At 53.0% G+C, this 57671-nt stretch carries 50 protein-coding genes, 2 rRNA genes and 3 pseudogenes (1 of these 55 running past the window's edge); 18 read left to right on the top strand and 37 right to left on the bottom strand.

Going from position 1 to position 57671, the window contains the following annotated elements:
• The 3 genes and pseudogenes from KDW_RS27540 to gnd all read left to right on the top strand — a co-directional run.
• Positions 1–1077: pseudogene (locus KDW_RS27540) on the top strand (amino acid permease) (it extends 347 nt beyond the left edge of the window).
• A 265-nt stretch (positions 1078–1342) separates the two neighbouring features.
• On the top strand, positions 1343–1741 hold the full coding sequence (locus tag KDW_RS27530; protein WP_151759135.1) for a hypothetical protein: 399 nt from the start codon (positions 1343–1345) through the stop codon (positions 1739–1741).
• A gap of 221 nt (positions 1742–1962) precedes the next feature.
• On the top strand, positions 1963–2976 hold the full coding sequence (gene gnd, locus KDW_RS27525; protein WP_151759134.1) for a phosphogluconate dehydrogenase (NAD(+)-dependent, decarboxylating): 1014 nt from the start codon (positions 1963–1965) through the stop codon (positions 2974–2976).
• A gap of 124 nt (positions 2977–3100) precedes the next feature.
• Here the strand turns inward: gnd and KDW_RS27520 are convergent, their stop codons facing one another.
• The 5 genes from KDW_RS27520 to KDW_RS27500 form a co-directional block, all read right to left on the bottom strand.
• On the bottom strand, positions 3101–4273 hold the full coding sequence (locus KDW_RS27520; RefSeq protein ID WP_151759133.1) for a cysteine desulfurase family protein: 1173 nt from the start codon (positions 4271–4273) through the stop codon (positions 3101–3103).
• Between the two features lie 147 nt (positions 4274–4420).
• Positions 4421–4702, bottom strand: coding sequence for a mycoredoxin (locus KDW_RS27515; RefSeq protein ID WP_233097939.1), 282 nt, complete (start codon positions 4700–4702; stop codon positions 4421–4423).
• 236 nt (positions 4703–4938) lie between these two features.
• Positions 4939–6195 (bottom strand): NAD(P)/FAD-dependent oxidoreductase, encoded by a 1257-nt coding sequence (locus tag KDW_RS27510; RefSeq protein WP_151759132.1) that lies wholly within the window; start codon positions 6193–6195, stop codon positions 4939–4941.
• A 577-nt stretch (positions 6196–6772) separates the two neighbouring features.
• On the bottom strand, positions 6773–7213 hold the full coding sequence (locus tag KDW_RS27505; protein ID WP_151759131.1) for a hypothetical protein: 441 nt from the start codon (positions 7211–7213) through the stop codon (positions 6773–6775).
• Positions 7102–7497, bottom strand: a complete 396-nt coding sequence (locus tag KDW_RS27500) for a hypothetical protein (protein ID WP_162005663.1) — start codon at positions 7495–7497, stop codon at positions 7102–7104. The genes KDW_RS27505 and KDW_RS27500 overlap by 112 nt, the downstream gene beginning before the upstream one ends.
• Before the next feature lie 235 nt (positions 7498–7732).
• Here KDW_RS27500 and KDW_RS32025 point away from each other — a divergent pair, with 235 nt between their 5' ends.
• Both KDW_RS32025 and KDW_RS27495 read left to right on the top strand, forming a co-directional pair.
• The gene (locus tag KDW_RS32025) at positions 7733–7879 is read left to right on the top strand and encodes a hypothetical protein (RefSeq protein WP_162005662.1); all 147 of its coding nucleotides are present in this window, start codon (positions 7733–7735) and stop codon (positions 7877–7879) included.
• Positions 7827–8357, top strand: coding sequence for a helix-hairpin-helix domain-containing protein (locus KDW_RS27495; RefSeq protein ID WP_151759129.1), 531 nt, complete (start codon positions 7827–7829; stop codon positions 8355–8357). Before KDW_RS32025 ends, KDW_RS27495 begins: the two co-directional genes overlap by 53 nt.
• An 11-nt stretch (positions 8358–8368) precedes the next feature.
• Here the strand turns inward: KDW_RS27495 and KDW_RS27490 are convergent, their stop codons facing one another.
• The 5 genes from KDW_RS27490 to KDW_RS33250 form a co-directional block, all read right to left on the bottom strand.
• On the bottom strand, positions 8369–8548 hold the full coding sequence (locus KDW_RS27490; protein ID WP_151759128.1) for a hypothetical protein: 180 nt from the start codon (positions 8546–8548) through the stop codon (positions 8369–8371).
• On the bottom strand, positions 8545–8715 hold the full coding sequence (locus KDW_RS27485; RefSeq protein WP_151759127.1) for an aminotransferase class IV: 171 nt from the start codon (positions 8713–8715) through the stop codon (positions 8545–8547). The genes KDW_RS27490 and KDW_RS27485 overlap by 4 nt, the downstream gene beginning before the upstream one ends.
• A 340-nt stretch (positions 8716–9055) precedes the next feature.
• A complete protein-coding gene (locus KDW_RS27480) occupies positions 9056–9289 on the bottom strand; it encodes a hypothetical protein (RefSeq protein ID WP_151759126.1) in 234 nt (77 codons plus the stop codon).
• A 33-nt stretch (positions 9290–9322) separates the two neighbouring features.
• Positions 9323–9487, bottom strand: a complete 165-nt coding sequence (locus KDW_RS33255) for an EVE domain-containing protein (protein WP_269822537.1) — start codon at positions 9485–9487, stop codon at positions 9323–9325.
• Between the two features lie 96 nt (positions 9488–9583).
• The gene (locus tag KDW_RS33250) at positions 9584–9739 is read right to left on the bottom strand and encodes an EVE domain-containing protein (protein ID WP_198925607.1); all 156 of its coding nucleotides are present in this window, start codon (positions 9737–9739) and stop codon (positions 9584–9586) included.
• A gap of 324 nt (positions 9740–10063) precedes the next feature.
• On the opposite strand from KDW_RS33250, the gene KDW_RS27470 reads away from it, so the two are divergent.
• The 3 genes from KDW_RS27470 (at position 10064) to KDW_RS27460 (ending at position 11342) form a co-directional block, all read left to right on the top strand.
• Entirely contained in the window at positions 10064–10411 is a 348-nt protein-coding gene (locus tag KDW_RS27470; protein ID WP_151759125.1) for a DUF4342 domain-containing protein, read from the top strand.
• 182 nt (positions 10412–10593) lie between these two features.
• Positions 10594–11052, top strand: a complete 459-nt coding sequence (locus KDW_RS27465) for a DinB family protein (RefSeq protein ID WP_162005661.1) — start codon at positions 10594–10596, stop codon at positions 11050–11052.
• Positions 11053–11108: 56 nt separating this feature from the next.
• Positions 11109–11342 (top strand): hypothetical protein, encoded by a 234-nt coding sequence (locus KDW_RS27460; RefSeq protein WP_151759123.1) that lies wholly within the window; start codon positions 11109–11111, stop codon positions 11340–11342.
• Between the two features lie 384 nt (positions 11343–11726).
• Here KDW_RS27460 and KDW_RS27455 read toward each other — a convergent pair whose 3' ends face one another.
• The 3 genes from KDW_RS27455 to KDW_RS27445 all read right to left on the bottom strand — a co-directional run bounded on the left by KDW_RS27455 (position 11727) and on the right by KDW_RS27445 (position 19242).
• Positions 11727–14219 carry a PAS domain S-box protein gene (locus KDW_RS27455; protein ID WP_170296576.1) on the bottom strand — a complete coding sequence of 831 codons (2493 nt, stop codon included), beginning with the start codon at positions 14217–14219 and terminating at the stop codon, positions 11727–11729.
• 427 nt (positions 14220–14646) lie between these two features.
• Positions 14647–17142, bottom strand: coding sequence for a DNA gyrase/topoisomerase IV subunit A (locus KDW_RS27450; protein WP_151759121.1), 2496 nt, complete (start codon positions 17140–17142; stop codon positions 14647–14649).
• Positions 17143–17145: 3 nt separating this feature from the next.
• Entirely contained in the window at positions 17146–19242 is a 2097-nt protein-coding gene (locus tag KDW_RS27445; RefSeq protein ID WP_233097938.1) for a DNA gyrase/topoisomerase IV subunit B, read from the bottom strand.
• 650 nt (positions 19243–19892) lie between these two features.
• Here KDW_RS27445 and KDW_RS27440 point away from each other — a divergent pair.
• Positions 19893–20630 carry a zinc ribbon domain-containing protein gene (locus KDW_RS27440; RefSeq protein WP_151759120.1) on the top strand — a complete coding sequence of 246 codons (738 nt, stop codon included), beginning with the start codon at positions 19893–19895 and terminating at the stop codon, positions 20628–20630.
• Positions 20631–20651: 21 nt separating this feature from the next.
• On the opposite strand, the gene KDW_RS27435 is transcribed toward KDW_RS27440, so the two are convergent.
• Complete coding sequence (locus KDW_RS27435; RefSeq protein WP_151759119.1) at positions 20652–20936, bottom strand: J domain-containing protein; 285 nt, start codon at positions 20934–20936, stop codon at positions 20652–20654.
• 268 nt (positions 20937–21204) lie between these two features.
• Between KDW_RS27435 and KDW_RS27430 the strand changes: the two genes are divergently transcribed.
• A complete protein-coding gene (locus KDW_RS27430; RefSeq protein WP_162005660.1) occupies positions 21205–22464 on the top strand; it encodes a YihY/virulence factor BrkB family protein in 1260 nt (419 codons plus the stop codon).
• Here KDW_RS27430 and KDW_RS27425 read toward each other — a convergent pair.
• Positions 22417–23253 (bottom strand): DUF1464 family protein, encoded by an 837-nt coding sequence (locus KDW_RS27425; protein WP_162005659.1) that lies wholly within the window; start codon positions 23251–23253, stop codon positions 22417–22419. The two genes, KDW_RS27430 and KDW_RS27425, sit on opposite strands and share 48 nt — an antisense overlap.
• Before the next feature lie 277 nt (positions 23254–23530).
• Between KDW_RS27425 and KDW_RS27420 the strand changes: the two genes are divergently transcribed.
• Entirely contained in the window at positions 23531–26425 is a 2895-nt protein-coding gene (locus KDW_RS27420; protein WP_151759116.1) for an ATP-binding protein, read from the top strand.
• Positions 26426–26484: 59 nt separating this feature from the next.
• Here KDW_RS27420 and KDW_RS27415 read toward each other — a convergent pair whose 3' ends face one another.
• Complete coding sequence (locus KDW_RS27415; RefSeq protein ID WP_162005658.1) at positions 26485–27927, bottom strand: acyltransferase family protein; 1443 nt, start codon at positions 27925–27927, stop codon at positions 26485–26487.
• 416 nt (positions 27928–28343) lie between these two features.
• On the opposite strand from KDW_RS27415, the gene KDW_RS27410 reads away from it, so the two are divergent.
• On the top strand, positions 28344–29627 hold the full coding sequence (locus KDW_RS27410; protein WP_151759114.1) for an outer membrane protein assembly factor BamB family protein: 1284 nt from the start codon (positions 28344–28346) through the stop codon (positions 29625–29627).
• Here KDW_RS27410 and KDW_RS27405 read toward each other — a convergent pair.
• Together KDW_RS27405 and KDW_RS27400 are read right to left on the bottom strand one after the other, a co-directional pair.
• Positions 29554–29943: a hypothetical protein gene (locus KDW_RS27405; protein WP_151759113.1), complete on the bottom strand. Its 390-nt coding sequence runs from the start codon at positions 29941–29943 to the stop codon at positions 29554–29556. The genes KDW_RS27410 and KDW_RS27405 overlap by 74 nt on opposite strands.
• Positions 29944–30208: 265 nt before the next feature.
• On the bottom strand, positions 30209–31423 hold the full coding sequence (locus KDW_RS27400; RefSeq protein WP_233097937.1) for a hypothetical protein: 1215 nt from the start codon (positions 31421–31423) through the stop codon (positions 30209–30211).
• A gap of 434 nt (positions 31424–31857) precedes the next feature.
• On the opposite strand from KDW_RS27400, the gene KDW_RS27395 reads away from it, so the two are divergent.
• Entirely contained in the window at positions 31858–32289 is a 432-nt protein-coding gene (locus tag KDW_RS27395) for an SRPBCC family protein (protein ID WP_151759111.1), read from the top strand.
• Positions 32290–32521: 232 nt separating this feature from the next.
• Here KDW_RS27395 and KDW_RS27390 read toward each other — a convergent pair whose 3' ends face one another.
• Positions 32522–32989 (bottom strand): SRPBCC family protein, encoded by a 468-nt coding sequence (locus tag KDW_RS27390; protein WP_151759110.1) that lies wholly within the window; start codon positions 32987–32989, stop codon positions 32522–32524.
• A 151-nt stretch (positions 32990–33140) separates the two neighbouring features.
• On the opposite strand from KDW_RS27390, the gene KDW_RS27385 reads away from it, so the two are divergent.
• Entirely contained in the window at positions 33141–33845 is a 705-nt protein-coding gene (locus KDW_RS27385; RefSeq protein ID WP_151759109.1) for a histidine phosphatase family protein, read from the top strand.
• A 68-nt stretch (positions 33846–33913) separates the two neighbouring features.
• Here KDW_RS27385 and KDW_RS27380 read toward each other — a convergent pair whose 3' ends face one another.
• From KDW_RS27380 to hemA, 13 genes and pseudogenes are all read right to left on the bottom strand, one after another.
• Entirely contained in the window at positions 33914–35044 is a 1131-nt protein-coding gene (locus KDW_RS27380; RefSeq protein ID WP_151759108.1) for a class I SAM-dependent rRNA methyltransferase, read from the bottom strand.
• A gap of 275 nt (positions 35045–35319) precedes the next feature.
• Positions 35320–37059, bottom strand: a complete 1740-nt coding sequence (locus tag KDW_RS34380) for a glycoside hydrolase family 15 protein (RefSeq protein WP_371876284.1) — start codon at positions 37057–37059, stop codon at positions 35320–35322.
• Positions 36990–37304, bottom strand: a complete 315-nt coding sequence (locus tag KDW_RS36215) for a trehalase-like domain-containing protein (RefSeq protein ID WP_371876283.1) — start codon at positions 37302–37304, stop codon at positions 36990–36992. Before KDW_RS36215 ends, KDW_RS34380 begins: the two co-directional genes overlap by 70 nt.
• An 817-nt stretch (positions 37305–38121) precedes the next feature.
• On the bottom strand, positions 38122–39099 hold the full coding sequence (hemB, locus tag KDW_RS27370; protein WP_151759107.1) for a porphobilinogen synthase: 978 nt from the start codon (positions 39097–39099) through the stop codon (positions 38122–38124).
• 19 nt (positions 39100–39118) lie between these two features.
• Positions 39119–40432, bottom strand: a complete 1314-nt coding sequence (hemL, locus tag KDW_RS27365) for a glutamate-1-semialdehyde 2,1-aminomutase (RefSeq protein WP_151759106.1) — start codon at positions 40430–40432, stop codon at positions 39119–39121.
• 20 nt (positions 40433–40452) lie between these two features.
• Complete coding sequence (locus KDW_RS27360) at positions 40453–41223, bottom strand: chlorite dismutase family protein (protein ID WP_151759105.1); 771 nt, start codon at positions 41221–41223, stop codon at positions 40453–40455.
• Positions 41223–42080 carry a uroporphyrinogen-III synthase gene (locus KDW_RS27355; RefSeq protein ID WP_162005657.1) on the bottom strand — a complete coding sequence of 286 codons (858 nt, stop codon included), beginning with the start codon at positions 42078–42080 and terminating at the stop codon, positions 41223–41225. The genes KDW_RS27360 and KDW_RS27355 overlap by 1 nt, the downstream gene beginning before the upstream one ends.
• A gap of 28 nt (positions 42081–42108) precedes the next feature.
• Positions 42109–42471 (bottom strand): hypothetical protein, encoded by a 363-nt coding sequence (locus KDW_RS33245; RefSeq protein ID WP_198925603.1) that lies wholly within the window; start codon positions 42469–42471, stop codon positions 42109–42111.
• A pseudogene (locus KDW_RS33240) lies at positions 42468–43034 on the bottom strand (hypothetical protein). Before KDW_RS33240 ends, KDW_RS33245 begins: the two are co-directional and overlap by 4 nt.
• Complete coding sequence (locus KDW_RS34370; protein WP_233098028.1) at positions 42979–43164, bottom strand: hypothetical protein; 186 nt, start codon at positions 43162–43164, stop codon at positions 42979–42981. Before KDW_RS34370 ends, KDW_RS33240 begins: the two are co-directional and overlap by 56 nt.
• A complete protein-coding gene (locus tag KDW_RS27345) occupies positions 43112–43333 on the bottom strand; it encodes a glutamyl-tRNA reductase (RefSeq protein WP_371876288.1) in 222 nt (73 codons plus the stop codon). The genes KDW_RS34370 and KDW_RS27345 overlap by 53 nt, the downstream gene beginning before the upstream one ends.
• 99 nt (positions 43334–43432) lie before the next feature.
• A complete protein-coding gene (locus tag KDW_RS36210; RefSeq protein WP_371876282.1) occupies positions 43433–43555 on the bottom strand; it encodes a hypothetical protein in 123 nt (40 codons plus the stop codon).
• A 52-nt stretch (positions 43556–43607) separates the two neighbouring features.
• Positions 43608–44345, bottom strand: coding sequence for a glutamyl-tRNA reductase (hemA, locus tag KDW_RS27335; RefSeq protein WP_151759101.1), 738 nt, complete (start codon positions 44343–44345; stop codon positions 43608–43610).
• 610 nt (positions 44346–44955) lie between these two features.
• Between hemA and KDW_RS27330 the strand changes: the two genes are divergently transcribed.
• The 3 genes from KDW_RS27330 (at position 44956) to KDW_RS27320 (ending at position 48154) form a co-directional block, all read left to right on the top strand.
• Positions 44956–45720 (top strand): zinc ribbon domain-containing protein, encoded by a 765-nt coding sequence (locus KDW_RS27330; protein ID WP_151759100.1) that lies wholly within the window; start codon positions 44956–44958, stop codon positions 45718–45720.
• A gap of 147 nt (positions 45721–45867) precedes the next feature.
• Positions 45868–46356 carry a hypothetical protein gene (locus KDW_RS27325; protein ID WP_151759099.1) on the top strand — a complete coding sequence of 163 codons (489 nt, stop codon included), beginning with the start codon at positions 45868–45870 and terminating at the stop codon, positions 46354–46356.
• Between the two features lie 310 nt (positions 46357–46666).
• Positions 46667–48154 carry a sensor histidine kinase gene (locus tag KDW_RS27320; protein ID WP_162005654.1) on the top strand — a complete coding sequence of 496 codons (1488 nt, stop codon included), beginning with the start codon at positions 46667–46669 and terminating at the stop codon, positions 48152–48154.
• A gap of 60 nt (positions 48155–48214) precedes the next feature.
• Here KDW_RS27320 and KDW_RS27315 read toward each other — a convergent pair whose 3' ends face one another.
• From KDW_RS27315 to KDW_RS27295, 5 genes are all read right to left on the bottom strand, one after another.
• A complete protein-coding gene (locus KDW_RS27315; RefSeq protein WP_151759097.1) occupies positions 48215–49087 on the bottom strand; it encodes a bifunctional 5,10-methylenetetrahydrofolate dehydrogenase/5,10-methenyltetrahydrofolate cyclohydrolase in 873 nt (290 codons plus the stop codon).
• On the bottom strand, positions 49084–49707 hold the full coding sequence (locus tag KDW_RS27310) for a cyclodeaminase/cyclohydrolase family protein (protein ID WP_151759096.1): 624 nt from the start codon (positions 49705–49707) through the stop codon (positions 49084–49086). The genes KDW_RS27315 and KDW_RS27310 overlap by 4 nt, the downstream gene beginning before the upstream one ends.
• Positions 49708–49965: 258 nt before the next feature.
• Positions 49966–51615: a peptide ABC transporter substrate-binding protein gene (locus KDW_RS27305; protein ID WP_151759095.1), complete on the bottom strand. Its 1650-nt coding sequence runs from the start codon at positions 51613–51615 to the stop codon at positions 49966–49968.
• A gap of 320 nt (positions 51616–51935) precedes the next feature.
• Positions 51936–54896 (bottom strand): 23S ribosomal RNA (locus tag KDW_RS27300).
• A gap of 305 nt (positions 54897–55201) precedes the next feature.
• A 16S ribosomal RNA gene (locus KDW_RS27295) occupies positions 55202–56676 on the bottom strand.
• Together the 16S and 23S rRNA genes form the textbook arrangement of a ribosomal RNA operon.
• Positions 56677–57420: 744 nt before the next feature.
• On the opposite strand from KDW_RS27295, the pseudogene KDW_RS27290 reads away from it, so the two are divergent.
• Positions 57421–57671: pseudogene (locus KDW_RS27290) on the top strand (endonuclease III domain-containing protein); the annotation flags it as partial.

The following is a 57671-nucleotide window of genomic DNA, read 5'->3' as shown; positions in this document are numbered from 1 at the left end:
CTGGGACTTAATTCTGGAATACGCGGTCGGAGCGGCGGCGGTCAGTATTGGTTGGGCCGGCTACTTTACGGATATGCTCAAGAGCACGTTCGGTTTTACGCTACCGCATGCATTAACCGCCTCACCTTTTTCGGGCGGCATCCTCAATCTTCCTGCCGTCGTAGTTATTCTGGTGATTACCGCCCTGCTGGTGTTGGGAACCTCGGAAAGCACCAAATTCAACAATATCATGGTTGCCATCAAGCTGGCCGTCATCATCTTCTTCATCGCTGTCGGCGCCTTCCATGTCAATCCGCTAACTGGCATCCATTCCTGCCATTCGGACCAGGCGGCGTTTTCAGCGGAGCCAGCATCATCTTCTTCGCCTACATTGGTTTCGACCAGGTTTCCACCTCGGCCGAGGAGGCACGCAATCCAGGAAAAGACCTGCCCCTGGGCATCTTCCTCAGCCTGATCGTTTGTACCGTACTCTACATTCTCGTAACCGGCGTGTTGACCGGTATGGTCTCCTATACAAAGCTCGATGTACCATCGCCAGTCTCGCATGCGCTGATCCTGTCAGGACTCAACGCCGCCGGATCCATCATCTCAATTGGTGCACTCTGCGGACTGACCACCGTCCTGCTGGTCCTGCTCTATGGGCAGAGCCGCATCTTCTTCTCGATGTCACGCGACGGGCTACTGCCAGCATTCTTTGCCCGCATCCATCCTCGCTTCAAGACACCTTACCTTTCCAGCATCCTGATTGGTATTGTGGTAGCCATTGTTGCGGGTGTGACTCCGATCGATATCGTGGCGGAACTCACCAATATCGGCACCCTGACCGCGTTTGTGCTGGTCTCGGCCGCCGTGTTGATTCTGAGGCGCACGCAGCCCGACCTGCGCCGTGCCTTCCGTGTCCCATTTGTACCAGTGTTGCCTATTCTCTCAATGATAGCCTCACTGATCCTGATTATCAGCCTGCCGATGATCACCATCATCCGCTTCTTCGTCTGGCTAGCCATCGGTCTGGTCGTCTACTTTTTGTATAGCAGACGTGCCAGCAAACTGGAACACGAAACGCCCACCGTCTCATAGCACCAATACTCGCGCCCGATTTTATGTCAATGCATAATAATCGGGCGCACGCCTCCCCGTATATTCCCTCGTACCGGCAGCGCTGGCCGCCAATACTTTTCGTTTAACGAGTTTTGTGGCGGCGAAAGACGTTGTGGAGAAAAGCAGCGAATCATACGTGGAGAGGGCGCCACACGCGGAGGTCGGCATGCGGCGTTCTCGTGGAGCGAGGTGCGCAACGAGCATCGCATGCCTGTGGCGCCTACACCGATACGGATCCTGTTTCGTGATCCTTTGCGCACTGGTACGAGGATTCACGCGCTCTTCCACCACCTTGCTGCGCGATCTGGCCACGGCCACAGCACCCACGATCCCTGTAGGCGCCACAGCACTGCGCGTCGTTCGAGCACGCTGGCCTGCGCAAACGCAGCAGTGCGGCCTCCGCGTGTGGCGCCCTCTCGACGTACACCTTGCTTGCTGGTCACGTCGAACCCTCTCTCAACGTAGCGCTAAACGAAAAGTATTGGCGACCAGCGCTGCCGGTACGACGCGATTTGTTCGGACGCCAGGAGGTTGCAGCGACCAGCGCTGCCGGGACTTTTTGAAATTTTGGCAGGGAATTTTCCTGCGGGTATTTCCCAGACGTGATATAGTATTTGTGGTAAATATATGTGGTAAAGAATAAGCATACTCAATACTGCAGGAGAGCCAGTGTCCCCTACAGGCGGCTCGATCAGTTCTGCGATTGAGTAATATGCTCTGATAAAACAATCGTGGTTGGCTTATGCTGATACGATTGTAAAGCATGATATATTTCTGCCGTATTTGCATGCGCGCTGAACCGCTTTACGGCGGATCTTCGTGTAAAAATGTAGATATGCGCACTAAAGAAAGGAACATCTTACAATGGAACTTGGAATGATTGGAATTGGCCGCATGGGTGCCAATATGGCCCAGAGACTGCTGCGTGCCGGACACAAGGTTGTCGGGTATGCTCGTACAGCTTCGACCGTCGAGCAGCGTGTTAAAGAGGGTGCGATCAGCAGCGGCGCAACTTCGCTGGAAGACGTCGTCAAACAACTCAGCACTCCCCGCATTCTCTGGCTGATGGTTCCAGCCGCTTCAGTCGATGACACCATCGCCCAGTTGCTGCCACACCTGTCAGAAGGCGACATCCTCGTTGATGGAGGAAATTCCAATTATCAGGATGATATCCGCCGTGCAGCCGAACTTGAGAAGCACAAAATCCACTATGTTGACTGCGGAACCAGCGGCGGCGTCTGGGGCCTGGAGCGTGGCTACTGCCAGATGATCGGTGGCGAAGACGAAGTCGTGAAATATCTCGACCCCATCTTCAAAGTCCTGGCACCGGGCGTTGGCGAGATCAGCCGCACCCCTGGCCGTCCAGCTAACAAGGGCACAGCTGAGGAAGGCTACCTGCATTGTGGCCCTCATGGTGCCGGTCACTTCGTTAAAATGGTCCACAACGGTATCGAGTATGGTGTCATGGCCGCTTATGCTGAGGGATTGAACATCCTGTATCATGCCAACATCGGTAAAAACACCCATATGGTCGACGCCGAGACCGCTCCTGTACAGAGTCCAGAGCACTATCAGTACGACATGGACCTGCCAGAGATCAGCGAGCTGTGGCGCCGTGGTAGCGTAATCAGCTCCTGGCTGCTCGACCTGACCGCACAATCCTTCCAGGAGAACCCAACCCTCTCCAACTTCTCCGGTCGCGTCGCTGACTCCGGTGAGGGTCGCTGGACCATCAAGGCCGCCATCGACGAAGGCGTTCCTGCCCACGTCCTGAGCGCTGCCCTCTACGACCGCTTCGAGTCCCGCAACCAGGCCGAATTCGCCAACAAAGTTCTGTCGGCCATGCGCTTCCAGTTCGGTGGACACCACGAGCGATAAGCTTTCGATCCCCCACCGCAACGACACCAGGCCTCTTCTCAGTGAAGAGGCCTGTTTTTTTTTGTTTGCCACATATCACAAGCAGCCCACCGGCATAATCTCAATGCCAGCGGTCTGGAGCCAATCAGGCGTCGCGGGTCTTCCATTGGGTCTGGACGGTCTGGGCGAGCAGATCAGCGGCGGCATTGATTTCCCTGGCGGTCGTCCAGCGGCCCAGGGTGAGGCGGAGGGCACTGAGGGCGCGTTCACGGGATTGGCCCATGGCACTGAGGACGGCGGATGGATCGGTTTTGCCTTCGTGGCAGGCTGAGCCGGTGGAGCTGGCAATACCGGGTGTGGCGGCCAGCACTTCTTCGCCCAGGATGCCATCAATGCTGACATTGAGGGTATTGGGCAGGCGGTCGTTCGGGTGTCCATTGAGATGAACAGCATGGGACAGGCGTTGCTCAAGCTTCTGCTGCAACTGATCGCGCAACTTTTGCAGGCGCGGCTGACTGGTCGCCAGTTGTTCACTGGCCAGGACACAGGCCGCTCCCAGCGCCACCATAAAGGCCACATTCTCGGTCCCGGCACGCAGGCCATGTTCTTGTCCACCACCATACAGCAGCGGCTCCACCTGCAATCCACGGCGCATATAGAGCGCACCGATACCTTTGGGCGCATAGACTTTATGGCCGGCCAGCGTCAGGAAATCCACGCCCAGGGTCTGGACATCGGTCGAAATCTTGCCCACTGCCTGCGAGGCATCGGTATGCAACAGGATACGATGGCGTCGCGCCAGATCAGCCAGTTCAGCGATCGGCTGGATGGTACCAGTCTCGTTGTTGGCATACATGATCGAGATCAACGTCGTCTGCTCCTCGATGGCCGCCGCGACCTCGGCAGGATCAATACGCCCATATTTATCCACGGGCAGATAAGTCACGCGAAAGCCATGCAGCCGTGTCAGGGACTTACAGACATTCAGAACGGCCGGATGCTCGCTGACCTGGGTAATGATATGATTGCCATGGAAGCGATTAGCAAGGGCCGCGCCACGGAGCGCCAGGGCATTACTTTCAGTGCCCGAGCCGGTAAAAATGATCTCATCCTGCGCGCATCCCAGCAAGGACGCCACCTGCTCACGGGCCGTAGCCATCGCGGCACGCGTCTTCTCAGCATAGGCATGGGAACTGGACGGATTGCCAAAGTAGGTCGTCAGGTACGGCAACATCGCATCCACCACCGCGGGATCTACAGGCGTGGTGGCATTATAGTCAAGATAGATCGGGCCGTCTTGTAAACCAGGATGAGCCATGATATAAGTCCCTTCCAACTAACAACAATACGGTGGAGATATTTCCTCTACTACTAGCATAACGCGCCTGTATAGAGCACGAAATTGCACAACAAAAAGCTCCTACAACACATGTGCAGGAGCTTTTTTGCTGGCATCAAAGCCGAGTTATTTGCTCAGTTCAGGAAACTTGGCTGCCAGTTCGCGAGCACCAGGCTCAACCAGTACAGAGCCATCAGGAAAAATGATGGTCGGAACCGAGCTGGCACCATTATTCACTTTGCGGACATACTCGGCTGCCTGCTCATTTTCCTCAATATTGATATAATCGTAGGCAATGCCGTGTGAGTCGAACCAGCGCCTGGCATTGCGGCAATCGCCACACCAGGTGGTTGCATACATAGTGATTTTTTGTTGTGTGTTTGGAGTCTCATTTATCGCTTCTGACACCAATTTTCTCCTTCGAATATTATCAGAATAAGCTCTTAAAAAGCAATCGTGAACGCCGCTCACTCGCGGCTAGCTGCGCTCACACGATTGAACAGCATAAGCTAGTAGATAGAGTGGAAATTGCTTATCTGAATATTTATAACACAGCAGATAAAGCACTTATTCCCAGAGATTATTTCTCTAACTGCGAGCTTCTAACACAGCAGATAAGGCACTTATTCCCAGAGATTATTTCTCTAACGGCGAGCTTCTTCGACGCTGGCGGCGGTGGGCTTATTGATGCGCTCCAGCATCTTATCCAGGAAGCGTTTGCCACCGGTCGCGATCAACGAAGGATTACGGGCCAGGATACCCATGACCAGGCTGGCGTTAAAGTCACCACGCAGAGCCTGGGCCGCCTGCGCAGGAGTCAGGCGCTTCAAGAGATCCAACGAGCTATCCCACTGGGCATCGCTATAGGCCGCGATACGCTTATTGATCATATAGGAGATATCCATATCGCGGGCAAAACGCGAGCGCCAGCGCTGATCAAAACGCGACAGATAGGCGGCCGAGGTATCACCGGCCTTGACTGCGTCCGCGGCCGTCTCACCAGCCATCTGGCCCGAATAGATCGCGAAACGGATTCCTTCACCGACCAGCGTCGATCCATGGCCACCGGAATCACCAGCCAGCAACAGTCCGTCGCGTGAAAAGCTCGGGAGCGCGCCCTCGGACGGGAACAGGCCAGTATGATATTCCAGCGGACTCGCACCCTTGAAGCGCGTGGCCAGCTGTGGAATGTCCTGCATAATGCGATCCAGATACACGCGAGCATCCTCATTACTATCCGGATGAATCACCCCGACACCCAGACGCACGCGACCATTGCCACGAGGGAACGCCCAGGCATAGCCCTGCGGCGCAAAGGCACTGCCCATAATCAGAAATAACTCATCCTGAGGATAGTTAGGAGCGTACAGATCGTACTCAGCGCCAAAACCATAGCGATGAAACGCGCCACCCATATCTGCCCGCACCCCGATATGACGCGAGAAGCCAGAGGCATCAATAGTCACATCCGCATTGATCGTCAGGCGCTCACTCACATGGTTCTTGGCCGTCACACCGATCATCCGGCCCTGTTCTTGTATGGCCTGCTCAACCGTATGGCGCACCCGCAACTCAGCGCCAGCCGCCACCGCACGGGCTGCCAGATGCTGATAGAGACCACGGATATCAACCACACAAGCCACCGCGGGATTATAGTGGAAAGGCACCTCGCGATGTGGAGTCAAGAAATAGACCGTTTTCACGGGATGATACAGATGCTCAGGGATGCCCAGGGTCTGCATATCTTTGACCCAGCTTCCCCCACTGGTATGGATAGGGTAACCAATTTCATTCTGACGCTCTAAAACCAGTGTGCGCACGCCCCGCTTTGCAGCCGCCTCAGCTGCCGCCAAACCAGCAGGTCCGCCGCCCACCACAAGCACATTATAATCGTCTGACATGGAAGTCCTTCTTTAGGAGAATGATGCATAATATATAGAACTACAGCAAAGATTACCCACACATTTCAGGTAATCAGAGAAGGTTCGTTCTCGCACTTATCGAGCTAAGTATAGTCGAACTGCACCATACTGTCTAGTTCCGACAGACTAAATCACCATAGACACCTCGCGCCTGCGGCGCTCGCTTTATTTATATGGTTGGAGGTGTGGTGCGGCTGCGGCCGCACCACACCTCCAACCATATAAACATCATTTTGGGATATCTCACGTGTTTCATGGCTTGTCCACGATTATGCCTCGGGCCGCTTCACACCCCCAACCATATGAATATCATTTGGGGACATCGCATGTAGGTTCGTGGCTTGTCCACGATTATGCCTCGGGCCGCTTCACACCCCCAACCATATGAATATCATTTGGGGACATCGCATGTAGGTTCGTGGCTTGTCCCACGATTATGCCTCGGGCCGCTTCACACCCCCAACCATATGAATATCATTTGGGGACATCGCATGTAGGTTCGTGGCTTGTCCACGATTATGCCTCGACCCGCTCCACACCCCCAACCATATAGAGGTCATTTGGGGATATCGTGAGAAAGGGGGTTGGTGCCATCCCAGGTGCCGTAGGAGGCGAGGGGGAGGAAGCGAGCGAAGAGTTCTTCGCGGTACCAGTGTTCCTGGCGCGTGCGACGGATGACGTGGTTGTGGGGAGTGTCGGATCCGTAGGCGAAGGCTTTGATGTCGGGGAGGGAGGACCAGAGGCTGAGCGTGGCCTGGTAGATCAAGGGGGCCTCACCAACGCCAACGGAGTTGATCAGGGCCGGTTGGTTGAGGAGTTCGTCAGCCACGGCCGGGACAGCCCCGAGGAATGATCTGATTTTTGTTGGATAAATAGTGGCGCGAGTCAGAATAATCCAGGGTCCTGCTTGCGGTACCGGAACTGGCATGAAGGCTTGCAAGGGATCACGCCCACCCCACTGTCCATGCCAGCGTACAGGAGCATATGCACGGTCCATGATTCTTCGGAGCGCTGGTGGATGCGTTGCATGAGCCTGGAATGGGCCTCGAAGCGTCTCAGATCGGCCAGCGAACGCCAGACGGTAAAGAGGGCTGAGCGCTGCAGGTCCGCATGGGGATCAAACACACGGCCCTGTCCCACACCAAGCAAGCGCCAGAAGGTTAAGCCTTCAGTATGCATGAGTGGCCAGCGGTCAAGTCCCAGGTGGGCCAGAAACGCTGCCACGGTAGTGGCGCGGATAGCGAGACAAGGTAAAAGCCACGACTGGCTGCTGGTCATCAATGTGCATATTTTAACCTCGATTTGCGGGCCGGTCAATGGAGCGTGAAGGCGCTATTTTATTGACGTGAGCACCATATTTATGCTATAATTAGAACAAGATTTCAAGAGTTTTACCAGAAAATTTCAGGCTCCCTCGTAGATAGATATCCTCGTATTTTCTCCATTTTTGCTGGTCCGAAAAAGAATAGATATATAGATAAGACACCACATCAAGGAAAAGGGGAGCAACGTAAACATGAGTATTATGCAAATTACCCAGACCGTACAGATCATGCCAGCGATCATGCCAAAGCGTAGCAAAAAAAAACGCTCAACCTGCGTTGCCCGGCATGGAGAACGAGCCAGCACAGCCAGCACAGATTACCAATCGCCAGATCGCTGAAGTGCTCTCAAATATCGCCGATATGATAGCCGGCCAGAATGGCAATGTCTACCGTATCCAGGCCTACCGCAACGCCGCCCGTGGCATCCTGGATCTACAGGAGCCAGCGGCCAGCATTATCGAGCGCGGCGAAACCTTGCAGCTTCCTGGCCTGGGCGAACGGTTGCGTGGGCGCATCACCGAACTAATCAAGGTCGGGAGCATGACCATCAACAATGGCTTCTATATGGACACTCTACCCCAGGGTGTGCGTGTCTTGATGACGATAGAACACATCGGACCCTATACCGCGATTCGCCTGCACGAGGAACTCGGTATCGATAGCATTGAGAAGCTGTGGATGGCCGCGAACCAGCATGAGATTCGCAAACTGCCAGGCTTTGGTGTTCGCAGCGAGGCCCGCCTCAAAGCCGCGGCCGAACAACTGCTCCCAAAGAGCCAGCTCGCCAACCACATCAGACCTCTGGGTGCCGCATAGTCGCGCCCAGACTAGTGTGCAACCAGATCAATGAAGCGTTGCTCCAGCTCGTAGGTGTGGGTTCCTGCTTTGCCGTCTCCAATAATATGTTCGTTGATCTGGACCACCGGTGTAATTTCCTTAGAGGATGAGGTGATAAAGGCCTCGTCGATCTCTGGGAGCTCGCTGAGTAAATATGGGACGCTCTTCAATGGCGAAGCGTCCCTGCGCCAGTTCTAACACCCACATTACGGGTGACGCCAATCAGCACCTCTGCGCGCGGCGTCACCAGCGTATCCCCCCGGAAGACAAAGAAGTTGCTACGTGTCCCCTCCAGGACATGTCCCTGCTCATTGACGAACAGTTGCATCGCTCGCATGCTGCCGGGCCGCTTCTTTGAGCGCGCGAATCGCCGAGATATAATTTGCGGTCTTGGCCTCCGGTGTAGAGCGGGTCAGTTGGGTCTGATCACTTGTGCAAACCCTGAGCGAAAACGCTGTCCATGTTCGCTCTCGGGCCAGCGGGAGTTTTCACTGATTACTTTCGCCGCTAGATCATCACCCTATTACAGCCCACTCTTACTTTCTGCTCTTAAGTAGTAACACCCCAATTGTCCTCGCTCACTACCACTCCGATGACCAGCAGGAAACGTACTGACCACCGCGGTGTCATAGAGGAAAATTAAACGTGCTCGAATAATCTCTTCAATTAACTGCTTCTTATATGAAAGCGCCGCAGATAATACTGTCAGATCGCAAGGCAGCTACGATCAAGTTCAGCAGAACGATAGAGGCGGCGCACATGCTCATCCAGATGAAACGGACGACGATGATAGGTGCGTAAGACTCAAACACGCTATAGCCACGCAGGACCGCCACATCATTAATCGAAATGTTCGCCTCCTGCGGATGCACCCAGCGACCATTAACATACCACCAGGCATTTGTATCCATTCCAGCCATTTCCTTCCTGGCTCTACACTAAAGCTAGACAAGCTCATTCTGGGGATACTGCTCCCGCAGCCAATCCACAAACGCATCCGGCACCGCCATCGTCGACAGGCGGCTCTGGCGCACCAGGTTCCAATCATCAAATAAATGGCACTCTTTAATTGTCCGCAGCGTCACCGGTTGCGCGAAAACGGCGCACAAAGGCCATATCCACCACCCAGCTCTTAGGAGTATGCTCAATCTGGTCGCGGCTCAGAAGTCACACGGGCCAGACCCATCAATGCCGCCGTGCCCATACTATGATAGATCAAACACCAGATCCCCCGGTCGCATAGCCCGAATCGCCTGCAACGCCTGAGCGCTACGCACCCCATCCCATACCGTCTCTTTATCCTGAGCAAACTGCTCAATAGAATATGTCTCTGGATCAGTTTTTGCTAAAAAATACGCCATAAAAACCCCGTTCTAAGAAGATGGCCTCATCATAGCAAACAAAGCTATCCCGGCACAATAGGCTAAATGCCAGAGCGTATTTTCATGGATTTGCATAGAGATGACACAGATTCAAGCAAATTGATGCTATTTTATCTAACCTAAAAACGTCTGGCTACGTATACTAAGTGTAGTTAAAAACAACTACTTAAAATACTATATGCACGTCTATCAATGATCAGTCCCTGATTGGCAATGATAGATGCTAAAACAAATTCACAAACGCCATTTGAAATTTCTATTGTAGCGTTATGTTTAGTCACATAAATAAGGAGAAAACATCTTATGACACAGACAGATCCAAATACAGACCAGAAATCAGTTTATGGTGTAGAAGAGTTGCAGGTTGTCGGCGAGCAGTTACTGGCCAAAGTCAAAGAGCTGGTCCATGAGGGCAATGTCCGCCGCATCATCATCAAGCAGGATGGCCGCTCGCTCATCGAGTTTCCACTGACAATTGGTGTGGCCAGCATCGCCATCGCACCAGTCTGGGCCGCCGTGGGTGTCCTGGGTGCCCTGCTCGGCCAGTGCTCGATCGAAGTCGTGCGCACCGATAGCCCGGTCAGCGAGGCTGCGAAAGACGTAGCCCATAGCGTCGAAGAAATCAAACTGGATGGTGGCGCAACCCTCTAAGGATAACGCCGCATCTCAGCGCAATACCGATACATGTGCCAGCCTGGAAGCTACTTCCAGGCTGGCCTTATTTTTGACGTCCTTACGGCAAGAAAAACTGATCTGAGCTCATGCCATATAATATATGGCTGATAAGAAGCAGTATAATAAACTGTTTGTACAGCGAAAGGATAGTGAGTATCATGGCCGTTGCCACACTTGAAGAGCTCGCCGCCTATGCGGCTATGCCGATACAGATCGAGAAAGCCATCGCCGGACTGAGCGAGGAACAATTACACTATACGCCCGCAGAGGGCGAGTGGAGCATCCATGATGTGCTGATCCACCTGGCCGATAGCGAAGCCGTTGGCTACTGGCGACTGCGCAAAACCCTGGCCGAGCGCGATACCGTACTGGCCATTTATGATGAAGACGCCTGGAGCAAATCCCTCTACTATCGCCAGCAAAACAGCACCCTGGCCCTGCGCCTCTTCTCAGATCTACGCGCCAGTAGCGCCGCCCTGCTCAAGCTCCTGCCACCCGAAGCCTGGGAACTCAGCAGCATCCACGCCGAGCGCGGCAGACTCACCATCTACGACATCTTCCGCACCTATGTCGAACACGGCGAGATCCACCTGCAACAGATCAAGCGCCTCCTGTAATCTTTGCCAGCGCCTACTTGCAATCATTGAATGAAAGGAAAGGAATCACAATCAAGATGGCTGAAATGCACGCCGAGAAAATCCCCTGGTCACAACCTGACTGGGTAGGGACAACACATGCCTGGATATTGGAACAGCTTGCGCACAAAGACTATGTGGTCACAGGCGCAGTTGAACACATAAAGTCCAGCCTCTGGTCCTATGTGGCCAGGGTTGCGACCAACAAAGGCATGCGATGCTCTTTGAGCCCCTCGCTCCACCATCACGCCGCATGCCGGCCTCGCGTGTAGCGCCCTCTCCACGTACACGACGCTCCTTAATAGCGTTAGGATTATTCCCTAAACGAACCGTATTGGATTGGTTTGATCCCTGGTGGTGATGTATGTTCGGCCCTGGCGGTCGATTTGTACCCGTTATGCTATCATCGCTTGAACATGAGCAAGCGGTGATATGGTGAGCGATGCGTTATCGTGGGGGTCAAGCAATCGACCCAAAGGGTCGAACCTACCGTTTTTCTTTCTCTTGATCATTTGAACCTGTTTTGCTTCATTATTCCGATACTATTGGAGCCAGGCCATGCTTCACCGAAACGTATTGGCGACCAGCGCTGCCGGTACCACACATCATTGCCATTTCCATCTTTAAGTGAAAAGTATTAGCCTTAACGGCTGCCGCTACAACGCGATGGGGAGGGTGAACCAGAAGGTTGAGCCGTGGCCGGGGGTGCTGTCGACACCAACCTGGCCACCTTGCCGCTCGATGATGCTGCGGCAAATGTGCAGGCCGAGTCCCAGGCCCACACCGGAGCCGCTTTTCACGTCAATGCCAGGAGCACGATAGAAGCGTTGCCAGATCTGCTCTTGCTGTTCAGGAGTGAGTCCTGGCCCTCCGTCCGTTACCTCTACCCGCGCCATCGCGCCGGTTTGGGTCACGCATATTGTGACCGGTCGGCTGGCCTCTGAATATTTGAGCGCATTCGAAAGGTAATTGTTGACGACCTGGCCGATGCGTTCGGCATCCGCACACACCGGAATTTCCGAAGGCATGCTTTCAAAGTGGAAGAGACGCGTCGGCACCAGATTGCGCTGGTCTTCAACGACGTCTCGCACTAACTTAGCCAGATCTACAGACACCGGAGAGAGTTCCAGCCGATTGGCGTGAATGCGGGAAACATCAAGCAGATCGTTGATCAACCGGTTCTGCACTTTGAGCTGGCGTTCCGCCCGATCAAGCAGTTGGGTGAGAAGTTGTGCTCCCTTACTATCGGGAATATTCAAATGGACAAGCTGGCGTTTAGCCAGCTGGAGGTTTCCCTGCATACTCGTCAATGGAGTCTTGAGTTCATGGCTGGTCATGCCGAGAAAATCATCCATCTGCTGCATAACCTCCTGTGTCGCCCACACGTGCATCCATGCTTCCTCGCGACCAAGCTGCAAGCGTTCGCGTTCAATCAGCAAGGCTGCGAGTTTGGCGATAGCAAGTGCCAGCGCCCGTTCCTCACGTGTATAGGTTACGTGCTCATCATGGGGATAGAGGGTAAGCAGTCCCACCAGTTCAGTTCCCAGATGCATAGGTACGAGGATCGCTGTGTGAAGAGAGGCATGGGGTTGACGTTCATGATAGGCTTCCTGACTCACATTGAGGGTGATCACCTCACCCACGCGCAACTGTTCAATGAGGTTAGCCTTCTCAAAGCGACTAGAAAGGGGCTGCCCATGCACGCACTCTGTGATTGTCTGCTTAATGGACCCATCAAAACCACGCATGATAAGCGTATCAATGATATCGCTGGCCGGAAGCAGCTTGATCATGACCGCGCCTTCACAGGCAAGCACCTGACAAATCGCGTCAAGCACACGACGTGCCACCTCTGCATAGGATGGTGGACTCTGCTCATGGTCGTCAGACTGCTCATCACGCATGACCAATACCTCGGCAACAGTAAGCAAGCCATCCAGAGCCCGTTGGAGACGACGCTCTTGCTGCTGGCGCTCAGTAATATCCAGGATAAAGCAGACCCATTGCAATGGCTGCGTTTGTACCACTGCGGCCCCCGTTAGAACCGCGACTCGCTCACCATTACGGCGCACATATTCCTTCTCAAAAGGAGTACAGGTACCACGTTCACGCAATTCCTGCAAGCAATGCTCATCGCGGGAAAGATATTCTGCTGGAGTCAGCGCCTGCCAATCGATCTTGCCGGCCTGAAAATCCTCGTGGGTATAGCCAATCAGCTGCAGAAATGCATCATTCGCTTCGACGAGCCCATTAACATCGGCAATGATCACGCTGATCACATTGGAATCGATCAGTCGTCGAGCTCGCGCTTCACTCTGGAGCAAGGCTGCTTGCGTCTGTTTGAGATCGGTTATGTCATGAGCGATCAAGAGCACAGAGATAATGTCATCCTGAGCATTTCGTTCAGGGGTCAAATGCACCTGATACCAGCGCAGTCCCGTTGGAGAGAGATAGGAAAATTCCAGACTACTGGATACGCCTGTAGAAAGGACCTGCTTCAGCGCGGCATTCCATAATGTCAGCTGTTCCTTCGGGAAAGCCAACTCTTCAGCGGTTTTGCCGATGATTTCAGCGGGAAGCATTCCAGTCGCGGCAGTAATCGCTGGATTTATGTACATATGGCGAAGGGAACGGTCAAGGCGCACGATAATATCAGGGGCATTATCTGTTAGCCTCTTAAGCGCCTGCCGTTCTCGCTGCAATGCTTCCTCTACACGCTTACGCTCATCGATATCTTCAACCACAGAGATAAAATAGAGCGGATTGCCATCCTGATCGCGCACGAGCGAGACAGTCAAATTAATCCAGACCAGCGAGCCATTGGCACGAATATAACGCTTCTCCATCGCATAGGTTGAACGCTCACCAGACAGTAATTGCTCAACGTAGGCCAGATCAGTCTTCAAATCAGCTGGATAGGTAATAGCCTGGAAGGTGAGCAGCAGCAGTTCAGAGCGAGTATAGCCCACGATGTCACAAAGCTTTTGATTGACCTGCAAAAAATTCCCATCAAGACTCGCATGAGCCATACCCACTGCAGCCTGCTCAAAGGTCGCTTGAAAGCGTTTTTCGCTCTGCAACATTTCGACCTGGAGCAAAGTAAGTATGTGGTGCTCATCATGCGTGCCAGGATCAGGCATTGTAGTCATCCAGGTGCCCTCCTCTCTTCCCCGCTTTCCTGCTGCCATCCGAACCAAAACATTGGTCAACATGGGTGGCACCTGACATGTGCCACAGTCCTGATTGTTTCACGCCTTGCTCATGATTGATCTGATCTTCACACAAATGGGTGGCATCCTCACAGAAGCAGTTTAACACATTAATTGTTCAGTTTGAAGAGATATCAAATAAGGCATTATCGACGCTCGTCGTCCATGTTTATTAGTAGAGGCCTACACAAAAAAGTGAGCCTCCCCAGGTGTAATCATCAACTATCCTATCACTACCCGGAACGCACATCAAGCACAGCGATTGCCAGCACATACCCGTACCGGCAGCGCTGCCGGTACGACGGAATAGGGTTCGGTTGGGAGCTATTCCCTGGAAGCGTGGGGCTTCCAGGGAATGGTTGGTTGATTACAATTTGATGGCGGTGATGGCGCGTCCGGGGACGGTTTGTTCGCCTTTATGGGTGCGCAGGAAGGTTTTGATGTCGGCGGCCCGCTGGATGATGGCCTGATCGTTTTTACCGCTGTTGGCGATGAGCATGAGGGTGTCTTCTTCCTGCACCAGCAGGGTCTGGATGACACGATCAGCTTCGGCGAGATCGGTACTGGGGGCACCACCAGTGGCACGGGCTTTCAGAACAAATTGGCTGACCGGCACCTTCTTGGTCCAGCCGCCTTCGGTAAGAACGAGCAGGCTGGTGATGCTGAAGATATCCTGGTCGGCCTCGATGGCAGGTTCGCTATCGAGATAGCAGGCGCTGATAACCTCGCCCCCTTTGTTGAGGGAGATGGCGGCCACGCCCTGGCCACCACGGCCCTGGCTGCGCAGTTGCTCATCACTGAAACGCAGGGTCAGCGCGGTATCGGTGGTGACAAAATATTCGCCGCGACCATAGGAGATCAAGGCCGTCGCCACACTATCTCCCTCGGAAAGCTTCATGTCCTGGATACCATCCACATCGGCCGCTTTATATTCGCTGAGTGGCGACTTTTTCACTTTACCATAGCTACTAAAGATCACCAGGTAGCGATCCTCATCATAGGCATCCACGGGCAGAACCGTCACTACCTCTTCCCCGGTTTCCAGTTGGAGCAGTTCACGCAGCGACTCGCCTTTGTTTGAACGCGTCGTGACCGGAATACGGTGGGTAGCAATCTGGCAGACGCGGCCACTGGAACAGATACAGAGCAGATAATCCTGGGTCGTGGTTGGCAGCAACTGGCGCAGCTGCTCGTCACCACGGACAGGCGTATAGGGGGTAGAGCCATTTTTGCCCCGTGGCTTGTAGGTCTCGATTGGTAGCGCCTTGAGGGTCTGATTGCGTGTAAAACCAATCAGCAGAGGCTCGCGTTGATGCAAACTTTCAACTTTTTCAATTGGAGTCAGCACGTTGTTCTCAGCATCGATCACGGTTCGACGCTCATCGCCAAACTGTTTGATCAGTTGTTGCATCTCTTTTTTCAGGGCCGCGATCAGGACCTTGCGGTCTCCAAGCAAATGCTCCAGTTCCTGAATGCGCAACACAAGTTCTTCTTTTTCTCTGGCATATTTGCTGGCATCCATACGTGTCACCTGAGCCAGGGTCATCGAGGCAATGACATCGGATTGGATTGTGGTGAGTTGATAGCGCTCCTCGATCTGTTTGCGGGCCGTAGCGCGATCCTCGGCCTGCTGGAATATTCTGACGATCTCTTCGGCATTCGCGGAACCGATCACCAGACCTTCCACCACATGCAGGCGTTCCTGAGCCTTGCGCAAATCATATTGCGCACGGCGCGTCATCACATCGATCTGATGCTCATTCCAGTAGTTGAGCAGTTCCAGCACGCCGACCTGCTTGGGCTGGCGCCCGGGCAGCATTGGCTCACCAAAGAGGAAAACCATCTGGAAGGATTGCGCAATCTGCAGATCAGTGTCCTTGAAAAGCTGCATCAAGGTCTGGGCTGCATCGGCATCCTTACGCAACTCAAGCACGATACGCGTGCCTTTTTCGGTATCGCTCTCATCGCGCATCTCGGGCATCAATCCCTCAAGTTTACGCGCATTGATGGCTTTCACGATCGAGGCTTTGACTTTATCGCGACCGATCGGTGGAATCTGTGTCACGACCAGCGAGCGGCTACGTGGCGTCTCTTCCAGGCGCACATCAGCACGCACGATGATCCGACCTTTACCGTTCGTAAAATAATCTTTGATGCCATCAATACCGACGATCCGGCCACCCTGTGGAAAATCCGGACCCTGGATATAGCCCATGATCTGCTCAACACTCATCTCTGGTCGATCAAGCAGCGCAATACAGGCACGCATCACCTCACCCAGGTTATGGGGAGGAATATTGGTTGAGAGACCGACCGCGATACCGCTGGAGGCATTGACGATCGGCGGAATACGACCCGGCAAATAATCCGGCTCCAGCACCCGGGGATCCTGCTTATAGGTGGGGTGCAGCGGCACGGTTTCCTTCTCAATATCCGCCATCAGGGCCTCGGCAACCGGGGACAGGCGCATCTCGGTATAGCGATACGCGGCCGGATCATCCCCATCCTCACTACCCATATTACCCTGACCTTCGATCAGTGGATAGCGCAGGGTAAAGGGCTGAGACATACGCGCCGCCGCATCATAGACCGAGGTATCGCCATGGGGATGGTAATTACCCAGAATCAGGCCAACGACCTCAGCACTTTTGACGGTTGGGCGCGACGAAAGATACCGCGCATTGAGCATGCCAGCCAGGATACGCCGCTGCACGGGTTTAAGACCATCGCGAGCATCAGGAAGGGCACGGTCAGTCACCACCGAGAGTCCGTAGGTCGCAAAAGCCTGCGACATAATCACGGAAAAATCCTCGCGAATAATGCCAGTTCCTGAAGAATCTGTTTCTGTCGTGTTACGAGCCATCTCTTATACGTCCAGTTCCTTAATTTTGCGGGAATGTTCAGCCAGGAATGTGCGTCTCCGCTCCGCATTTTTGTCTTCCATCAGTTCCGCGACCAGTTTGGCGGCCAGAATGCCATCTTCCATGGTGACGCGCTTGAGCATGCGGCGCGCAGGATCCATGGTGGTGTCGCGCAACTCTTTGGGATTCATTTCTCCCAGACCTTTAAAGCGCTTGAACTCAAGGTTCTGCGCATCGGGATGCACACGCACAAATTGAAGCCGGGCATCATCATCCAGCAGCCAGTGTACTTTATTTTTATATTTCACCGAGTAGAGCGGCGGACAGGCAATATAAATATGTCCAAGCTCGATCAGATCGCTGAATTCCTGATGGAATAGGGTCAGCAGCAGACACTGGATGTGCAGACCATCAACGTCAGCGTCGGTCGCGATAATGACGCGATTAAATTTGAGGCCACTGATATCGAAAAAGTCACGCGTCCCGGTGCCAAGCACGTTGATGATGGTACGAATCTCTTCATTCTCAACGATACTCTTCAGATCAGCCTTGGCTACGTTGAGCGGCTTACCCTTCAGCTTCAGGATCGCCTGGAACTCTGAGAAACGTCCCTGACCGGCACTACCACCGGCCGAGTCACCCTCTACGATAAAGAGTTCGGCACGCGAAGGATCATTGGTATTGCAGCGCAAAAACTTCTTCGACAGCGTTGTATCGATCAGCTCGCCACTTTTCTTGGTACCAGCGCGGGCCAGTTCCTCAACCAGTTGCGCCTCATTGCGGGCCTTCTGCATCTGCTGGATGCGCTTCAGCCATTCCTTGCCGATACCGACATTCGACTCAAACCAATCCTTGAGTCCCTCATCCACCACCGAGCGCACCATACCTTCAACCGGCGCATTATTCAAGCGATCTTTGGTCTGACCCTGGAATTGAGGATTGGTCAACTTGACCGAGATCACCACATTCAAGCCCTGCTGAATCACCTCAGGCCGGAAGCCGTCGCGCTCACGATTACGGATAATATTCCATTTCAAGGCGTAGTCGTTGATAACCTTGGTTAAAGCCGCCTTGAAACCAGTCTCATGCACACCGCCATCGCGAGTACGGACCGCGTTCGCATAGCTATACATCGAGATTTTGTAGCCTGTTGTCGGCTGTAGCGCTACCTCGATACGCACCTCATCACGATCTTTGGTGATACTGAGCACGTTTTTGAATAGCGGCGTACTGGTGCTGGTAGCCAGGTCGCGCACATAGTCAGGGAGACCATCGCGCGAATAAAAGACATGTTCAACCTGCTCGTTCGTCGCATCGTCCCAGGCATTAAGATGGAACGTCACGCCACGATTCAGGTAGGTCGCCGCCTTCAGACGGCTCTCCAGTGACTCCAGCGAATAATAGACATCGGGATCAAAGATGGTGCTGTCGTAGAGCCAGCGCATCTGCGTACCATGCAACTTCGGATCACAGGCAGTGATCTCGTGCGGCTGCGCCACACCCTGACTGAACGTCTGATAAAACTGCTGACCATCCTTCCAGATCGTCAACTCCAACTGCTCTGATAGCGCATTAATGACCGTAGAACCCACACCATGCAAGCCACCAGCCGTCTTATACGCGCCCTCAGCAAACTTACCACCAGAGTGAGGGACCGTCAAAATAACCGTTGCCGCTGGTAAATACTCGCCCTGATAGAGCATCGGATCAAACGGCATACCGCGCCCCTCATCCCGAACCGTCACCCAACCCGCTTGATCAATTTGCACCCAAATATTTTTACCATAACCCGCCACCGCCTCGTCTACGGCATTATCCAATGCCTCCCAGATCAGATGAATCAGACCAGAGATAGACGTGGAGCCAATATACATTCCCGGGCGATGTCGAATGGCAGCAATCCCTTCAAGAACCTGGATATCTGCCGACGAATACGTGGTGGCACTCTTCTTTGTGCGTGTCGCTTGTTTCACTTCTAATTTATTTGAAATCATATCTTCAGCTTGTTCACCTGTTCTCCGCGTAGCAAAGAGAGAAAGTTGCTCATGCGTAGCATCCGACTCAGCTTGCACGGGAGGGAGTGCATTGGGGGAACGAAACATCTACCCTTATACCTCTCTTCAGAATGCTTTGATTGCTTATTCAGCATACAGCCTTCATTCCTGAAAGTCAAGATACGATTAGACCAAAAGTTCTAACGGCTAATAAAATTGCTTTTTTCGATAGAGTCTATTCTGGTTTATTCCTGATCCCAAAAATGAAAGCGGAAATTATAACGATGCGAATAATGGTGCAATGAGCAACCTGCCTGACAAATTTTTACAGACACATATTTTCGTACAGGATACCCTTACATAGACGCATATGGAAGAAAATCATGGCTAGACTATACTTTCGGACTATATAGCGTGCCAGAAAGCCACATCAATGAGTCCTGATCGACTCAACCCACCCACTGCTTGAATGGCTCATAGCATATGTCAAAAACATTGAATCGTCAAAAAGTATTCCATGAGTCCAATGCGTTACGTATCATATTGGAAGACAGCAATATATGCAAGACCTTCCCATCCCAAAACAGGACCTTTGAATAAGATTTAACCGGGTTGGGACACGAATTGGCACCGGGAACATTGCTGTGAGAATTGATGTTATAGTATACGTACGTTTAAGCATGGATACATGTTATCAGGCCTATTAAAAACAATCGTGAACGCCGCTCACATGATTGAATGGCAGGGGGTTAATTGTTATGAAGCCTATCAGCGGCCAATATGAGTGCGTGCATAGCTCTGGTGTTGGCCTGGATTACTTTACGTCGCGCATCGATCGCCTGACGTTACAAACAACCGGGCGATTTGTGCTGACAACGCAAAATCGCAGCCGGGCCGTCAATGCCGCCCAGTCTTTGATGAAGGGACAGCAGGTTTCTTCGGCGGCTCCGGAGACGAAGCTGGAGGGAAGCTATAGCCAGCAGAATCTGGTGATATTGCTGCAATTTGATCATGGTGGAAGCGAACAGGCTCAGTTGGATTCCGATGAGGCCGGCCTGCAGATTGGTCCGAACCATTTCAACAAGGTGTCGGATTCAACCATGCTACCCCCGACCCATCGGTTGCAGAAGGATATGGATGATATCGCAAAGGGCATTAAGATCGCAACCACGCTGGGTGGAATGGCAGTGAAGGCCGCGAAAACCATCCAGGGCACAATCCAGTCGGTACAGGAAGCGGGCACGCAACAGAAAACAGCTGCAGATGGAACATCTGCACAGCCGCAACAGTCAGGAACGCCAGTCTATCAACCACCGGCACAGCAGCAACCGCCAGCGACGCCAGTCTATCAGCCGCCAGCGCAGCAGCAACAACCGGCAACGCCAGTCTATCAACCACCAGCAAGCCATCTTGAAACAATCTTTTGTGATCAATGCGGGGCACGTATTCGTTCCGGCAAACGCTTCTGCAACACCTGTGGAGCACGCCTGCCGTAAAAAAGAGCAAGCAGGCAGACATCAGCGAGCTTGCTCTTTGCGTAGATATTCGTAGGCAGTGATAATGCGCTGCATCTCTTTGGGATCACCACCACAATCAGGGTGGTGGCGTTTCGCCAGTTTGCGATAACGCCGCTTAATTTGTTCCGGAGTCGCATTCGCCGGAAGCTCCAGCACAGCCAGCGCCTGCTGGCGCTGCAGCAGCGGTCGCGCAGGATTGGCACTACTTTGCCAGAAGGTCCGCACCCCAAAGCGGACCACATCCCATAATAAAGAGACAAACGGTTTAGGTGGTCGCGAACTCATTTTCTTCTTTTTCTACTCAATGCTAGCTAGAACTTTTACATGTCCCTATACTATACGCTATTCCACTCCACAATGAAACGCACCTATGGCATCACGCGTGAATAATATAGATCAGAAAGAAAAATTTCATGGCCCTTCCATCAAAAAAATTTCAGGCAATGTTATCAACACAGGTATTATGTCAGTATTTTTTACTGGGAGCAGTATCAGAAATTACAATCATCAATCTATAATACGAAACAGCAGACCCAAGCATGGAGGTGTTTTCATGGCAAGTGAAACCCATACGGAGAGCGAATCGCTCAAAGACAAAGCAACTGGAATAATCTCAGAAGCGCCAAAAAAAGCCAAATCTTTCCAGCAATTTTTCAAGAAGTTTGGCAACGACTGGGCCACGACATTCGCAGGCGCCCTCGCCTACAGCCTGTTGACCGCGATGCTGCCCATTGCCATCGCGCTGGTAGCCATCCTGGGCTTCGTCTTAACCCTGATTCCCGGACAACAGCACAGCACAGCGATCCTGAGCGCCTTGAAAGCCATCCCGGGATTACAATCGGTCCAGCAAGATCTGGTCCAGAGCGTCACCGACAGGCTGGCCAAATCGGCCGGTTTTCTGGCCATTATCGCCGTTCTGCTGGCCGTCTTTGGTGGTTCACGACTCTTCGTCGCCATTGAAGGTAGCCTGGATATCGTCTACCGCGTACGCCCACGAACATTCGTGAAAAAAAACCTCATCGCCATCATGATGATGCTGATCTTTACCGTGCTGGTTCCAATTATGGTTTTTGCGGCCGCACTACCCGCAACCATCCTGCACATTGTCAGCCAGAATCCTTCCATGAAAGCGATCCCTTTCCTCTCAACGGTAGCCGCTAACGGCTTCATCATCCAGCTAGGAGGTTATGCGGGCGGTCTGGTGTCCGCGTTTTTACTGTTTGAGGCCATCTATGTTATCGTCCCCAATCAGCGTATTAATCCACGCAACAGCTGGCAGGGAGCCATCGTAGCCGCCATTCTACTGGAAATCTTTATCTCCCTGTTCCCGCTCTATACTTCCAACCTGCTGGGAACCTACCAGGGACAGATCGGTTTAGCCATCGTGCTGCTGGCCTTCTTCTACTACTTCGCAGTCATCCTGATGTTAGGAGCCGAAGTCAACGCCTTCTTCTTCGAGAATGTACGCCCACTTCCCAATGATCTGGGCACCTTCGTCAGTACCATGGGCGGCAAATTGAATCAGGACAGACCAGACGCCGAAGCGGACAGTCATATCAATTCCAAGCCGACCGAGCAGGCAGACTATGCCCATATCGCGCATACACGCCACGAAGAAGAAAAAAACCAGCGCAAAAATCTGGAGAAGCAGGAACGCATCATGCGTCCCCAGATTCAGCAAGATCAGAAGCAACGCAAGGAAAAGGAAAAAAAAACTCAATCTGGTAAAATGGCCACCACGATTGGCGTGGTGGCAGGATCAGTCTTAACGGTGCTGATTGAGGGTCTGCGCATACGGCGCGGCGGCAAATAACTGCTGCACCACCTCTGAAGCGAGACCGGACCAGCTAAGTCCATGGGCAAGTATGGCAGCGCCCCGGGCAACCTCAAAGCCAGCTGGTTCGGTCTCGCTGTGTGGAAACAGAAAAAACTGATAGCGATCCGCGAAATATTCCAGCACAGCATCCTTACGCTCAGCCTCGGTCCGGGAAAGCAACACCACATCTTCCAACTGATGAATCGCCAGCATCGCCGCCAGATCCCTGGTCAATTGCTCAAGGAGAGCCTGCTTCTGCAGATCCGCAGGACCATTCAGCGCCACCCATTCCCCATTGCCATCCACGATCTGACCATTGCGTAGCACCACCAGTCGATAGGACGCGGCACGCAATTCCAGGCAGCAAAAATTCAGCTCCGACCAGCCTGCATCCTGCTTGCGCATACGATAGAGCAGCAAAGCCACGATGCATAGCATGTCCGCTCTCCCCAGTCCGGGTCGCAAGAGCAAACGATATGGCGGAACCGTAGCCAGATGGCGAACCGAAGGCAGCACAAAGACGCGTTGCGAAAGAGAGCACAGGTCAGCCAGAAAGCCTGCCAGAGGTGTAGCCGCCAGCGACTCATGTGGATGTGAAGAGAACGCTGTTTCAAACGGCGTCGAGAGCGCAATACTCACCTCAGGATAGCAGCCACAGGTCTGCTGAAGATACTCCTCAAGCGCCGTCACAGCCGCAAATGTTCGACACTCCAGCACCGCCTCATCCTCCACCAGACAGGTTCGCCACTCATTCGTAGCATGCTCAATACCAATACTAACCGCCATACAAACTCCGTCACTTACAAAATACGCGCAAGAAAACGCTACACGCCAGCTATCTCGCGCCACCAGAGACGCGAGTGCTGCCATTATAACATGCTCGCAGCCGTGAAGGCTGCCGTTACGATGGCGGAACACATTTCTTGACGCGACATCGATTCATCTGCTACACTTTGACTCAACTAGAGAAAATAACCTCTACCTACATTTCTGGCGACTTTGTTTGCGATGAATATTTGCACTCTCTATGCCCTAAAAGCATTTTCCTGAAGAGGTCTGATTTATGCGAAGTAAAAGCCCAGCATCTACCAACAGTCAGGAGCATACGCGGCTGCTCAAAGCGTTGCGGGAAAGCGAGTTGTTGCGGGAATTGTCAGAGTTGCTGGCTTCTTCTCTGGATACGACGCGTATCTTACAGGTGCTGGTGAAACGGGCAACAGAAGTCTGCGAGCTCTCGCGGTGTGCGGTCTGGTTACTCGATGAAGCTCAGAGCAAATTTCAGCCTTCGGCCTACCATATGTCGACCCAGAATCTCAAGAGTAAGGTGTTGCAGGTCGCGGACCGCATGTGGCACCATAGCTCGATTGCGTTTCATAATCCTGTCATCGAACGGTTGCTAGCCCAAAACGGGCTACTGATCGTCGATGACCTCTCCACGGAAAGCTCACTCCAACCACTGGCCGAGAAATTTTTTGTGCGCTCAGTACTGCTGGTCGCCCTGATCCGGGAAAATCGGCCTGTGGGTATGATGTGCCTGGATAATCCAGGGGCCACGACCAAATTTACAATGGACCAACAACAACTGGCGCGTGCCATTGGACAACAGGCCGCGGTGGCGATCGATAATGCACGTCTATATCAAGAAGCCCAGAGCGAGCGCAACCGGGCTGAGCGCTTAATTGAAAGAGCACAATCCATTTATCAGGTGGCGATGGCAGTCAATTCGGGCGAGGAATTGCCGCGAGTATTGGAAATTGCCTCTGAGCATCTGGCCCATGGACTGCATAGCGAGCACGCAATAATCGCGTTGTTAGAGAAAAATCAACTGAAGCTCAGCGCACCATCCAGGCGCTTGCGGGGCGTGCAGGTTCCGGATGCAAACCTGGCCAGTTTTGTCCATTGTGGCAACGCCATCAAAAATCAGGCTCCACAGTTTGTCCAGTGCGAGCAACTCAGTACTGCCGAGCGCGACTGGTTCCAGTATCACCAGTTGGAGAACGTGTTGATCATTCCCTTGCTCGTCGGTGGCACCCAGCAACCTGGCAAAGAATGGATACCATTTACGGAGAAACGCTGCGTTGGCTTTGCCTTTGTCAATTATCACAGCACCAGCAAACCACCCTCATCAGGCTACGTGGCCTTCGCCCAGGATATTGCCGCCCACTGCGCCCTGGCAATTGAGAAGGCCCATAATCTGACCGAGGCTCGACGGGCGGAAGCCCTGGCGAATGAACGCGCCAACACACTGGACGCGGTCTTCAACGCCATGAGTGAAGGCCTGGTCGTGTTTGATGCCAGCGGCAAAGTGGTGCTGAGTAACGACAATGCGACCCGCTTCATCGGCCTCTCCCGCCAGACCAAAAAGCAGCTCGCCACCTATCTGGAACAACATCCCGCCTACACCCTCTCCGGTCGACCACTGGACAGCGAGCAGTTTCCACTCACTCGCGCCCTGCATGGCGAACGTGTCCGCGGCGAGCGCTATCTCCATAAAAGCCACGACGGGAGCGAACACGCGATCGAGGTCAATATCGAGCCCTTGCTGGACAACGACAAAAACAAGATCGGCATTGTCAGCGCCTTTCGCGACATCACCGAACAGGTCCGCGCCGAGAGGAGAATACGCCTCGCCCTCGAAACCATGCTCCACGCGGCTGAAGCCGTCTCAGGTATTACCGACATCAAAGAGATCCTCTACCGCGTCCTGGCCATGACCCTGACCGCCCTCAACAGCGAGCGCGGCGTCGTACAAATGTATCATGAACAGCAGCAGAGCTTTAGCCCCTTGCTATCCATCGGTTTCAATCAAGACGAGCTTGGCCCCTGGCTTGAAGAACAAAACCAATGGTTGACGCCCGCGAACACGCAATATGCAGGACTGCACGAACAGATGCGGGAAGGACATGCGACCCTGGTCAGTCGTGACCAGGTCATAGATTCAAACGAGGATAGCGGGGGCATCATCATGCATACCCTGGTCCTGGCCACGCCTATCACCCATAACAAGCAACTCCTCGGCATCATGCTGCTGGACCGCTCAACCCGGCACAAAAGCCCGGTTGACCAGGGTCCACAGACGACACGCCCCCTACCGATCCTGGAATTCAACGCCTGGGATATGGCAGTGATCGAAGGCATCGCCCAGTTTGCTGGAATGGCAATCGAGCAGACCCGCTGGCAACAGGAAGCCGAGATCGCACGCACCAATGAAGCCAGTATGCGCGAATCCAACGCGCTCAAAGACGAATTTCTGGCGATCACCGCCCATGAGTTCCGCACTCCCCTCACTGTCGTCCTGGCCCACAGCCAGATGATGTCGCGCATCCTCAACCGGACCGCCGAGGTCGCGCCAGAGCTCAAGGAGCGGCTCGACGAAAGTATTTTCTACATCGAAGAGCAGGCACGCCAGCTCACCAATATCGTCAATACGTTTCTAGAGGTCACCCATATTAACCGTGGCCAGATCGAACTCAATGCTGAAGACCTCGATATCGCCGAAATCACTGCCGCCATGGTCGCAAAATACAGTATGACCGCCACCAACCACCAGATCAACTGTATCATCCAACCAGCGCCAGCGCCTTACCGACTACGTGGAGACCGCGCCCGCCTGCAACAGATCTTCGTCAACCTGCTCCAGAACGCCATCAAATACAGTCCATTGGGAGGTCCGATCACCATCACGCTGGCGCAGCCTCCAGCGGGTCATGATGCCCCAACCATCGAGATAGTCATCGCCGACAAAGGTATTGGCGTCCCACTCGATGCCCAGGACCACCTCTTCGAACGCTTCTACCGCGCCCACAACATCGGCAACAGCCAGACCAGCGGCATCGGCCTCGGACTCTATATCGTCGCCGAATTTTTACGCCTGCACGGTGGCAGCATCTCCGTGCAGAGTAGCGGCATTCCTGGAGAAGGCAGCCGCTTCATCATCACCCTTCCGCTGCTGGTGTAATCCTTCCCTGGTAGGAATGGCAGAGGTAATCGACCGCAAGGGGTCGAACCTACTGCGCATCATAACGTCTGGTTGGTGGTGGTAAATAAAACAGCCACAGGCGCCTCTTCGGATTCACGGGTCGGGACAGGAATGGGAACTGGTTTTCTCCATGAGAATTTGAGCTGACAGAGCTTTTCCCCAAGGCGGATACCGGGTAGCTCGATTCTGCGGTAAAAGATGACCGAGAGTGGAACGGCCGTGACACAGAGCCAGAGAACATAGACGCTATATTTAGCGGGTCCACTCCAATTCATAACCTGGAAGCGCGGCAGGATTGTGGTCAGGAAATAGAGGACAAAGGTATCATGCCACATATAGAGGCTGAAAGAAATAAAGCCAAGCCAGCGCAGCGGAGACCACTCAAAGGGACGCTGGAGCCAGCGCGGTCCATGCAAGATAGCAAAAAGGCAGAAGCCATAGCTCAGAGAAAAGCCGACCTGCATAAAGATGTCCCGATAAGCTTGTAGAAATTCTTGATACGGGTCCAGAAAATGCAGGCTACGGGTGAACATGTAGATGACATAATAGTGCCAGAGGTTGACCACACATAAAAGCGTCAGGCCCAGCACAAAGCTAAAAGGCGCAAGCCGAGCCAGCACACGCCTGGTTTTCCAGATCGTAGGAGCTTGCTGGCAATAGACATAGACCATGCAGACAAGCATACCAATCGCAAAAGATTCAAAAAACTTGCCAACCGTACCAAAGATAAAGGGACGCAAGCCATCTGCTACGCTATGCGCGATCAGAAAATCCAATTGATTACTATCAGCCATCTTGAAGCCCCAGTAACGGGTCGCCATACCCCAGGCGAACAGGACAAGCAGACAAAAGGTTAATTTCAGCACACGAAAATGCAGACTTCCCCAGCGCACCAGCCAGCGCATAACCCATGCCAGCAAGGGCAGCAACAGATAAAATTGAAACTCGATCGCCAGGGTCCAGAAGGGAGGATTTAATTGCTGATAGGTCGCAGGAAGATCCATGCGGAACGTCAAAAACAGCCATAATTTATCTCTGTTCGCTGGCAACAAATACTCAGGACTCCAGTAGAGCAGCAAGAGAAAGAGCGTCACATAATAAGCTGGCAAGATACGGAAGACACGGCGAATATAAAAGCGCCGCAGGGATGGCCAATCGCCACCAAATAACATAGCCCTGGCATAGGGCAAAAATAGGAGAAAGCCCGAGAGCACAAAAAATAACAAGACGCCACTCTCTCCGATCAATCCCAGCGAGCTAACCATAGCCCCCGTATTATCCAGGGCCGGCACCCAGATATGCCCAATATAAGACCAGAGATTCAAGTGGAAGCTCACCACGCCCAGACAGGCCAGAGCACGGACACCATCCAGAGCCCGAATGTTTTTCTTTTGTTTGCCATCCTCCAGGGTAGCAGTAACGGACTGACTACATGTTTGTAACCACAGCACAATGCTAGCTATTATCTGCCTTCGCCACATCGCAACACCATCCTTATCGTCGTCAGCAATTTGCTTTAATTTCATTGTAAAGTATAAAAAAAATAGTGGGGTATGGCCATAATGACAACGAAAAAACGCGTTCGGGATGCAGACTAGCTATTTTGTTTGCCAGCATTCAAATGACGGAAGAATCCCAGCGCTGCCGGTACGAAAAATAGTGGAGAAAAAAGCACGTTTGTGATGCAGACTAGCTGAGTTAGCCAGCATTCAAATGGCAAGATATGAAGCGTGACCCGCCTCCATGGTGTGATTGAAAGTCACGCTTCAACTATGTGCAGGCCAGGGGAATTATTTGTACGTATAATGCGTCTCTATATATAGCAAGCATAGATAGCCTGGGTGAATACTTACTGTATAGGCGTCGCTTTATATATCCAGGTCAAAGGAGACTCATTATGCAACCGAGCTTCGATCCACAGGTGAAGCAACAGCCACGCATAGGTAAGTTCACGCTTATCAGTCTATTGGGGATTATAATCCTGCTCGGCGGCACACTATTATTCATGCTAAACAACAAGCAACAACACATAGACATACGACAGTCAGCCAACAATCCACCGACAAAGCCAGCCTCTACCCATCTCTTCCTGTGGAGCACAGGCACAAACCAACCAGCCAGCAGGAGCATATTCACGCTTAATCCAACCAATGGACAGGTGATATGGCAGCATCGAGTAGCGAATAATATGCTGGTAGGTCTCCAACTGGCAACCCGGAATAACTTCTATCTGACAGCACAAGATGGCAATGTCTATGCTTTTCGTGGACGCGATGGACAAGGACTCTGGCATACAACGATGAGCCATGTGACCGATAAATATTCTACCGGGGCTCTGCTGATGTATTACCAGAGTCTCATTATTGATGCCGTGACAGATACGGACAATGGCCAGGGAGACCTGTATGCACTGGATGAGCAGAGTGGTAAAGTTGCCTGGCATACGCCGTTTTCATGCATAAAATCAACCTCCATCCAGTGTAGAGGGGGTGTGCACTGGCTAATGGCAAATGGCATCATCTATGGTCTGGCTACCGATGGTATCACAGCCTGGAGTGCTACTAATGGACATCCCCTCTGGCACAATACCTCCACCTTCAACAACGGACAACCACAACATATGGTCGTAACGAATAACAAACTTTATATCAGTAACTTCTATCCAACCATAAATGTCTTGAATGCACACACAGGCCAATCACTCCAGAATATAACAGCACCTGAGCAGGGCAGCAGCGGCGTCGTGTATGATCTGGCCGCAAGCACGGATACCGTCTATGTGCTTGGTGGACGCACCATCTCCGCCTATCAGGCCAGCAGCGATAAGCTACAGTGGAGTCAGATCCATCCATATCACTCAATGGGAAATATCGTAGCCAACAATAGTGGCGTTGGTGTGGTGTATTACGATATGTTCTCGGGCGGACTGGCTATGTCAAAGGATCCGGTTATATCAAAGGATCAAAACAAAACTGATGTGTATTTCCTGCGAGCACAGGACGGGCGTCAGACCTGGCATAGCCTGGTACCGTCAACTGCTAGTTTTGATTCTCTACATATGGTCAATGATTTGATTTGTTTCAGCGGTTTAAATAGTATCTATGCACTTAAGAGCAGTTCGGGTCAACAACGCTGGCATTTCTCACAGACAGGCTACCTGTCCAGTCCGCTGGCTGATTAAAATAATATGCGCTTGAGAGCCCCCGCGTACCGGCAGCGCTGGTCGCTAATACTTTTCGGTTAGCGAGACGTTGAGAGATGGTTCGACGTGACCAGCAAGCCAGGTGTACGTGGAGAGGGCGCCACACGCGGAGGCCGCACTGCTGCGTTTGCGCAGGCCAGCGTGCAAGCACGACGCGCAGTGCTGTGGCGCCTACAGGGATCGTGTGTGCTGTGGCCGTGGCCTGCTCGCGCAGCAACGTGGTGGGAGAGCGCGTGGATCCTTCTCGAAGAGGATCACGAAACAGGATCCGTCTCGGTGTAGGCGCCACAGGCATGCGATGCTCTTTGTGCCCCTCGCTCCATGATCACGCCGCATGCCGGCCTCCGCGTGTGGCGCCCTCTCCACGTATGATTCGCTGCTTTTCTCCACCATGTTTTTTATGGTCACAAAATGCTTAAACGAAACGTATTGGCGACCAGCGCTGCCGGTACGAAAACCTGCTCATACGTCTAGAGGTCGCAACAATGAGGAGGAAATGGGGGGGTTAGTCGCCGTTAGCTAACCCCGTCCGTTCTTTGCGGGCCGTGCTGGGTGGGCACTTAAAAAAGTTCTCCCAATAAGACAATGTAGTTGAATGATGTGCGCATGGTTGGTGGTGCTGTCAGGTGGACGGTAAAGCCGACCTGGGACTGGAGGGTAATATATTGCACGACCACAGGACCTGGATTACTGGTCAGCGTGGTTAGCACAACACTGGTTGAGGTGATATATGGATTGGCGATCGTTGTCTCACGTTGCCCGCTGGCAAAAAAGCCGCTTCCAGAGAGCGCTCCCTGGGGTGCTTTTTCTAGAGTGCCGTTGAGAATGTCAGATGGTTGATGCGCCACATCAGACTGGCTTTTATCAACTATAGGAAAAGGACACTGGGTAGTGCCTGGATCTGACTTTGGCTCGGTGCGTGATCCCCCTATCGTTGGCAGGTGCACGCTGGTTGAACCTCTCTCTTGGTGCAGCGGCGCGATCGCCTTCAGGTGGATACCTGTTGTATTCGCTCCCGCCTGCTCCGGGACTGGCGTCAGAGAATCTTTGACTTCCGACAACGATGGATTATGCTGAGACGCCGCCAGGCGCTCTTTCTCTTTCAGTGAAGCCGCGCCTGGCACCACCTCCAGGCGAATCCTCGTGGTGCGGCCAGCCAGGCGTTGACGGCTATGGGGATCGCGGGAAGAAGTTGGATAAGGAGAATTACTCCTATGGATATCCTTTGGGAATGCTCCGGTCATGGTCGAAGCGGTACAGACCTCGATGTCAGCGATCGAGGCCAGCGAAGACGCCTTCAGGCTCCTTGAGATCTCGCGTGCCGCCGGCTCCAATCCCACAGGTTCAGTCAGATGTTCCGAAGCCGAGAGTGAACTGGTCGCCGTGTTAAAAGCCACAAAAGATGAGGTCAAGCGCTGCGCAAAACGCAGCAAGGCATTGGTATTTTGGGCGGTCGGATGCGATTTCCGCTCCCCATCCTCAGGCGAGGAAACAACGACATATGAGCTATCATCAGCGCCCGGAGCATGATCAGAGCGAATCGCCTCAACCGTCCGGGATTGCAGGCTAAAGCGGGGTGGAACAAGCGAGGTATCGTGCACTGAGCGTGTAAAACTGGTCGCCCCCCGTCCATCTTCATCCACCCAGCTAAAATCCCCTGAAGAAGCATCCCCCAATGTCTCCTCAACCGAGACCGAGAGACCTCGGCGCTCACGTGCCACACGCGAACGCCATGTATGCTGATTTTGTTCCTCATGTTCTTGATTCAAAACCATCACAGCTGCTTTCTTTTCTTATGTTTAAACATACTCAGTTGGCATATGCTATCTCAATGCGTCTCATTGACACTACAATCTTGATAGCATCTCAATGCATCTTATCTGTCAATTGCTCCCCATTTATAACACAATTTACAGATATACTATACATGTTGAAATACATAGAGGCAGTATAGCATAGTATCGACAGATAACGTGCATAGATAGCACATTTGCCTTATTAATATCGATATGCATCAAAACGTGTATGTTAGAGAGGTAAGAAAAGTAAGCTAGGAATTTTGGCATAATTGCCTCTTGCTACTTGAAAGTCTGGACAGAAACCGCTACAATAGTGCCTGATCATATAGATCAATACGAACGTACTTATTCATGTTCGTCAACTGACGTGGCGGGCGTCAATATTTCAAAACAAGGAAGGATTTTCCTAAATGAAACTCAACGGTACACATAAATTCAAAGCTAATAGCGCACAGGTTTTCAATGCGATTCTCAATCCTGAAGTACTCAAAGCAAGCATCCCAGGTGCAAACGCGGTTCGTTACGTGGACCCCAACACCCTGTTTGTTGAGATCACCACAAGCCTGCCAGGTCTGCGTGGCCCATACGGTCTCAATCTGAATATTGTTCGCCGCCAGGATCCTAGCTACCTCGAACTGCAACTGGTTCGCAATGGTAAAGGTGGCTCAATCAACGCCCTCACTCAGGTCAGCCTGGTTGACGAGGCCGATGGTGCCCTGCTCACATACAATGGCAATGCCGAACTGGAAGGCCTCGTTGCTACAGCCAACAATCCAATCGGTCAGGGTATCTTCAAAAGCTCACTGAGCAACTTCTTCAAAAACCTGGAGAAAAACATCTAGTTTATCTCGCGCTTTCTCCATTTTGTAGAATGCAAAAAAGGGCACGCATCCACAAATGATGGATGCGTGCCCTTTGTATTTTTGTGGTAAAAAAGCGGACCAGGCTTCATGGGAAAGATGAGCCCGCTACGCGGGCGGGAGAGGGGGGAGGGAGACCAGGGCACAGCCCTGGAACCCAGTCAGGGGATTGCATCCCCTGCACCCCTGCATTCTCATCAACTTTGACAGAGCCCTAGCCTTCGGCCGTGGCTTCGGCATCAGGAGCTTGCAAGTTTGCTTTCAGGCACGAAAAAAACTGGCCAGTCAACTTCTCAGCCGTACTGTTCATCAGGCGTGCCCCGACACTGGCGATCGTTCCCCCGACCATCACATTTGCCTGCCAATCCATCTTTGTCTGGGTCGCGTCCACGACCGATAGATGCATTGTGCCCGAGAGATCCACGGTACTACCGGGAGCCTTGCCACGGGCTTTCACCACCATTTTCTCCGGCTCAACCATCTCGGGCCGGGTCATATCCATGGTAAACTTCGCCTTGACCGGCCCCATGCCAACCGCCACCACCGCTTTCCAATGTTCCGGCTCAATCACCTCCAGGCTCTGAAAACCAGGAGCGCAGGCCGCCACTTTATGTACATCGGCCAGATATGCCCAGACCTTCTCAATGGGCGCCGTAATTGTTTGCGAACCAGAAAATTCCATCAATAGCTACCTTTCGCAAAAAAAAATACTGAATGTGTGCATACTTCATCATATCATAAGCAAACACAAAACCACCGGCGAGTCCACGCTTATCTCATGGGTAGATTGACATCCTTCATTATCACAGCAATAATAAAAGTGGAGGATTTACATGAACAACGAAAACCGCAATACGATCTATCTTATCCGCCATGGAGAGAATCCCGCCAACCTTACCCATGATTTTTCATACAAAAAAGTAGATTATTCACTCACGCCCAAAGGCAGGCTACAGGCCCAACAGACGGCAGAGTTCTTTCAACATAAACAGATCGACGAAGTCTATGCATCACCCCTCAAGCGTGCTCAGGAGACCGCCCAGCCTATCGCCAGCCTCAAAAGGCTCCCGATAACCCTGGTCGAAAATTTCCGCGAGATCCACGTTGGCTCCCTGGAGGGACGCCCACCGACCGAAGAGAACTGGAACCTGCATAACCGCATCGTCCAGGACTGGGTGGATGGCAAGCATAGCAGCACATTCCCTGATGGCGAGAACTACATCTCCCTGATCGCCAGGATGCGCGCCGGACTTCACCAGGTCACCGCTGGCAAGAGCGGCAAGAAGATTGTCGTGGTCGGACATGGTGGTATCTTCACCAGAACGATCAAAGATATTTGTCCCGACCTGGATATGGCCGTACTCTTCGCCAGCGAAAATTATAATTGTTCCATCACCGAAATCGAGATACTCACCACAGACGAGCAGGTAATCGGTACCGTCACAACCTGGGCCTCATATGCCCACCTCTACGGAGAAGCCGCCAAAGTCGTTCCCGGCACCATGCTCATACATCCTGCCACCGAAACCGCCCGGTAAATTCAAAACATGCCTCCGATTTCTTTCCCTACGCTTCCGCTGGGATAAATCGGAGCCATGTTTTGAGTTTATGAAATGCGGCAGAAGACGGCTTTGAGGTAGGCGGTTTCGGGCATGGCGATGTTGATCGGATGGTCGAGACCGTGGGTGTAGGATTCCAGGACCTGGACAGTGCGGTTCAGGCGCTGGGCGCTGACCGAGATGGTGCCGAGGAGGTCGTCCATACCGATGACACCTGAACAGGAACAGGTGAGCAGGATACCACCTGGTTTGAGGACCTGCATGCCGAGATAGTTGAGGCGACGGTAGGCTTTGAGCGCATGGGTACGCACACCCTGCGTCTTGGCGAAAGCCGGTGGATCCAGCACGACCGCATCAAAGAGCTCACCTTCCTTCCAGGCGGCTTCAAGATACTCAAAGACATCACTGGTCACAAACTGATGCTCCTCGGGATCAAGACCGTTCAGGGTAAAGATCTGTTTGGCGGTATGAATGGCCGATCCAGAAACATCCACGCTGGTCGTCTGGGCCGCTGGCGTGTTGAGGGCCGAGTAGACCGAGAATCCACCGGTATAGCTAAAGCAGTTGAGGACACGCTTGCCACGGGTATATTTGCGCAGCGCCTCGCGTTTATCCCGCTGATCCAGGAAAAAGCCGGTCTTCTGACCCTCCCAGGGATCAACCAGGAAAGACACGCCGTTCTCGCGTATCTCGACCTGTTTGGGAACCTCGCCCGACACCACCTCTGGATCCTGCGCGAACAGGCCTTCACGGCGGCGGGACAGGCTATCACTACGCAGCAGAATACCAGCAGCCCCGGTCTCCTGTGCCAGAGCCTCAATCACCAGAGCGCGTAGCTGATCCATGCCCGCAGTGTGAATCTGAGCAACCAGGATATCCGCATAGCGATCAACCACCAGTCCTGGCAGGCCATCACCCTCAGAATTGATTAAGCGATAGGCATTGGTAACCGCAGGATCAAACGCTTCACGCAACTGCACAGCGCTGCGAATCCGGCGGCGCAAGAAATCGAGATCAATTGCCTCATCAACATCATGGGTCAGGATACGGATCGCGATATCGGTACTGGAATTATAATAGCCGCGCGCGATAAATTTGCCCGTGTCGGACTTCACGTCCAGAATACCGCCGTTCTCAACCCAATGCGGGGCTTGCTGGAGCGCCCCGAGAAGATCCACAGATGGCCACCCTGTAAACTCTCATCGCGACGAGGTTTCAGGCTGGTGCCAGGATAATGAATAGTAGACGCCATGCCACGTTACTCCTTGTATCTATAAGCCGCTTACTGCGGCGGAAAAGCAGGGGAAAAAAGCCCTTTTGTTTTTTGGTGTCGGCTTATTATCGCATAGAAGGGCAAGAACGCAAAAAAACCGAGGGAGCGCCGTTGCCAGCGCCCCTCGGTTTTACGAAATGAATGATTGCAGGATAATAAAGATGATGCTTCGTGTCTGTTCTATTGCTTTTGCAGGCGAATCGCAGCCACCAGTGGATCTGTGTGGTGCTCGGCCATCCGAATTTCTGCTTTACGCAGGTTGTTAGCACTATTAATCAACGCAATATGGGTGAAGGCCTGTGGATAGTTACCCAGCGCCATATTATTCTGGGAATCGATCTCCTCAGAGAACAACCCTAAGCGTCCAGCATGGGTCAATAAACGCTCGAACAGCGAACGAGCCTCATCCACACGTCCCTGCATGGACAGGTTATCAACTAACCAGAAAGTGCAGATAGCGAAGGTGCCTTCGGATCCTTCCAGGCCATCATCAGCGTGATAGCGATAGAGGAATCCATGCTCATCGGTCAACTGCTCGATCATCCGATCGACCGTCGAGCGCATACGTGGATCATCGGGAGCGATAAAGCCAACCAGCGGCAACAAGAGATTAGAGGCATCCAGCGTGCCATCGCCATACGACTGTGTGAACGCACCCAGGTTCGTGTCATAGCCATTCATCAAGATGTCCGCACGGATCTGGTCGCGCACAGCGATCCAGCGTGGCAGATCTGCTTCCAGGTTCATTTGCTCAGCGGCACGGATACCACGATCCAGAGCCACCCAGCACATTGCCTTGGAATAGACAAAATGACGCAGGCCACCACGCACCTCCCAGATACCACTATCAGGTTCCTGCCAATGGGAACAGACATGCTCCACCAGCATCCGCATCATGGACCACAAGGGACCATCCAGGGTCTCGCCGTAGCGCTCAAAGCCACCCTGGCGGCGGTACATGTGGATACAATCCAGTACCTCACCAAAGACATCCATCTGCTTCTGCTCGGCCGCACCATTCCCGATACGCACAGGACTCGAATTGCAGTATCCACTTAAATGATGGAGTTCAAATTCTGCCAGGTCACGCTCGCCGCGGATACCATACATAATCTGGAGATCTTCACCATTCGCATACGAGAGACGACGCAACCAATGGGTAAAGGCGCGTGCTTCTTCTGTAAAGCCCAAAACGTTAAAAGCATACAGGGTAAAGGTCGCATCACGTAACCAGGTAAAGCGATAATCCCAGTTGCGTACGCCACCCAGGTGCTCCGGCAAGGATGTCGTGGGTGCCGCCACAATCGCTCCCGTAGGAGCATAGGTCATCAACTTCAAAGCCAGCGCGCTACGCTCAACCCACTCGGCATAAGGACCATGGTAGCTGTTACCAGCGATCCATTTGCGCCAGGCGTGCAGCGTATGAGCCAGTTCAGCGTCAAAATTACGGGTTGGCAACTCTTCCTGTACCAGGCGACGAGCGGAACGAACCGTCCGGCCCATACCGACCGCGAACAACAGGCGCTCACCTTCACGCAACGTTACCTGAGCCACCACGGTCGCATGCGCCTCATCGGCTTCTTTGATTACCTGGACCGAATACGAAGGCAGTAAACCAGCACCCACGATCGACAGAGCCACATGCTGCTGACCACTGGTAATCAAAGCACCCAGATGATCAGGAACAAGCTCAACATCACTGGCATCACCAGCATAGTTTGGCGTTACTTTCAGCCGCATGGTCACCGACATCTCACCGTGCATGCATTCAACGATACGCACCATGCAGTGACAGGAACCATCATCACGGGTCCAGGTATTGTTGTTCATAGCCTTATACGGCCATGCACTCAGCGTCTCAACCGGCATAAAGTCCGTGAGCACGACCTCGCCCGAGATGCTCGCAAAGCGCGTCTGCAAAACATTGCTTCCACGTAGATAACGCTGAGAACCAGGAATATTTCCTTCGGTCGGAGTGATCTGGAAGAAACCACCCGTTCAGCATCCAACAAACGACAAAAGATGGCCGGGCTATCAAAGTCCGGTAGACATCCCCAGTCTACTGACCCGTCCGGCGATACGAGTACCGCCGAATGGCAATCGCCAATGACGCCATACGAATTAATCGGCAGATATGTGCGATTGAGTTCGTTTTTCCCAACCATTACACAGTACTTCTCTCTTTAAAAACTGTTTGGTACAACAACCTTAGAAAAACCTTAGAATTTATTTAGAAAAACCTTATAGTTAGTACAATTCCCTTATAACAAAGAAAAACGCAATAGCTAAGGGAATGGTAACAGTATTTTGAAGGAATTTCTTTTTCTAATCTTTATGGTTTTTTAAGGCACTTACAGAGGCTCACATTTCTGGTGCGCCTGGCTTGTTTGCTGCTTTCCCTCTGGACATCGGTAGCCCATATATGCTACGTTACCCTGGTAGGTTACAACGTCGGTCCCTACTGGGAAGCCAAACTATCAATGCTTTAAGGTCAGCTATTCTTAGTATAAAGGGCAGGCATACATGCAAGTACTACAACAAGTCATGCGACATCCCGCGGGTAGAATCGGGGTCACCCTTGGGCTTACATTCGGTTTGATTGCCACCTTAATGGGTAAAGCCGGTAAAGCGCTGTTGTTCGCTGGATTCTGCCGCTTTCTGGCGGGAAAGATGAAATTCCCACGCTAATTCGCCTTTGGGTTATGCTCACACAACGCATCGCGACACCGGTCGCGTAGGTTCGTGGCTTGCCCACGATTTTCTCGGCTCACACCAACGCATCGCGACACCGCTCGCGTAGGTTCGTGGCTTGCCCACGATTTTCTCGGCTCACACCAACGCATCGTGATAAAGCGAATGGTAGCGTGAAGCGAGATAATCGACCGCGAGGGTCGAACCTACAAGCGAAATAACGAGGGCAGCGCTGATTGGATATTCAGCGCTGCCATTTGTCTTCACTATAACATAGTTTACAAGAGCTAGCTAGCTACGTAGCCATTGTGCTACTTCGGGTGCGAAGTAGGTAATAATCATATCGGCACCGGCACGACGGATACTGGTCATGATCTCCATGACGACGCGTTGCTCGTCGATCCAGCCGTTCTGGGCTGCGGCCTTGACCATTGAGTACTCCCCACTGACGTTATAAGCGATCACAGGCAGGTCGCAATGGTCACGCACCTGGCGAATAACGTCCAGGTAGGAGAGCGCTGGCTTGACCATGACCATATCGGCTCCCTCACTGATATCCTGCTCAAGCTCGCGCAGAGCCTCGCGCACGTTGGCTGGATCCATCTGATAGGCGCGACGATCACCGAACTGGGGCGTCGAACCGGCGGCCTCACGGAAAGGTCCATAAAAGCCCGAAGCATATTTGACCGAGTAGGACATTATGGGGGTCTGGTTGTATCCACGCTCGTCGAGAAGCCGCCGAATAGCGGCCACACGACCATCCATCATATCTGAAGGTGCCACAATATCCGCGCCAGCTTCGACATGTGAAAGCGCCATTTGGGCTAGCAAATTCAGTGATTCGTCATTCTGGACCGTGCCGTTGTGGATGACGCCACAGTGGCCATGGCTGGTATACTCACACAGGCAGACATCAGTAATGATCAAAGTATCGGGTGTCTCCACCTTCAAGCGGCGAATCGCCTCCTGGATTACTCCATGTTCAGCATACGCCTGTGAGCCCACTTCGTCCTTCTCATTGGGAATACCAAACAGCAGAACGGCCGGTACACCAAGGTCCGCCACGCGTTTCACTTCGCCACCGATCTGATCCAGTGGCCATTGCATCACACCGGGCATTGAAGAGATCTCGCGTGGTTCGGTCAGGCCTTCAGCCACAAAGACCGGATAGATCAGTTGATCGACACGCAGATGCGTCTCACGCACCAGACTGCGGATCTTCTCATTCTGGCGTAGCCGGCGCAGGCGTACATGAGGGAAAGTATTCATCTTCATTTATTCCTCGTAACTATGACACAACTGCGCCCAGGCTGGCAGAAGCCGCGCGGACCGTCTCCTCAAGCATGGCATCCTCAAGAGCGAGCGAGATAAAGCAGGACTCAAATTGGGATGGGGGAAGATAGATACCCTTCTCCAGCATACTCCAGAAGTAACGTGCAAACAGCGCCGTGTCTGAGCGCTTCGCAACAGTATAATTAACAACCGGCTCACGGTTAAAGTACAGGCAGAACATCGCTCCGATGCGCACAAAGCTGGCCTCGATCTGGTGATCCTGGAGTGCTTTCGTGAAACCTTCTTCCAATAGCTGACCCTTACGCTCAAGCTCCTGATATTGTCCAGGCTTGCGTAGCTCGTTCAGGGTCGCGATACCAGCGGCCATAGCCAGGGGATTACCTGAGAGCGTACCAGCCTGATACATGGATCCCAGAGGAGCAACCTGCGCCATAATCTCGCGCCGGCCACCATAGGCACCCACCGGCAGGCCACCACCGATGATCTTGCCAAAGCAGGTCAGGTCTGGCGTAATCTGTACGCGCTCCTGCATCCCGCCGAGTGCCACCCGGAAACCAGTCATCACCTCATCAAAGATCAGGACCGCATGGTGGCGTTCGGTCAACTCGCGCAAGGACTCCAGGAAGCCTGGAGCCGGCGGTACGAGTCCCATGTTGGCGGCGATCGGCTCTACGATTACGGCCGCGATATCATCAGGATAGGTCGCAAACAACTGCTCAACGGCCGCCGTATCGTTATATTCAGCGGTCAGCGTATCCTGCGTTGTCTGCTCCGGTACCCCGGGACTATCCGGCAGGCCCATCGTAGCTACACCAGAGCCAGCCTGGACCAGCAACATGTCAGCGTGTCCATGGTAGCAACCGCTGAACTTGATAATCTTGTTACGGCCAGTATAGGCGCGGGCCAGGCGCAGGGCACTCATGGTAGCTTCGGTACCCGAGTTGACGAAACGGATCATCTCAACCGAAGGCACCGACTCGATCACCATCCGGGCCAGGACACTCTCGGCCTCGGTGGGAGCACCAAAGCTAAAGCCACGCTGACTGGCGGCGACCACGGCTTCAAGCACGGCAGGATACGTGTGGCCCAGGATCATCGGACCCCAGGACTGCACATAATCCAGGTAGCGGTGGCCATCTACATCATAGAGATGGGCTCCCTCGGCGCGCTCAATAAAAACGGGATCACCACCCACGCCGCGAAAAGCCCGCACAGGACTATTCACGCCGCCTGGGAGCAATTGTTGCGCCTCCGCAAACAGCTCCTGTGAGCGTGCCAGCGAAAACGTGTCAGAATGTGTTTTCTGCATAAAAGTTATCCCTCAATCTGCTACGCGCCAAGCGACTCCAGAATCTGCTCAAATGGCTCAGCCACACAGGTATACATCGGCGTATCACGCAAGGTATACATACTGGCCTCGGTCTCACGCAACTCCTGAACCAGATCCAGGAAATCCTGAATATTATCGGTCTCAAAGGCCACCACAAACTCCTGGTCGTCGATACCAAAGGAATAGGTCGTGTTCAGCGAGACACTCGGATAGGTGAGTCCGACGCGGATATGCTCGCCCATCATGCGCTTGCGATCTTCCATCGGCAAGGCATACCAGGCACGCGTCTTGATGAAAGGATAGACGAACAGATACTTGCGATCCTCAGGGGTAATTACCAGGCGAGGATCATGGGCACCGCGTGCGTTTTTGCCGACATAGACCGAGCGCTTGGTCATCGACAACATCGAACGCTCCTCACGCAGGTAAGGTCCCATGCTACTGCGGCGCAACATGCTGGTGAAACGGCGCAGATTATCCACATCATAGGTCGCCTGCCAGATCATAAAATCGACATCTGAGCGCAGACCATAAAGCGAGAAGCTGCGGATCAGTTCATCATCGGCCGCATAGTCAGCATAGAGTTGTTTGAGTTCCTGCTTGCCTTTCGCACGCACATCCTCAGGCAACAACTGCCACTGTGGATCCAATTTATAGAAGCTAAAGCGCACCAGCTGGCGCGGCTGTTTCGGTTTAGGTTGTGCCACCGCAGGTCGGGCCTCGCTCTGTGGAACGTCATTGCCTGCGATTGAAGTTACTTGATCTGCCATTATTTCTTTTCCTCATATACTACTATTGCATCGACCAGACCCTCGATAGTAAACTCGCTCGCCTCGATATCAACCTTGAGGCCAAGCTCACGAGCAGTCTGTGATGTAATGGGACCAATACTTGCCAGCAGTGCCTGCTGCCGCACCAGCTTGAGTAAGGACTCGGGAGCGTCAGGGGCACAGCTTTGTAACCAGGAGACAAAATTGCGTACGGTTGAAGAACTGGTAAAGGTTAAAATATCGAGCTCGCCCTGCTGGAGCTGGCGCAGAATCTCACGGCCGCGCTCATCGTCCCGCGCCACGGTCCGGGTGTAGTACGCGGGCACCTCATCCACCAGCGCCCCGGCCTCGCGTAGCTCAAGCGGAAGAATCTTACGCGCCTCGGCCGCCCGGGCCAGCAGGATCCGCTGTCCCTCTAGCGACACACCACGCTCCTGTGCATCACGTATCAAAGCACTGATCACGCCCTCGGCGATATACTCATCGGGAACCAGATCGGCATGCACCCCATATTCAGCCAGAGCCGCTGCGGTCGCGGGTCCGATCGTGGCGATAAGCACGTTGCGCAACGCAGCCGGATCATAACCGAGCGTGCGCAGACGCTGCATACAGATATGCACCCCGTTGGCGCTGGTCAGCACCAACCAATCATAGCCCGCATCAGGCGCAGCATACAGGCGACCCAGCACAGCATCCAGCTCCGTCCAATCCGTGGGAGGCACGATATGGATAGTTGGAAACTCGATCGGCACGGCACCCAGGGTACGCAGGCGCTCGCTGAGCGCGCTGGCCTGCTCACGCGTACGCGTCACCAGCACTCGCTTGCCAGCCAGAGTAGCCACAGAATTGTTAGACATTGAAGCTGCTCCCGATCCCGGGGCAGTGTCAGCTCCTGGATAATCTCCTGCGCCCCTGGACCAGAGCCGACTCGGCCAGCGAGACACCCAGCTGATCAGCTTCTGCCAGCGTAGAGTGCTCATTCCAGGAAATAGCCTGCTGCACCCGAATGCGTCGCTGGCCATCCAGGCTGGCGACGATACCTGATATCGCAAGAGTCTGATCACTGATCGCACTATGGGCCGCCACCGGTAGATAACAGCCAGCTCCCAGGCGACGCATAAACATTCGCTCGGCAGTGGTGGTCGCCTCAACCTCAGCATCCCTGAGAGGGGCCAGCAGTTCCAGGATGCGATCATCGGCGCGGCATTCCAGAGCCAGCGCACCCTGACCGGGAGCCGGCAACATCATCTCAACTGCAAATACGTCAGGCGCTCAGCCAGTTGCTCACGCAGACCTAAGCGATGCAGGCCAGCCGACGCCAGCACAATACCATCATACTCACCGGCATCCAGCTTACGCAGGCGCGTATCCACATTCCCACGCAAAGAGAGGATCTGCGCCTCAGGCGCAAAGTCGCGCAGTTGAGCAGTACGGCGCAGGCTACAGGTACCGATGCGCAGGGCAGCTGGCGAAAAATGCGCGGCATCAACCGGCTGCAAACGGCGATCAACAATCTGAAACGGCTCACGCGACACAAACACATCCCGCACGTCTTCGCGTGGTCCGACAATCACCAGCCGCAGATCGTCCGGCTGGACCGTTGGCAGATCTTTAAGACTATGGACACCGAGGTCGATCTGGCCCTCATGCAGAGCCCGCTCATCTCAGTAACGAAGATTCCATCTGTACCAATTTGAGACAGAGGAACATTGGTTACCACGATCACCGGTCGTCCGAATTTGTTCAACAACAATGTCAAGATTTGGCCACTGCTGGCGTAATCGTTGGACAATCCACTGGGTCTGGGTCATGGCGAGCTTGCTGGCTCGCGTTCCTATTGTCAATCGCATCATTATTCTCTTCTAAATCAAACAGATAGCGCATAGCTTCAGCATAGATATGCCCCTGACCAACCGCAGCGGCATCTTTTAAACGTAGCATTGGAGTAATGTAATAATTTATTCATCAAGCGATTCGTCAGTTCCTGCACCGCCGCCATCTCACGCTCAGAAAGACTAGGAGAAAGCTGACGCATGGTGCGTGCCAGTTGCGTTCGCTTGACGCATACATGGTTCGCCGCTTTAATCGCGCATGTCGCTATCGTATCCACTACACCAGCGAGCTTCGCAGCGCTCAAAAGTCGACCTCTTGCGAAATTTGCTGCACATGCTCGACCTCTAATAAGCGTAGTTGTATACCTCGCTCGACCTCAGATTGTAATCATCGACATTATATAAAGTGGATATCCGCCATATCTCCAACCGCAGGAATCGATATCACGCGGCAAGGCAAGATCGATAAACAAGAGAGACCGACCCTCGCGCTGCCGCATAATAGGTTCCATAATCTCTGGAGTAATAATAGCGTGGGGTGCTTTAGTAGAGCTAATCAACCACATCAGCATCCAGCAAAGCCTCGGAAAGCTCTTGAAAAGGACGCAAGGTTGCCTGGAGAGAGGCCGCCAGTTCCATGGCATTGGCATGGGTTCGATTGACGATCACAATCTGCTGAGCCCCATTATCTTTTAAATTACGGGCCGCCAGTTCACTCATCTTACCCGAACCGATCAACAGGACATTGGACTGACGAAAATCTGGCAACAGGTGACGCGCCAGTTGGACCGCGACGTGGCTTAATGAGGCCGCATTGCGACTGATCCCCGTCTCACTGCGAGCCCGCTTCCCCGCTACCACCGCCGCTCGAAACAACGCAGAAGTCACCGGGCCAGCATAACCACTCCCCTGCGCAATCTCTAATGCATCCACCACCTGACCCTGAATCTGCGGCTCACCTGGAACCAGAGAATACAGGCCACTGGCTACACCAAAGAGATGCGCCGTCGCCCGCTCATCGAGAAAACAAAAACAGTGTGACTCAAGTTCCGCTAATGGAACCTGTCGCGTCTCGCTCAGAACACGCAACAGGTCCAGACGCCCCTGGACCGCATCCGTGCAGACAGCATACAGCTCAACGCGATTACAGGTAGAAAGAAAAACGCATTCGCTCGCTACCTCTCGGGTCGCCTGAAGCTGCTGGGGAATATAACGCGCAGAACAAGCGAGGCGCTCACGCAATGCAATAGGGGCCGTAGTATGATCGACGCCAACAACAATGATATGCATGCAAACCTCATAAACCTCTAAATAATTTCTAGTCTATAGAGATTTTAGCGTTTTTTTTGGGTTAGTCAAGGCTGAAGTTCCCGATATCTTATCAGGAGAACACCCTATATATCCTGGTACATCTTGAAACAGCTCACGGAATCTCACAGGCAAGCAGCTAAATTTCAGAGCGACCGGTACTAGTACTTATCCATGGCAGAGGCAATCAGGCGGCTGCAGCCAATAAAATTACCCATTCTCCATTCAGTGGACATCAAGATAGGTGCATAGGGTGACAGAGAGGGAAAAAAAATGAGCATGCCTCCTGTGGTACGCGCTCGGGCTGATGGCCTCTTACTTCCATCCTATGCTCCCTCGTTCATCCACAAAATTGGTCCTGACCCACGTTATTATCCTATAAGGATAGGCAAAAACAGTATTCCTATCCCCCATATTTCCCACTATCACCGAAAACTATTAACAAAGATCCCTTTTCTCAGATATGCTTAACAGTAATATGCTACAATATCCTATCTTCTCTTAAAAAAAATACTATACTATTCTATTTAGTACAGACCCTGATTCAACGCTAAAAAAGATGAGGGGGCCAGCACAACAAAGGTGAGATATAATGCTTTTCTGCCCTAAATGTCATACGGAGCTACCCGACCAGGCCCGCACATGTCATAACTGCGGTTTTCATCCGATCGATGCCACCCATATCGTGGCCACAGCTACCCGCGAACAGGATCAACCTGCCACCACGCCTCCCCCTCAAAATGTATCACAATCTCTACATACTTATACAAATCAAGAGAGCTCTTTATTTCCACCTACCCCCACAAGGCGTCCCTTAAATCCTCCACAGCGTCCCGCCAGAAACGCCGGCCCGGCCAGCCAGCCACTCCGTCGACCGGGATTTAAAACGGCGGCGCAGCTCGATGAACACGTGCATATGGCCGAGCAACCTGACCGGGCACAAGAACCTGCCAAAAAATTAACCCTGACCCAACGCTATAGCGCCGACCAGCCTACCTCTATGGTCGCCGCCGCACCCAATCCAACGTCTAATCCCGGACTCCCAGTCAGGACAGAAACACCAATCAGGTTGAAGACAGTAGATAACGCGCTGATCCCAGCAGCCCAGGCCCGGGCGATCCAGAATATTCTGCGTCCCGCCTACATTGCCAGTACCAACTCGGTCATCCAGACACGCCGCAAAGCCAGACCTATCCAGCACAGAGATTTCTGGATCTTCTTTGCTGTCATCGTCGGCCTGATTGGTCTGCTATGCATCTATATATTTGCATCCTATCACGGACCCAGAAGTATCCTGCCACATCAGCAGACCCGCATCATCACGCTGGCAATAAACCACATCCGGCTACACATGTAGCAAGCGGTATGTAAGAGAGCAGGAAAAAGTTGTATGATGAAGGATACATCTATCAACATATTTTGTTGACGGCCCGGGTAAGCATCAGCTGAAAAAGATTCTGTGTAAGAACTGATACGGGAACCGTCATACAGGAGCAAACTATCCATGATTCATCTTGATCCACGTTTTACTGCTCTCATCAGCGTCCTGTTTATTGGAATGGGACTCTACAATTTGTATGTGGGATTGAAGCGGCTACGAGCATCGCAGGCCCGAGGCTATAACCTGGTCTGGTATAAGCAGGTTGGCATCCTGACCGGCATTGAATATAGCCTGCTCGGTATCGTACTGCTACTCAATCTGGGTATCTCAACCGGCTCTTTTCCAGATTCGCTGGCTGTAATCATTGTGCCACTCTACACCGTCGTCCTGGTCCTGGCCGCAGCGGTCCTCGTATTGATCTTGCTCCAGGGTATTGCTGCTTCTCGCCGCCGCTCAACGAAGGCGACAACCGCACCGACCGTCCAGCAGGATGCGACAGATAATCCAGTCAGGGAACGAACTCCGGAAGAACAGGCCGCGCAGGACCGCCGTCGGCGCGAACGACGCAAAAAGGCCGCTGCCGCCAGGCGCCGCCAATCTGGCCGCGCATAAATCGGACTGGAGTGACCAGCTACAACCAGTTTTCACACAAATTTCGTGCACGTTCTCCTCGTATGCATGCTCGTCTCAGTTAGTAAGCATGCATCTAAATCCCGCCTCTGAAACGTGATCATACAAAGAGACCCGAAACTTATTGAAAAAAGTCATCGCAGCCTTATGCGATGAGGCCACTCTTTTTTTTGGGGATTCCACCTATATGTTTCTATACAAAAAATTATTGAAGATATAGGTTACTTTACACATTCAACATTTTTCTCTCTATACTACTCTGGAGCGCCCAAACTAAATGGAGGATTGGCATATGTCTGATTCAAATCAGATTACCACTGCATCCTTACTCAAGGATATCAGGCAAGAATTTGGCTTCATTCCTCCTTTTTTCAATGCAGTCAAGACAAATACATCCTTGCTGCATTCGCTATGGAGGCATACACGTGCCGCATATATCGAAAATCCGTTGCCAGCCTTGTTTAAGGAGAAACTTTTTCTCTACCTTTCGTATGTCTGCCGCATCCCGTATGACTTACACTATCACTGCGTGCGCTTACATACTACCTATGGTCTGAACGAAAACGACATCCTGGCATTACTGACGATGCCTGTGCCAACCACGCAAGAAATTACCCAACAGATCAAACAGTTACAGAGTATAGCCGGACGCTTCGATGCCTGGCCACCCAAAGATGCGACGCTGGAGATGCGCTTCTTTTCCTGTGTAGCGTATCTGTTCACCCAGAAACAAAAAGCGGCCTACTGTCGTAAAGAGCTACAGCGTCTGCTGGGTAGGCACTACATCTTTTTGACTGCCTTACTCAACTACATCTATGCCTGTCATAGTTGGATACAAGCAGATGCCGAAGCAGGAAAAGCGGAAGACAGGCAGGATATCAGTAGCTTTATCAAGCATTTTGGTGAAGGATCACAGCTCCATACATTACTCAAGGAGCAAGCGCTACAGATTAAGCGCGAGCAACAGCAGGCAGAGCAGAATCGGACGACCGAGGCCGAAACGATCAGCCCACAACTGATGCAGGAAATCAACCAGCGCATCAGTGATTTCCTGGGTATTACGGCCCACGAGCTGAAAACGCCGATCACCACTATCAAAGGCACAATCCAGATTTTGTTGCGCACCACCAAACGCGAAATACAAAAGACGGGTATTACGCTGGAGGAATATAAAAACACCATCGAGTCCTTACAGCGCCTACTCATCAGGGCAGACAACCAGGTACGCCGCCTGACCCACCTGATCAATGATATCGTCTACATCTCACGCATTCAGGATCAGCGACTGGATCTCAAGCTTGAGCGCCACAATTTGACCGTAATCATCCAGGAGGCCGTCAATCAGCAGTCCCAGTTGTTTCCCAGCAGAACCATCAAGTTTGCTGAACAGCAGGACGAACTGATTGTATTACTGGATCGCGATCATATTGAACAGGTAATCACAAATTATCTGTCGAATGCCCTCAAATATAGCGCCAACGACAAGCCGGTCGAAGTTGAGATCAGACCCGAGGATACTAAAATACACGTACTGGTACGGGACTATGGGCCGGGCATCGCCGAAGTGGATCAGGAGCATATCTGGGAGCGTTTCTATCGCGTCCAGCGGACCGAAGTTGTCAGTGGCTCAGCGATCGGCTTTGGCATTGGACTGTATATCAGTCGCTCGATCATTGAAAAACACGGAGGGAGCGTAGGTCTGAAGAGTAATCCAGGTGAAGGCTCTACCTTCTGGTTTACCCTGAATAACCAGGATGAATCGGCTTCCACACAGGATTAGTGTTATAGCGGGCAGCGCTACTCTTCGTGTTAGCACTGCCCGCCATAATACTGATTATGCCTACGCGTGATGAGCTTCTGGCCCGGCCTGCCGCCAGGCTGCCTCAATACACTGCCTCAGTAGCAGGACATTTGTTAAAGGTCCCACGCCACCGGGCACTGGCGTGAGCGCGCCAGCCACGTCTTGAACGCTAGCGAAATCGACATCTCCGACCATTCCCCCTTCCGGTAAGGAATTGATCCCGACATCAATCACCGTAGCGCCAGGGCGCACCATCTCGGCCGTCACCATCCTGGCCCGACCGACCGCCGCCACCAGGACATCCGCCTGACGGGTAAAAGAGGCCAGATCGGGCGTGCGGGAATGACAGATCGTGACCGTGGCATGCTGCTGCAACAACAGTAAGGAGAGTGGCTTCCCAACCACATTACTGCGTCCCAGCACCACCACATGCTTACCCGCCAGTTCTATCTCGCTACGTTTCAGGATTTCAATCACCGCCGCCGCTGTTGATGGTTGAAAACCCGGTAATCCCAGCACAAGGTTACCCGCGCTGACCGGACTGATGCCATCGATATCTTTCTCGGGCGCAATCGCATTGATAACCAGGTCCTGTGGCAGATGAGCGGGCAATGGCATCTGCACAATAATGCCATGGACGCGAGGATCCTGATTCAAGCGAAGCAGTAAGTCCGACAATTCCTGGGCGCTCGTCTGCTCAGGCAGCAGTTCTAAACGTGCCTCAACCCCAAGCTCACGCGAAATCTTCAAGATAGCCTTACTATAAAAGCCAGACGCCGCATCGCCCTCTACACGCACAATCACGAGTCCGGGCGCATGGCCATGGGTATCCTGATAGCGCTGGACATCGGTGCGCAACTCGGTCTTTATGGTAGCGCTCAGCGTACGGCCATTCAACAGTGTTGCGCTCATGCTTTCCCCCCTACAATCACGACAACCTCCTGGCCAGCCGCCGAAATGGCATCCAGGCCAGCATTCAGGCGCTTATTCAAGGCACTGACCCGCTCGGCATCCTTCATCGAATTCAGATTTGTGCGTACCATCCAGGCCGCGCCGGTACCAGCGGCCGAGGCCATCATAGCAGCCGTCGCGATATCGCTCAGGACATTCTTATTGCCAATCTCGGCGATGCGCTGACAATGCCGAACCAGTTCAGCCGCGCGTTCAACCATCTCAAGCGGCACCAGCGCAGCCACCACCAGTCCCTCTTGAATCGCCTGTGTACGGGCCGCCTTCTCCTCAGCAGTCCCACGTGGCAACTTAAAACAAGCTGAGAGTTTTCCATACGCGTCTATATCAGCCTGCATCAACGCCTGAAAGCGGGCGCGCAACTGCTCAGTCTGCGCCAGAATCAATTCAATTTCAGGATGGACGGCGGCATAATCAGCTTTACTCAGTGTCAGGCGCGAAACCATACAGGCCAGAGCCGAACCCATGGCCCCACTCATAGCCGCAGTAGAACCGCCGCCAGGAGTAGACTTCGCCGAAGCCAGATCATCAAGATAGGTTTGTAACGGTTTATCCAGATACATATTCCACACTTCCGATTTCAATGTTCAAGTATTCTGTTCAAGCCTGACAGAACACGCATATATTCTATGGTATACCCTTTTGGATATGGCAGCTATCCTACAAAGCTGAGTGATGAGCTTATGCCCATGTGTCGTGTTGAGGATACTGCAATATTGCATTCTAGCACCCGGGCCAGACATGCGTCGAGTGAGCAGCATAAAAATGAGCCTCTTCCAGCACGATGGCGAAAGAGGCTCAGGAACATAGTGAGCGGAGGATCAAGCTTTATGGTTTAAAATCGCTACCTGCGACCAATCACCAAAGGAGAGGCCATCTGCATTCACGGATACGCCACGCAGCCAGGCCGGCAGCAGGGCCGCTAACCGTGGATGATCAAGGGGTACGATTACAGCCTGGGACAGTAGCTGCTGTTCCGCCTGCTGATACAGAGCCAGCCGGTCGGATCCAGTTTTACTTTCGGCACGGGCCAGCAACTGGTCATAAGCAGCATTATGCCACTGCGAGACATTCTGGTCTGACGAGGACAGGAATCTGCTCGCGAACAGATACGGGTCAGCGACCGTGCTTTGCCAGGAGGCGAAGCCAAACTGCACGCTATGACTGTCTACCGCCTGCTGATACGCCTGATCTTCCAGTGGACGCAGATTCACCTGGATACCCAGATTCTTTTTCCAGGCGCTCTGCAGAGCATCCGTGATGGTTGGCGAGACCTGAGAAGTCGGATAGGTAAAGGTAATAGTCGGCAGCTGTTTGACATCGGGATACGCCGCTTTAAGTAAGGTTCTGGCTTTGGCCGCATTGAACGTATCTGGCTGAGCCTGATAACCCGGTACAGCCGATGGTAGCAGCGTCTCCGCTGGCGAGACCGCATCATGCAATACCGTCAAAGCAAAGGCTTTTTTATCCAGTGCATGCGCGAACGCCTGTCGTAGTTCCAGCTTATCGAATGGAGCCTTACTGGTATCAAAGAAAAAAGCATCGGTCTGCAACTTATCAGGCCGTAAAAAACCCTTCAGCTTTGCCGCCGGCAACTGATCCTGTAGTGACAGATCCCACACCAGATCATAGCGGCCCGCGCGATTGGCGGTATAAGCAACCCGACTATCGTTAACAAAATAGACATTGACCTGTTTAAGGATGGGCCGGGCGCCAGCATAGTGTGGACTCGGAACCAGCGTCATCTTCACATCCGGTGTCACATCTTTCAGCACAAAAGGTCCGCTACCGAGTCCCTGCGTAGCGGCCGTCGCAGGCCATAGCTGCTCGCCATAGGATGATATCAGTTTCTGATTGACCGGAAAAAAGAGCGGATTGGCCAGTGCGGCCAGAAAATAAGGAGCAGGTTTCGTCAGGCGTACCTGCAACGTATGCTCATCGCTGGCATGAACGCCAGCCAGCGTTTTAGCCTGGCCGCTATGCAATTCACGGGCACCCTCAATTGCATACATCAATGTAGAAATTTGCGCAGAAGTATTGGCAGGCCGAGCAGCGCGGGTCCAGGAATCCACATAGGAGCGAGCCGTAACCGCTGAGCCATCACCGAAGGTCACATCTGGCTTTAAATGAAAAGTATATTGCTTCTGATCAGCGGAAATCGTCCAGGTCGCCTGATTGGGTACCGGTTGCAGATGATCGTCAGTGCGCACGAGTCCGCTATAGAGCATATTAAAGAGTATTTTCGAACTGGCAGTCAGTTCCGTGGCTGGATCAAAGGATGGAACATTGGTAGTACCGATCAGTGGAATCGTCAGGACCTGCTCGGAGGCCAATGTTGGCTGGCCGTTAGTGAGCGTTATCGTTCCGCTGGCCGCCCCACCGCAGGAAGTCAATAGTAGTAGTGTCGTACAGAGCATAAGTAGCGCGGCGCTCAGACGCCGTACACATATATATGGGGAACGATAATACATTCCTGGCCCTCTCTTTATATGACCTTATTTATTATGCAAGTCAATGAACGATAGAGTAGTTATCACCGACCATTATAGCGGACGTTGCCAGTAAAAACAAAGAGGAGCCTGAAAAGTCATGTATGGAAAAAACTCAACGGACGGGGGGCCCACGGAAACCTTGTTACAAACAAAAAAGACCTTCCCCGCAAAGGGAAAGCCTCATAATGTTTTTCAACAACTGCAATACCGTTTATCCTCAATTTTGCCGAGCGCCTCTGCCAGCCGATGAGCTGAAGCCGAGTGCACTCACGCGAGTGTCCACGATGAAGATACTGATGTGAAACAAGCCGTACGATCATTAGGGCGACTTCGCTACGCCTGTTACCAGGTGTCCACGTGTCGTCTATCTACCAGGTCGTCTTCCTGGGATCTTGATCACACGAAGTGATGGGAAAACTCGTCTTGGGTGCGGCTTCGCGCTTAGATGCCTTCAGCGCTTATCCCTTCTCGACATAGCTATCCAGCTCTGGCCCGGGCAGGCCAACTGGCACACCAGCGGTCGAGCCATCTCGGTCCTCTCGTACTGGAGATGACGCCCCTCAATTTTCCTACGCCCACGACGGATAGAGACCGAACTGTCTCGCGACGTTCTGAACCCAGCTCGCGTGCCGCTTTCATGGGCGAACAGCCCAACCCTTGGACCTACTCCAGCCCCAGGATGCGACGAGCCGACATCGAGGTGCCAAACCTTGCCGTCGATATGAACTCTTGGGCAAGATAAGCCTGTTATCCCCGGGGTAGCTTTTATCCGTTGAGCCACACTCCTTCCACTCGGGAATGTGGGATCACTAAGCCCGACTTTCGTCCCTGCTCGACCTGTCCGTCTTGCAGTCAAGCTCCCTTCTGCCTTTGCACTCTTACGGGTGATGTCCATCCACCCTGAGGGAACCTTTGGGCGCCTCCGTTACTCTTTGGGAGGCGACCGCCCCAGTCAAACTACCCGCCTGATCTTGTCTACGTCCCGGATCACGGTGACGTATGAGAAACAAACCGCAACGAGAGTGGTATTTCACTGCTGTCTCCCCTACCCCCACAGGGATAGGTTCTCCGACTCCCACCTATGCTACGCACGCTTCAACTCGTTTCCAGGTCAAGGTGTAGTAAAGCTCCACGGGGTCTTTTTGTCCTGTCGTGGGTAACCCGTATCTTCACGGGTACTTCAATTTCGCCGAGTCCTCTGTCGAGACAGCGCTCAACTCGTTACTCCTTTCGTGCGGGTCGGAACTTACCCGACAAGGAATTTCGCTACCTTAGGACCGTTATAGTTACGGCCGCCGTTCACCGGGGCTTAGATTCGCAGCTACGAACACCGCTCCTCGTAACCTTCCGGCACTGGGCAGGAGTCAGCCCCTATACTTCCGCTTTCGCGTTCGCAGAGACCTGTGTTTTTGGTAAACAGTCGGTTGAGCCAATTTCTTGCAACCCCCTCACGCTCCTGACACGTCAAGTTCGCTACTAGGGCACCCCTTCTTCCGAAGGTACGGGGTTAATTTGCCGAGTTCCTTAACAGAGGGTCGCTCGATCACCTGGGGAGATTTCCCCCTGCCTACCAGTGTCGGTTTGCGGTACGGGCGGAGAAGCATTCTGGCGAGAGGCTTTTCTCGGCGGCGTAGGGGCCAATGACTTCCGCGGACTGACGTCCGCTCGCTGCACGTGTCATGCACAGGAAACCGGGATTTTCCTCGGTTTCGCACTTCGCCGTACAGACCCATCCTGTCCAATCGATGGGCTCACCTTCCTTACCGCGTCCCCCCATTGCTCATAACAAATGTCTCCGGTGCAGGAATGTCCAACCTGCTTGCCATCGCCTACGACTATAACGTCCTCGGCTTAGGACCCGACTCACCCTGGGACGATTGACGGTGCCCAGGAACCCTCAGGCATTCGGTGTGTCTGGTTATCACAGACATGACGCTACTCATTCCGGCATTCTCACTTCTCTTCGCTCCACCAGTCCTCACGGTCTGGCTTCTCTGCTTGAGAACGCTCCCCTACCAACCCTATCAAATGATAGAGTTCCATGGCTTCGGTATGATGCTTGAGCCTCGATACGTTGTCGGTGCCACTACACTCGACCAGTGAGCTATTACGCACTCTTTAAATGATGGCTGCTTCTAAGCCAACATCCTGGCTGTTTGGGCGTACTGACTCCCTTTTACACTAAGCATCAATTTTGAGACCTTAGCCGATGGTCTGGGCTGTTTCCCTTTTGACGACGAAGCTTAGCCCCCGCCGTCTCACTTGCATGCATGCTGTCCTGGCATTCGGAGTTTGGTTGAGTTTGGTAACCAGCACGTGGCCCCTAGCTCATTCAGTGCTCTACCTCCAGGATAGTGTTTCATACAGCTGTACCTCAATACATTTCGGGGAGAACCAGCTATCTCCGTGTTCGATTGGAATTTCTCCCCTATCCACAAGTCATCCCCCAGTTTTGCAACACTGGTGGTTCGAGCCTCGACGGACTGTCACATCCGCTTCACTCTGCTCATGGATAGCTCACACGGTTTCGGGTCGCATCGCCGCAACATTCGCCTTGTTCAGACTCGGTTGCCCTGGGGCTCCCCAGCTTTATCGCTGGTTAACCAGGCTACGACGATGCACTCGCCGGATCATTCTACAAAAGGCACGCCATCAGCCCTTAGTTCCTCATGGAACAGTGGCCTCTGACTGCTGGTGAGTACGTGGTTTCAGGGTCTCTTTCATCCCCCTCTCGGGGTGCTTTTCACCTTTCCCTCACGGTACTTGTTCGCTATCGGTCGCTAAAGATGTGTAGCCTTGGAGGGTGGTCCCCCCAGCTTCCCACAAGGTTTCACGTGCCTCGTGGTACTCAGGATACTGGCCTATTCGAGCTTTCCGTCCTCTACGGGACTGTCACCCGCTCTGGTCACGCTTTCCAACGTGTTCAAGTAAAATGCTCTCCTGTGTTGCCAGTCCTACAACCCGATCATCTCGAAAGATGGTCGGTTTGGGCTCCTCCCGGTTCGCTCGCCACTACTACGGGAATCTCGGTTGATTTCTTTTCGTCGAGTTACTGAGATGTTTCAGTTCACCCGCTGCCCCCCGTCACTGCCTATGTGTTCAGCAGGCGGTCTCCAGACATCACTCTGGAGGAGTTGCCTCATTCGGAATCTCGGGTTCATCGCTTGCATGCAGCTCCCCCCGAACGTTTCGCCGGTCTCCGCGTCCTTCTTCGGTCTTTAGCGCCAAGGCATCCACCTCGTACTCTGTGTAGCTTGTTCTCTTCTCTTCATCATGTGTGTTCTGTGAATGCTTGATCTCTTGATTTTTTTCGCAAAAAATTTGCGATCCTCTGCTTCAACTCTGGCTGACATAAATCGCTCAGCAAAATTGAAGATAAACAGTATTCAGTTGTCAAGGTGCGATGCTGGCAGGCCACACACCGGAGCGTGTGTCTGTTGACCCCAACATCTGGAGAGTGGAAACCAGTCCAACGGCTGGCACAAATGCGTTCTTGTCCTGTTCGACCTGGAAGTGGATATCATATGTGTCAGAAAATCTCCTGACGGATATCCAAGCTCCCTAGAAAGGAGGTGATCCAGCCGCACCTTCCGGTACGGCTACCTTGTTACGACTTCACCCCAATCACTGACCCCACCCTCGACGCTTGCCTCTCTTGCGAGTTAGCCCAGCGGCTTCAAGTGTTGCCAACTTTCGTGGTGTGACGGGCGGTGTGTACAAGACCCGGGAACGTATTCACCGTAGTGTGCTGACCTACGGTTACTAGCAACTCCAACTTCATGGAGGCGGGTTGCAGCCTCCAATCTGAACTGAGGCCAGGTTTGACGAGATTGGCTCCCTCTCGCGAGTTCGCGACTCTTTGTCCTGACCATTGTAGCGTGTGTGTCGCCCAAAGCGTAAGGGCCGTGCTGACTTGACGTCATCCCCGCCTTCCTCCATTTTAAAATGGCAGTTTCGCTAGAGAAATTCAACTAACGACAGGGGTTGCGCTCGTTGCGGGACTTAACCCAACATCTCACGACACGAGCTGACGACAGCCATGCAGCACCTGTGGATCCGCCCCGAAGGGACAGCCAGTTACGGCTGGTGCAAATCCATGTCAAGCCTTGGTAAGGTTCTTCGCGTTGCATCGAATTAAACCACACGCTCCGCTGCTTGTGCGGGTCCCCGTCAATTCCTTTGAGTTTTAATCTTGCGACCGTACTCCCCAGGCGGACCACTTCTTGTGTTAACTGCGACACTGAGGGGTCGATACCCCCAACGTCTAGTGGTCATCGTTTACGGCTAGGACTACCAGGGTATCTAATCCTGTTCGCTCCCCTAGCTTTCGCACCTGAGCGTCAGATGCTTCCCAGGACACTGCCTTCGCCATCGGTGTTCTCCGGATATCTACGCATTTCACCACTCCACCCGGAATTCCGTGTCCCTCTGAAGCCCTCAAGTCAGACAGTATCCGAAGTACTTCGTCGGTTGAGCCGACGACTGTCACTCCAGACTAATCTGACCGCCTGCGTGCGCTTTACGCCCAATAAATCCGGACAACGCTTGCCCCCTACGTATTACCGCGGCTGCTGGCACGTAGTTAGCCGGGGCTGATTCCTCTGGTACCGTCCGTTCTCGTCCCAGAGAAAAGCAGTTTACGATCCGAAAACCTTCATCCTGCACGCGGCGTTGCTCGTTCAGGGTTGCCCCCATTGACGAAAATTCCTCACTGCTGCCCCCGTAGGAGTCTGGGCCGTTCTCAATCCCAGTGTGGCTGATCGTCCTCTCAGACCAGCTATCGATCGTCGTCTTGGTAAGCCATTACCTCACCAACTAACTAATCGAGCGCAGGCTCATCCTCAGGCGCCCTTGCGAGCTTTGCTCTTGCGAGCCTATGCGGTATTGTCGGCGATTTCTCGCCGGTATTCCTCACCTGATGGTAGATTGCCCACGTGTTACTCACCGTCCGCCACTCCCTGCTTGCGCAGAGCGTTCGACTTGCATGTGTTAGGCACGCCGCCAGCGTTTATCCTGAGCCAGGATCAAACTCGCCATCCAATTTTTTATATAACAGCTACTCAACGAGTAACTATTCATTGCATGTGAAGTTGCGATCAAGGCCAAGTCTTACAACATTGGCTGTAATTGTTCGCAGATTATTGTTGTGATCACCGAACCCCTAAGAGTCCGGGATCGAATTGACAGGAAACTAGAAACGATTCATGTTGTTCCAGTTGCTGTTCTGCTTTCCACTCTTCAGTTGTCAAGGTACCAGACGAAACGTGTGTTTCGTCATTCAACAAGCGTCTGTGTTTTTTTCGTTTGCTTGTCTCATGTAGCTGTAGTATCGCAGATTTGTTGTGCTTTGTCAAGCGTTTTCCGGACCACTTTTTCAGGTCCGCCGAAATCTCGTTGTTCTGACTCGTCAGAGCCAGAAGACATGCACTATCCTGCGAAAAAGGGCACAGCCTTCCTTTTCTCAATACTTCATTGGGAAGACGCAGGAGATCAGCGATCTCGGGGAGAGCCACCTTAGCGTGGCACAACGGATGCGAAGGGACAGGAGCACCCGGGCTCATTGAAGCCAGGTGATTGTCGTCTTTCTGCAGCTCGATGATTATGCCATAAGCATTATGATCCTGTCAAGCGTTTTGCACCACTCACCCAAAAGTACGTTCACGTAGGTAGCAAAGACTCCAATAAGGACAAAGTTCTCTTCGCGACACATCCGTTTTGCTCGGCATAGCCGTCTTATAAAGAAGAGAGCAAACACCAACCACGAAGATAGATAAGGGATAAAGAATGACGGCAGCCATCACACCATCAATTCATTTGACACAAGTTTATGATATCCTCATCGATACCTATGGCGAAATGCGCAATGATCCTGACTATGATCCGCTGGGCGGGCTCATCGGAACAATCCTCTCGCAACATACATCCGACATCAATTCCGGACGAGCCTATCGTCAGCTCGTCGATACCTACGCCACCTGGGAAGAAGTACGAGATGCGCCCACCAATAAAGTGGCCGACGCCATCCGCTCCGGTGG

This window comes from Dictyobacter vulcani, assembly GCF_008974265.1.
Taxonomy (GTDB): domain Bacteria; phylum Chloroflexota; class Ktedonobacteria; order Ktedonobacterales; family Ktedonobacteraceae; genus Dictyobacter; species Dictyobacter vulcani.
Note: the sequence above shows the minus strand (reverse complement) of the source record. Positions and strands in the feature narration are given on the sequence as shown.

Bases quoted from the DNA above. Each gene is read 5' to 3' on its own strand.
- KDW_RS27485 (WP_151759127.1), bottom strand. From the start codon at position 8,715: ATGCGAGCGATGCAACTGTTCGTCAATGAGCAGGGACATGTCCTGGAG.
- KDW_RS27330 (WP_151759100.1), top strand. From the start codon at position 44,956: ATGCTTTTCTGCCCTAAATGTCATACGGAGCTACCCGACCAGGCCCGC.
- KDW_RS27400 (WP_233097937.1), bottom strand. From the start codon at position 31,423: ATGGTTTTGAATCAAGAACATGAGGAACAAAATCAGCATACATGGCGT.
- KDW_RS27390 (WP_151759110.1), bottom strand. From the start codon at position 32,989: ATGGAATTTTCTGGTTCGCAAACAATTACGGCGCCCATTGAGAAGGTC.
- KDW_RS27410 (WP_151759114.1), top strand. From the start codon at position 28,344: ATGCAACCGAGCTTCGATCCACAGGTGAAGCAACAGCCACGCATAGGT.
- KDW_RS27310 (WP_151759096.1), bottom strand. From the start codon at position 49,707: ATGTATCTGGATAAACCGTTACAAACCTATCTTGATGATCTGGCTTCG.
- KDW_RS33245 (WP_198925603.1), bottom strand. From the start codon at position 42,471: ATGATGTTGCCGGCTCCCGGTCAGGGTGCGCTGGCTCTGGAATGCCGC.
- KDW_RS27465 (WP_162005661.1), top strand. From the start codon at position 10,594: ATGGCCGTTGCCACACTTGAAGAGCTCGCCGCCTATGCGGCTATGCCG.
- hemB (WP_151759107.1), bottom strand. From the start codon at position 39,099: ATGAATACTTTCCCTCATGTACGCCTGCGCCGGCTACGCCAGAATGAG.
- KDW_RS33250 (WP_198925607.1), bottom strand. From the start codon at position 9,739: ATGGCGTATTTTTTAGCAAAAACTGATCCAGAGACATATTCTATTGAG.
- KDW_RS27520 (WP_151759133.1), bottom strand. From the start codon at position 4,273: ATGGCTCATCCTGGTTTACAAGACGGCCCGATCTATCTTGACTATAAT.
- KDW_RS27440 (WP_151759120.1), top strand. From the start codon at position 19,893: ATGAAGCCTATCAGCGGCCAATATGAGTGCGTGCATAGCTCTGGTGTT.
- KDW_RS27460 (WP_151759123.1), top strand. From the start codon at position 11,109: ATGGCTGAAATGCACGCCGAGAAAATCCCCTGGTCACAACCTGACTGG.
- KDW_RS32025 (WP_162005662.1), top strand. From the start codon at position 7,733: ATGAGTATTATGCAAATTACCCAGACCGTACAGATCATGCCAGCGATC.
- KDW_RS27425 (WP_162005659.1), bottom strand. From the start codon at position 23,253: ATGGCGGTTAGTATTGGTATTGAGCATGCTACGAATGAGTGGCGAACC.
- KDW_RS27505 (WP_151759131.1), bottom strand. From the start codon at position 7,213: ATGGACCGTGCATATGCTCCTGTACGCTGGCATGGACAGTGGGGTGGG.
- hemA (WP_151759101.1), bottom strand. From the start codon at position 44,345: ATGCATATCATTGTTGTTGGCGTCGATCATACTACGGCCCCTATTGCA.
- KDW_RS27470 (WP_151759125.1), top strand. From the start codon at position 10,064: ATGACACAGACAGATCCAAATACAGACCAGAAATCAGTTTATGGTGTA.
- KDW_RS27455 (WP_170296576.1), bottom strand. From the start codon at position 14,219: ATGACTACAATGCCTGATCCTGGCACGCATGATGAGCACCACATACTT.
- KDW_RS27385 (WP_151759109.1), top strand. From the start codon at position 33,141: ATGAACAACGAAAACCGCAATACGATCTATCTTATCCGCCATGGAGAG.
- KDW_RS27360 (WP_151759105.1), bottom strand. From the start codon at position 41,223: ATGGCAGATCAAGTAACTTCAATCGCAGGCAATGACGTTCCACAGAGC.
- KDW_RS27435 (WP_151759119.1), bottom strand. From the start codon at position 20,936: ATGAGTTCGCGACCACCTAAACCGTTTGTCTCTTTATTATGGGATGTG.
- KDW_RS27315 (WP_151759097.1), bottom strand. From the start codon at position 49,087: ATGAGCGCAACACTGTTGAATGGCCGTACGCTGAGCGCTACCATAAAG.
- KDW_RS27445 (WP_233097938.1), bottom strand. From the start codon at position 19,242: ATGTTTCGTTCCCCCAATGCACTCCCTCCCGTGCAAGCTGAGTCGGAT.
- hemL (WP_151759106.1), bottom strand. From the start codon at position 40,432: ATGCAGAAAACACATTCTGACACGTTTTCGCTGGCACGCTCACAGGAG.
- KDW_RS27415 (WP_162005658.1), bottom strand. From the start codon at position 27,927: ATGTGGCGAAGGCAGATAATAGCTAGCATTGTGCTGTGGTTACAAACA.
- KDW_RS27430 (WP_162005660.1), top strand. From the start codon at position 21,205: ATGGCAAGTGAAACCCATACGGAGAGCGAATCGCTCAAAGACAAAGCA.
- KDW_RS27395 (WP_151759111.1), top strand. From the start codon at position 31,858: ATGAAACTCAACGGTACACATAAATTCAAAGCTAATAGCGCACAGGTT.
- KDW_RS36210 (WP_371876282.1), bottom strand. From the start codon at position 43,555: ATGCGGCAGCGCGAGGGTCGGTCTCTCTTGTTTATCGATCTTGCCTTG.
- KDW_RS27405 (WP_151759113.1), bottom strand. From the start codon at position 29,943: ATGCCTGTGGCGCCTACACCGAGACGGATCCTGTTTCGTGATCCTCTT.
- KDW_RS27480 (WP_151759126.1), bottom strand. From the start codon at position 9,289: ATGGATACAAATGCCTGGTGGTATGTTAATGGTCGCTGGGTGCATCCG.
- KDW_RS27420 (WP_151759116.1), top strand. From the start codon at position 23,531: ATGCGAAGTAAAAGCCCAGCATCTACCAACAGTCAGGAGCATACGCGG.
- KDW_RS27355 (WP_162005657.1), bottom strand. From the start codon at position 42,080: ATGTCTAACAATTCTGTGGCTACTCTGGCTGGCAAGCGAGTGCTGGTG.
- KDW_RS36215 (WP_371876283.1), bottom strand. From the start codon at position 37,304: ATGGTTGGGAAAAACGAACTCAATCGCACATATCTGCCGATTAATTCG.
- KDW_RS27325 (WP_151759099.1), top strand. From the start codon at position 45,868: ATGATTCATCTTGATCCACGTTTTACTGCTCTCATCAGCGTCCTGTTT.
- KDW_RS27450 (WP_151759121.1), bottom strand. From the start codon at position 17,142: ATGGCTCGTAACACGACAGAAACAGATTCTTCAGGAACTGGCATTATT.
- KDW_RS34370 (WP_233098028.1), bottom strand. From the start codon at position 43,164: ATGCTACGTTTAAAAGATGCCGCTGCGGTTGGTCAGGGGCATATCTAT.
- KDW_RS27305 (WP_151759095.1), bottom strand. From the start codon at position 51,615: ATGTATTATCGTTCCCCATATATATGTGTACGGCGTCTGAGCGCCGCG.
- KDW_RS27320 (WP_162005654.1), top strand. From the start codon at position 46,667: ATGTCTGATTCAAATCAGATTACCACTGCATCCTTACTCAAGGATATC.
- KDW_RS27495 (WP_151759129.1), top strand. From the start codon at position 7,827: ATGGAGAACGAGCCAGCACAGCCAGCACAGATTACCAATCGCCAGATC.
- gnd (WP_151759134.1), top strand. From the start codon at position 1,963: ATGGAACTTGGAATGATTGGAATTGGCCGCATGGGTGCCAATATGGCC.
- KDW_RS27510 (WP_151759132.1), bottom strand. From the start codon at position 6,195: ATGTCAGACGATTATAATGTGCTTGTGGTGGGCGGCGGACCTGCTGGT.